This window comes from Acidimicrobiales bacterium (assembly GCA_035536915.1).
Taxonomy (GTDB): Bacteria; Actinomycetota; Acidimicrobiia; order Acidimicrobiales; family JAHWLA01; genus JAHWLA01.
Genome location: DATLNE010000032.1, coordinates 113,418 through 164,548 on the forward strand (window position 1 = coordinate 113,418; position 51,131 = coordinate 164,548).

General features: G+C 71.0%; 57 protein-coding genes (1 of these 57 only partly in view). 31 read left to right on the forward strand and 26 right to left on the reverse strand.

Going from position 1 to position 51,131, the window contains the following annotated elements; translation table 11 throughout:
- Together VM938_09055 and VM938_09060 are read left to right on the forward strand one after the other, a co-directional pair.
- Positions 1-1,647 carry the 3' end of a hypothetical protein gene (locus VM938_09055; protein HVF75186.1) on the forward strand. It extends 1,944 nt beyond the left edge of the window, so only the last 1,647 of its 3,591 coding nucleotides appear in the window; its start codon lies off the left edge, out of view; it ends in the stop codon at positions 1,645-1,647.
- Between the two features lie 11 nt (positions 1,648-1,658).
- Entirely contained in the window at positions 1,659-2,117 is a 459-nt protein-coding gene (locus VM938_09060; GenBank protein ID HVF75187.1) for a hypothetical protein, read from the forward strand.
- Positions 2,118-2,156: 39 nt separating this feature from the next.
- On the opposite strand, the gene VM938_09065 is transcribed toward VM938_09060, so the two are convergent.
- The 3 genes from VM938_09065 to VM938_09075 are packed head-to-tail and all read right to left on the reverse strand — an operon-like array spanning position 2,157 to position 6,750.
- Positions 2,157-5,150 (reverse strand): adenylate/guanylate cyclase domain-containing protein, encoded by a 2,994-nt coding sequence (locus VM938_09065; protein HVF75188.1) that lies wholly within the window; start codon positions 5,148-5,150, stop codon positions 2,157-2,159.
- Positions 5,150-5,944 carry a bifunctional hydroxymethylpyrimidine kinase/phosphomethylpyrimidine kinase gene (gene thiD / locus VM938_09070; GenBank protein HVF75189.1) on the reverse strand — a complete coding sequence of 265 codons (795 nt, stop codon included), beginning with the start codon at positions 5,942-5,944 and terminating at the stop codon, positions 5,150-5,152. Before thiD ends, VM938_09065 begins: the two co-directional genes overlap by 1 nt.
- A complete protein-coding gene (locus VM938_09075; GenBank protein HVF75190.1) occupies positions 5,941-6,750 on the reverse strand; it encodes a thiamine-phosphate kinase in 810 nt (269 codons plus the stop codon). Before VM938_09075 ends, thiD begins: the two co-directional genes overlap by 4 nt.
- A gap of 22 nt (positions 6,751-6,772) precedes the next feature.
- Here VM938_09075 and VM938_09080 point away from each other — a divergent pair, with 22 nt between their 5' ends.
- From VM938_09080 to VM938_09090, 3 genes are all read left to right on the forward strand, one after another.
- On the forward strand, positions 6,773-7,012 hold the full coding sequence (locus VM938_09080) for a hypothetical protein (GenBank protein HVF75191.1): 240 nt from the start codon (positions 6,773-6,775) through the stop codon (positions 7,010-7,012).
- Positions 7,013-7,094: 82 nt separating this feature from the next.
- Positions 7,095-8,888, forward strand: a complete 1,794-nt coding sequence (locus tag VM938_09085) for a phosphoenolpyruvate carboxykinase (GTP) (protein HVF75192.1) — start codon at positions 7,095-7,097, stop codon at positions 8,886-8,888.
- An 86-nt stretch (positions 8,889-8,974) separates the two neighbouring features.
- Positions 8,975-9,211: an Lrp/AsnC ligand binding domain-containing protein gene (locus VM938_09090; protein ID HVF75193.1), complete on the forward strand. Its 237-nt coding sequence runs from the start codon at positions 8,975-8,977 to the stop codon at positions 9,209-9,211.
- A 3-nt stretch (positions 9,212-9,214) separates the two neighbouring features.
- Here the strand turns inward: VM938_09090 and VM938_09095 are convergent, their stop codons facing one another.
- Entirely contained in the window at positions 9,215-9,577 is a 363-nt protein-coding gene (locus VM938_09095) for a hypothetical protein (protein ID HVF75194.1), read from the reverse strand.
- A 7-nt stretch (positions 9,578-9,584) separates the two neighbouring features.
- Positions 9,585-10,394, reverse strand: coding sequence for a DUF455 family protein (locus VM938_09100; protein HVF75195.1), 810 nt, complete (start codon positions 10,392-10,394; stop codon positions 9,585-9,587).
- Positions 10,395-10,414: 20 nt separating this feature from the next.
- Here VM938_09100 and VM938_09105 point away from each other — a divergent pair, with 20 nt between their 5' ends.
- Positions 10,415-10,837: a hypothetical protein gene (locus VM938_09105; GenBank protein HVF75196.1), complete on the forward strand. Its 423-nt coding sequence runs from the start codon at positions 10,415-10,417 to the stop codon at positions 10,835-10,837.
- A gap of 41 nt (positions 10,838-10,878) precedes the next feature.
- On the opposite strand, the gene VM938_09110 is transcribed toward VM938_09105, so the two are convergent.
- Entirely contained in the window at positions 10,879-11,205 is a 327-nt protein-coding gene (locus VM938_09110) for a hypothetical protein (GenBank protein HVF75197.1), read from the reverse strand.
- A 128-nt stretch (positions 11,206-11,333) separates the two neighbouring features.
- Complete coding sequence (locus tag VM938_09115) at positions 11,334-12,158, reverse strand: alpha/beta hydrolase (GenBank protein HVF75198.1); 825 nt, start codon at positions 12,156-12,158, stop codon at positions 11,334-11,336.
- Between the two features lie 43 nt (positions 12,159-12,201).
- On the opposite strand from VM938_09115, the gene VM938_09120 reads away from it, so the two are divergent.
- Positions 12,202-12,906 carry a helix-turn-helix domain-containing protein gene (locus VM938_09120; protein ID HVF75199.1) on the forward strand — a complete coding sequence of 235 codons (705 nt, stop codon included), beginning with the start codon at positions 12,202-12,204 and terminating at the stop codon, positions 12,904-12,906.
- Here the strand turns inward: VM938_09120 and VM938_09125 are convergent.
- Positions 12,903-13,472: a VOC family protein gene (locus tag VM938_09125; GenBank protein ID HVF75200.1), complete on the reverse strand. Its 570-nt coding sequence runs from the start codon at positions 13,470-13,472 to the stop codon at positions 12,903-12,905. The genes VM938_09120 and VM938_09125 overlap by 4 nt on opposite strands.
- 9 nt (positions 13,473-13,481) lie before the next feature.
- Positions 13,482-13,796: an antibiotic biosynthesis monooxygenase gene (locus tag VM938_09130; protein HVF75201.1), complete on the reverse strand. Its 315-nt coding sequence runs from the start codon at positions 13,794-13,796 to the stop codon at positions 13,482-13,484.
- 36 nt (positions 13,797-13,832) lie between these two features.
- Here VM938_09130 and VM938_09135 point away from each other — a divergent pair, with 36 nt between their 5' ends.
- Complete coding sequence (locus VM938_09135; GenBank protein ID HVF75202.1) at positions 13,833-14,732, forward strand: carbon-nitrogen hydrolase family protein; 900 nt, start codon at positions 13,833-13,835, stop codon at positions 14,730-14,732.
- Between the two features lie 11 nt (positions 14,733-14,743).
- On the opposite strand, the gene VM938_09140 is transcribed toward VM938_09135, so the two are convergent.
- From VM938_09140 to VM938_09155, 4 genes are read right to left on the reverse strand one after another with little or no spacing between them, the layout of a single operon-like run.
- On the reverse strand, positions 14,744-15,826 hold the full coding sequence (locus VM938_09140; GenBank protein ID HVF75203.1) for an iron-containing alcohol dehydrogenase: 1,083 nt from the start codon (positions 15,824-15,826) through the stop codon (positions 14,744-14,746).
- Positions 15,826-16,353 (reverse strand): histidine phosphatase family protein, encoded by a 528-nt coding sequence (locus VM938_09145; protein ID HVF75204.1) that lies wholly within the window; start codon positions 16,351-16,353, stop codon positions 15,826-15,828. Before VM938_09145 ends, VM938_09140 begins: the two co-directional genes overlap by 1 nt.
- On the reverse strand, positions 16,350-17,144 hold the full coding sequence (locus VM938_09150) for a PIG-L family deacetylase (protein HVF75205.1): 795 nt from the start codon (positions 17,142-17,144) through the stop codon (positions 16,350-16,352). Before VM938_09150 ends, VM938_09145 begins: the two co-directional genes overlap by 4 nt.
- A gap of 22 nt (positions 17,145-17,166) precedes the next feature.
- Positions 17,167-18,309 carry a CaiB/BaiF CoA-transferase family protein gene (locus tag VM938_09155; GenBank protein ID HVF75206.1) on the reverse strand — a complete coding sequence of 381 codons (1,143 nt, stop codon included), beginning with the start codon at positions 18,307-18,309 and terminating at the stop codon, positions 17,167-17,169.
- A 24-nt stretch (positions 18,310-18,333) separates the two neighbouring features.
- On the opposite strand from VM938_09155, the gene VM938_09160 reads away from it, so the two are divergent.
- Both VM938_09160 and VM938_09165 read left to right on the forward strand, forming a co-directional pair.
- Positions 18,334-19,230: a TIGR03560 family F420-dependent LLM class oxidoreductase gene (locus tag VM938_09160; protein ID HVF75207.1), complete on the forward strand. Its 897-nt coding sequence runs from the start codon at positions 18,334-18,336 to the stop codon at positions 19,228-19,230.
- Positions 19,227-20,609 (forward strand): family 1 glycosylhydrolase, encoded by a 1,383-nt coding sequence (locus VM938_09165; GenBank protein HVF75208.1) that lies wholly within the window; start codon positions 19,227-19,229, stop codon positions 20,607-20,609. Before VM938_09160 ends, VM938_09165 begins: the two co-directional genes overlap by 4 nt.
- Before the next feature lie 18 nt (positions 20,610-20,627).
- On the opposite strand, the gene VM938_09170 is transcribed toward VM938_09165, so the two are convergent.
- From VM938_09170 to VM938_09180, 3 genes are all read right to left on the reverse strand, one after another.
- Positions 20,628-20,975, reverse strand: a complete 348-nt coding sequence (locus VM938_09170) for a hypothetical protein (GenBank protein HVF75209.1) — start codon at positions 20,973-20,975, stop codon at positions 20,628-20,630.
- A gap of 75 nt (positions 20,976-21,050) precedes the next feature.
- Complete coding sequence (locus VM938_09175; GenBank protein HVF75210.1) at positions 21,051-21,731, reverse strand: helical backbone metal receptor; 681 nt, start codon at positions 21,729-21,731, stop codon at positions 21,051-21,053.
- Positions 21,731-22,345, reverse strand: coding sequence for a PH domain-containing protein (locus tag VM938_09180; GenBank protein HVF75211.1), 615 nt, complete (start codon positions 22,343-22,345; stop codon positions 21,731-21,733). Before VM938_09180 ends, VM938_09175 begins: the two co-directional genes overlap by 1 nt.
- Before the next feature lie 94 nt (positions 22,346-22,439).
- Between VM938_09180 and VM938_09185 the strand changes: the two genes are divergently transcribed.
- Positions 22,440-22,895, forward strand: coding sequence for a hypothetical protein (locus VM938_09185; protein HVF75212.1), 456 nt, complete (start codon positions 22,440-22,442; stop codon positions 22,893-22,895).
- Positions 22,896-23,055: 160 nt separating this feature from the next.
- Here VM938_09185 and def read toward each other — a convergent pair whose 3' ends face one another.
- From def to VM938_09215, 6 genes are read right to left on the reverse strand one after another with little or no spacing between them, the layout of a single operon-like run.
- Entirely contained in the window at positions 23,056-23,556 is a 501-nt protein-coding gene (gene def, locus VM938_09190; GenBank protein ID HVF75213.1) for a peptide deformylase, read from the reverse strand.
- A 10-nt stretch (positions 23,557-23,566) separates the two neighbouring features.
- Positions 23,567-24,103 (reverse strand): ACT domain-containing protein, encoded by a 537-nt coding sequence (locus VM938_09195; GenBank protein HVF75214.1) that lies wholly within the window; start codon positions 24,101-24,103, stop codon positions 23,567-23,569.
- 30 nt (positions 24,104-24,133) lie between these two features.
- Entirely contained in the window at positions 24,134-24,475 is a 342-nt protein-coding gene (locus VM938_09200; GenBank protein ID HVF75215.1) for a metallopeptidase family protein, read from the reverse strand.
- Entirely contained in the window at positions 24,475-25,530 is a 1,056-nt protein-coding gene (locus tag VM938_09205; protein ID HVF75216.1) for a hypothetical protein, read from the reverse strand. Before VM938_09205 ends, VM938_09200 begins: the two co-directional genes overlap by 1 nt.
- 9 nt (positions 25,531-25,539) lie before the next feature.
- Positions 25,540-26,991, reverse strand: a complete 1,452-nt coding sequence (gene murF, locus VM938_09210) for a UDP-N-acetylmuramoyl-tripeptide--D-alanyl-D-alanine ligase (protein HVF75217.1) — start codon at positions 26,989-26,991, stop codon at positions 25,540-25,542.
- 48 nt (positions 26,992-27,039) lie between these two features.
- A complete protein-coding gene (locus VM938_09215) occupies positions 27,040-27,771 on the reverse strand; it encodes an alpha/beta hydrolase (protein ID HVF75218.1) in 732 nt (243 codons plus the stop codon).
- 482 nt (positions 27,772-28,253) lie between these two features.
- On the opposite strand from VM938_09215, the gene VM938_09220 reads away from it, so the two are divergent.
- Genes VM938_09220 through VM938_09240 form a run of 5 tightly spaced genes read left to right on the forward strand, consistent with a single transcriptional unit; the run spans position 28,254 to position 33,238 of the window.
- Entirely contained in the window at positions 28,254-30,023 is a 1,770-nt protein-coding gene (locus tag VM938_09220) for a UvrD-helicase domain-containing protein (GenBank protein ID HVF75219.1), read from the forward strand.
- Between the two features lie 9 nt (positions 30,024-30,032).
- The gene (locus tag VM938_09225; protein HVF75220.1) at positions 30,033-30,521 is read left to right on the forward strand and encodes a DUF2505 family protein; all 489 of its coding nucleotides are present in this window, start codon (positions 30,033-30,035) and stop codon (positions 30,519-30,521) included.
- A 31-nt stretch (positions 30,522-30,552) separates the two neighbouring features.
- On the forward strand, positions 30,553-30,852 hold the full coding sequence (locus VM938_09230; GenBank protein HVF75221.1) for a hypothetical protein: 300 nt from the start codon (positions 30,553-30,555) through the stop codon (positions 30,850-30,852).
- A 38-nt stretch (positions 30,853-30,890) separates the two neighbouring features.
- On the forward strand, positions 30,891-32,810 hold the full coding sequence (locus VM938_09235) for a TIGR03767 family metallophosphoesterase (GenBank protein ID HVF75222.1): 1,920 nt from the start codon (positions 30,891-30,893) through the stop codon (positions 32,808-32,810).
- A gap of 5 nt (positions 32,811-32,815) precedes the next feature.
- Positions 32,816-33,238 (forward strand): hypothetical protein, encoded by a 423-nt coding sequence (locus tag VM938_09240; GenBank protein HVF75223.1) that lies wholly within the window; start codon positions 32,816-32,818, stop codon positions 33,236-33,238.
- A 10-nt stretch (positions 33,239-33,248) separates the two neighbouring features.
- Here the strand turns inward: VM938_09240 and VM938_09245 are convergent, their stop codons facing one another.
- The 3 genes from VM938_09245 to VM938_09255 form a co-directional block, all read right to left on the reverse strand.
- Positions 33,249-33,929 carry a PaaI family thioesterase gene (locus VM938_09245; protein HVF75224.1) on the reverse strand — a complete coding sequence of 227 codons (681 nt, stop codon included), beginning with the start codon at positions 33,927-33,929 and terminating at the stop codon, positions 33,249-33,251.
- Complete coding sequence (locus VM938_09250; GenBank protein ID HVF75225.1) at positions 33,926-34,708, reverse strand: exodeoxyribonuclease III; 783 nt, start codon at positions 34,706-34,708, stop codon at positions 33,926-33,928. Before VM938_09250 ends, VM938_09245 begins: the two co-directional genes overlap by 4 nt.
- A 69-nt stretch (positions 34,709-34,777) precedes the next feature.
- Positions 34,778-36,166: a S1 RNA-binding domain-containing protein gene (locus VM938_09255; protein HVF75226.1), complete on the reverse strand. Its 1,389-nt coding sequence runs from the start codon at positions 36,164-36,166 to the stop codon at positions 34,778-34,780.
- A gap of 49 nt (positions 36,167-36,215) precedes the next feature.
- On the opposite strand from VM938_09255, the gene VM938_09260 reads away from it, so the two are divergent.
- The 5 genes from VM938_09260 to VM938_09280 all read left to right on the forward strand — a co-directional run bounded on the left by VM938_09260 (position 36,216) and on the right by VM938_09280 (position 39,680).
- Positions 36,216-36,833 carry an HAD-IA family hydrolase gene (locus tag VM938_09260; protein ID HVF75227.1) on the forward strand — a complete coding sequence of 206 codons (618 nt, stop codon included), beginning with the start codon at positions 36,216-36,218 and terminating at the stop codon, positions 36,831-36,833.
- Between the two features lie 5 nt (positions 36,834-36,838).
- Complete coding sequence (locus VM938_09265; protein HVF75228.1) at positions 36,839-37,891, forward strand: FAD-dependent oxidoreductase; 1,053 nt, start codon at positions 36,839-36,841, stop codon at positions 37,889-37,891.
- A gap of 133 nt (positions 37,892-38,024) precedes the next feature.
- On the forward strand, positions 38,025-38,177 hold the full coding sequence (locus VM938_09270; GenBank protein ID HVF75229.1) for a hypothetical protein: 153 nt from the start codon (positions 38,025-38,027) through the stop codon (positions 38,175-38,177).
- Positions 38,178-38,179: 2 nt separating this feature from the next.
- A complete protein-coding gene (locus VM938_09275; GenBank protein ID HVF75230.1) occupies positions 38,180-39,076 on the forward strand; it encodes an N-acetylmuramoyl-L-alanine amidase in 897 nt (298 codons plus the stop codon).
- Between the two features lie 10 nt (positions 39,077-39,086).
- Complete coding sequence (locus tag VM938_09280) at positions 39,087-39,680, forward strand: GNAT family N-acetyltransferase (GenBank protein HVF75231.1); 594 nt, start codon at positions 39,087-39,089, stop codon at positions 39,678-39,680.
- Positions 39,681-39,698: 18 nt separating this feature from the next.
- On the opposite strand, the gene VM938_09285 is transcribed toward VM938_09280, so the two are convergent.
- Positions 39,699-43,301: a multifunctional oxoglutarate decarboxylase/oxoglutarate dehydrogenase thiamine pyrophosphate-binding subunit/dihydrolipoyllysine-residue succinyltransferase subunit gene (locus VM938_09285; protein HVF75232.1), complete on the reverse strand. Its 3,603-nt coding sequence runs from the start codon at positions 43,299-43,301 to the stop codon at positions 39,699-39,701.
- A gap of 62 nt (positions 43,302-43,363) precedes the next feature.
- Between VM938_09285 and VM938_09290 the strand changes: the two genes are divergently transcribed.
- The 10 genes from VM938_09290 (at position 43,364) to VM938_09335 (ending at position 51,117) form a co-directional block, all read left to right on the forward strand.
- A complete protein-coding gene (locus VM938_09290) occupies positions 43,364-43,717 on the forward strand; it encodes a hypothetical protein (GenBank protein ID HVF75233.1) in 354 nt (117 codons plus the stop codon).
- A gap of 90 nt (positions 43,718-43,807) precedes the next feature.
- Positions 43,808-45,454 carry an ATP-binding protein gene (locus VM938_09295; protein ID HVF75234.1) on the forward strand — a complete coding sequence of 549 codons (1,647 nt, stop codon included), beginning with the start codon at positions 43,808-43,810 and terminating at the stop codon, positions 45,452-45,454.
- 3 nt (positions 45,455-45,457) lie between these two features.
- A complete protein-coding gene (gene ettA, locus VM938_09300; protein HVF75235.1) occupies positions 45,458-47,137 on the forward strand; it encodes an energy-dependent translational throttle protein EttA in 1,680 nt (559 codons plus the stop codon).
- Positions 47,137-47,427 (forward strand): hypothetical protein, encoded by a 291-nt coding sequence (locus VM938_09305; GenBank protein HVF75236.1) that lies wholly within the window; start codon positions 47,137-47,139, stop codon positions 47,425-47,427. Before ettA ends, VM938_09305 begins: the two co-directional genes overlap by 1 nt.
- A 261-nt stretch (positions 47,428-47,688) precedes the next feature.
- Positions 47,689-47,823 carry a hypothetical protein gene (locus VM938_09310; protein HVF75237.1) on the forward strand — a complete coding sequence of 45 codons (135 nt, stop codon included), beginning with the start codon at positions 47,689-47,691 and terminating at the stop codon, positions 47,821-47,823.
- Positions 47,824-47,861: 38 nt separating this feature from the next.
- Entirely contained in the window at positions 47,862-48,212 is a 351-nt protein-coding gene (gene queD / locus VM938_09315; GenBank protein ID HVF75238.1) for a 6-carboxytetrahydropterin synthase QueD, read from the forward strand.
- Entirely contained in the window at positions 48,199-48,858 is a 660-nt protein-coding gene (gene queC, locus VM938_09320) for a 7-cyano-7-deazaguanine synthase QueC (protein ID HVF75239.1), read from the forward strand. The genes queD and queC overlap by 14 nt, the downstream gene beginning before the upstream one ends.
- A complete protein-coding gene (locus VM938_09325) occupies positions 48,855-49,532 on the forward strand; it encodes a 7-carboxy-7-deazaguanine synthase QueE (protein ID HVF75240.1) in 678 nt (225 codons plus the stop codon). Before queC ends, VM938_09325 begins: the two co-directional genes overlap by 4 nt.
- A 54-nt stretch (positions 49,533-49,586) precedes the next feature.
- The gene (locus VM938_09330; GenBank protein ID HVF75241.1) at positions 49,587-50,381 is read left to right on the forward strand and encodes a HAMP domain-containing sensor histidine kinase; all 795 of its coding nucleotides are present in this window, start codon (positions 49,587-49,589) and stop codon (positions 50,379-50,381) included.
- A gap of 10 nt (positions 50,382-50,391) precedes the next feature.
- The gene (locus VM938_09335; GenBank protein ID HVF75242.1) at positions 50,392-51,117 is read left to right on the forward strand and encodes an alpha/beta hydrolase; all 726 of its coding nucleotides are present in this window, start codon (positions 50,392-50,394) and stop codon (positions 51,115-51,117) included.
- Positions 51,118-51,131 lie beyond the last annotated feature (14 nt).

Genomic DNA, 51,131 nt, shown 5'->3' on the forward strand with positions numbered 1-51,131 from the left:
GTGCCCGGCCTCGACTGCCCGTCGCTGCCGTCGATCCGCCCCGACAACGGGGCGCTGGCGGTCACCGACCGGGGCAGCTTGTGGGTGGTCGACATGGCCGTGACCGACGGCTCGGTCACCTTCGGCGAGGCTCGCCGGTTGCTCACCTGCGACTTGGTGGGCGGGCCGTTCTGCGCCCGTGCGGGCGGGCCGCTGCAGCTGCAGGGCCGGGCCTCGCGCACGGCGTGGGAGCGCACGGCGGGCCAAGCGATCACCGACATGGCGCTGGCCTTCGAGCTCAACGCGGGCGAGGGCCTGGGCGACATCTACCTCACCCATCCCTATGCCTTGGCGGACGGCGAGCAGCTCGACGCCACCAACTCCACGCCGGTGCGCATCGGCACCGAGTACCAGGGCGAGCCGTCGTTCTCGCCCGACGACTCGGCGTTGGCCTTCCGGCAAGGCGGGTCGGAGGTCCGCACCGTGCCGGTGACCGACCTGCTGCCGAGCCTGGCTGCGGACCGGCTGGTGTGCGACTGCGGCACGCTGCCGTGGTGGGGCACGGCTCGCCACATCGCCGTCGTGCGCGACGGGCAGGTGCACGCCCTCGACCTGGCCAGCCCGGGCAGCAACGTCGGCGTGCCCTTGGTCGCGGGCAGCCGGCCCGCGTTCACGGCCACCGGCCCGTCACTGTCGACGTGGCGGCTGTACTTCGACCGTGACGGCGACGTGTACCGACTGGCCTTCGCCAAGAGCCAGTTGATCCGGGTGACCGGGCGCGACTGCGACAACCGCGAGGACGTGCGGGCCGGCATTTACCTCGACACCGGCAACGCGCTGGTGCCGTGGGCGGTGGCCGACACGCCCACCCTCGATGCCGTCGACCCGTGCGGCGTGCACTTCGAGACCCGCTTCGAGCCCAACTTCCTGACGCCGTCGGCGTCCGGGCTGGGGCCGGTGCTGAAGGTGGCTGCCAACCTCAACGACGGCGTCGACATCAGCGGCGTGGTGCGGGGCGGCGACGCCGAGAGCGCGGCCAACGCCCCGCTCCTGTCGATCTCCTCGCCGCCTGCCACCGCCGGCGCGGCGCGAGTGCCGCTGTCGGCGACGGCGTGGTCGCCCACGTGGGGCCATGTCGACGTGCAGTGGTCGCTGCGGTCGCCGGGCGCCGCCGGGTACGGCCCGGTGGTTGCCACCGGCAGCCACGCCGACGTGGGGCCGTTGGCCACAGCGGGCGTGTGGGGCATTCGCGCCGTGGCCGTCGACCCCGACGGCAACCAGTCGACGGCGGAGACCACCGTGACGATCTGCGGCGTGGCCGCCAACGTCGACTTCGACCCCAACACGTTGTTCGCCCCGTCGGAGGGCCAGCCCGTGCAGGCTCATGTGACGCTGCCGTGCGGGATCAGCCCCAGCGGGCTGTCGGTGTCGATCGTGGAAGTCGACGGGCTCGCCTACTCACAGCCCGCCACGGCGTGGAACATCGCAGGCGCCACCACGGCGACAGCCAAGTTCGACCGGGGCACCTTGACCCGGTTCATGGCCGCCAACGGCTTGGTCGGCCGCTATGTCCCCGTCACCCTGCGGGCCTGCTCGGCCGCGGGCTGCACCTCCGGCGTCGTCGTCGCCGGCACCGATCCCACCGCCCCCCTCGTTACCCCGTCATGAAAGGAACCCCCATGAACAAGACCATCGCCCGGCTGACGCTCGCCGTCGGCGTCGGCGTGGCCGCCCTCCTCGGCACCACCCCGCTCGCCGGCGCAACCATCGACGCCAAGGGCCCCGACTGCGCCGAGATCCTCGGCGGCTCCGGCAGCTACGTGCTCGGCCCCGCCGCCGGCACCCGCACGGTCACCACCGACCTCACGCTGGCCGCACCGGCCTGCGCCGAGATCACCTACACCCTCGAAGTCACCTACACGACGCTGACGGGTACGGCGGCGCGAGTGTCGACGACCACGTACTCGGCCGTCGGCAACGCGGTGCAGCTCGCCGTCACCATCCCCGACGCCGACGCCCCCGCCACGGTGCACGGCGTGGTCACCACGGCCAAGCGGGCCAAGGTGCTCGACCACAGCGAGACCGACATCGACATCGACGGCATCCCGGGCAGCGGCGGCGGGTCGTACCAGGGCTAAACCCCACGTCCCGAGTACATAGCCGGCGAATTTCGCCGGCTATGTACTCGGGAGTGCGGCGGCTTCGGCGGCGAGGCGGGCGGCTTGGTCGCGGCGGGCGTCGATGCCCATCGACCCGAACGTCTCGGTCGCCTCTTCGAACAAGCGGACGGCGGCGTCGGCGCGGCCCTGCTGGAGCCGGATGGAGCCCAGCGTCTGGGTGGCGTCGGCCACCGTGTAGGTGAGCGAGATGCCCCGGGCCAGCGACAGCGCCTTCTGGCACGTCTGCTCGGCCTCGTCGACGTCCCCGCTCAGCAACAGCTTCTCGGCCAGGTTGGCGTAGGCGGTGGCTCGGCCGCTCTCGTGGCCGATCGTCTCGAACTGCTCGACGGCTTCGCGGTCGCAGGCCACGGCGGCGGCCAGTTCACCCCGCTCCAGCTCGACCATGCCGAGGTTGATCAGACAGCCCCCGATCTCGTCGGGCCGTCCCACCCGGCGGGCCAGCTCCAACCCGCGCCGCAACGTCTCGACGGCGGCGTCGTGGGCACCCAGGTAGCCGTGTACGTCGCCCACCACCCGCAGGGCGGCCGTCAGCCCCCGCAACTCGCTGTGCTGCTCGAACACCGCTTGCGCCCGCTGCGCATGCTCAAGCGCCTCGTGGTTGCGCCCGGCCATGAGGTGCACCCGCGCCACCTCGACCAGCAGGTCGCCGACCACGGGGTCCGACGCATCGCCCGCGGCGGCCAGCCCGGCGTGCAACGCCTCCAGCCCCTCGTCCAACTGGCCGTTGAGGCAGAGCGTCCAGCCTTTCTCCAACCACAACGCCGCGCTCTCCGGAGCGTCGGGCGGCGCCACCGCGAAGGCGTCGTCGAGCACCGCCAGCGTCTCCCGATACGCACCCTGCTTGCGCAAGGTCGAGGCCATCCCCCGCCACGCCCGCAAGTCACTGCCCGCCTCGCGGTAACGCCGCCGGGCCTCTTCGAAATGGCCCACCAGCTCGTGCAGTTCACCCACGTCGAGCAGCAACTCAGCGGCCCGCTCGGGTGAGTGCTCGTGGGCCACCTCGGCGGCCCGCTCCAAGTGGACGATGGCCTCGTCGTTGGCGAACAGCCCGGCCGCCCGCCGCCCCGCCCGCACCAGGTAGTCGATGGCCTCGGCACCTGCGCCGCCGAGGTAGAGCTCCCGGGCCAACAGGTCGATGACGTCGTCGCCTGCGCCGTAGAGCCCCTCGGCCACGTGCGCCACCCGCAGGTGCAGTTCCCGGCGGTGCCTCGCGAGCATGCGGGTGTAGGCGACGTCCTGCACCAAGGCATGGTGGAAGGCCAGCGCCTCCTCCCCCGCCATTTCGGTGCGGTCGAGGAAGCCGCCCGCCAGCAACCGGTGCAACTCGGCGTCGAGGTCGTCGACGTCGCCGACGTCGCCGAGCACGGCGGTCAACAAAGAGCGCCGGGTCACCCGGCCGATCACCGATGCCGTCTGCAGCACGTTCGCCGCCGAGGCGGGGAGGCCGTCGATACGGGAGGCGAGGACCCGCTCCACGGTGTCGGGCAGGGCGGCGGCGTCCCAGTTCGAGCGCATGGTGAAGCGCCCGTCGGCAGGCACGACAGCGCCTTGTTCGACCAACGAGCGGGTGATCTCCTCCACGAACAACGGGTTGCCGTTGGTGCGGCCGAGCACGGCTCGCACCAGGTCGAGGGGCGGCACGCCGCCGAGCGTCGCCTCCACCAGCGCCCGCACGCCGCCTTCGTCGAGTGGGCCCAGGGCGACCGGCGCAGCCCCCAGCGACGTGCACGCCTCGATGCCTTCGGGCCGGGTGGTGAGCACCAGCTTCACCGGACCGCCCGCCAAGGCGGCCAGCAACTCGAGCGACGACGTGTCGGCCCAGTGCACGTCCTCCACCGCCAACGTCACCGGGGCCAGGGCCGACAGCCACGCCACCACGGCCTCGTGCAGGCCACGGCGAAAGGCGTCGGGCGCCAGTGCGGCGAGGTCGGCGTCGTCGACGGGCAGGCCCGCCAGCCGAGCCAGGAAGTTGCGGCCCGGCACCGCGGGCAGGCGGTCGAAGGCGCCCGCCGGGTCGTCTTCGGGACGGATGCCCGACAACCGGCGCAGCAGGTCGGCGAAGGGCCAGTACGGCAGGGCGGCGCCGTACGAGAGGCACCGGGTCTGGAGCCACACGCCGTCGGCAGCCGACTGCACGGCGCCGAGCAAGCGGGTCTTGCCGATGCCGGGCTCGCCCGACACGACGACGGCGCCGTGCTGCTGCAGCGCCGCGGCCACCGCGGCCAGTTCCCGCTCCCGGCCGATCAGCGGACGGCCGGCCGCCGACGACGGGGCCGCGCTGTGACGGGGCCCGAGCAAGCGGTAGCCCGCCACCGGCTGCGCCTTGCCCTTCAGCGTCAGCATGCCGACCGACTCGAACTCGAACTCGTCGGCCGTGAGCCGGTACGTCGACTCCCCCACGTAGGTCTCGCCCGACGGCGCCACCGACTCCAGCCGCTGGGCCAGGTTCACGGCGTCACCGAGGATCGAGTAGTCGGCCCGGGCCTCACCGCCGTAGCGGCCGGAGATGACCCGCCCGGTGTTCACGCCGATGTGCAGTTCGAGCCCGGCCGCCGCGTCGGGCAGGCCCGCCTTGTCGGCGATGGCCTCGTGCATCTCCAGGGCGACGAGCAGGGCGCGCGCGGCGTCGTCCTCGTGCGCCACGGGAGCGCCGAAGAAGACGAGCAGGGCGTCGCCTGCGTACTTGGCGATGAAGCCGTCGTAGCGCTCGGCCACCGCCGCCAAGCGGGAGATGACCGGCGAGATGACGCCATGGAGCTCCTCGGCGTCGAGCTGTTCCGACAGCGAGGTGAAGCCGGAGATGTCGGCGAAGAGCGCGGTGACGAGGCGGCGTTCCTCGGTGGCCCGAGCGTCGGCCAGCGCCCGCAGGGCGTCGGCCACCTCGGCGTCGGCGGGCGGGGCGGCGGCCGCGCTCGGGGTGCCGCAGTGGCCGCAGAAGCGCGTGCCTCCGGGGTTCTCGCCCCCGCACGCGGCGCAGCCCCAAGTCGACATCAGGTGCGGCGGCCCCACCCGGGGTCGACCGGTCCCACGCCGCTGCCGAGGTCGACCCCGGCGGCGATGGCACGCTCGATGAACCGCTTGGCGGCGATGCAGGCGTCCGCGGGTTCCATGCCCCGGGCCAGCTCGGCGGCGATGGCGGCCGACAGGACGCAGCCGGTGCCGTGGGTGTGGCGGCCTTCGATGCGGACGCCCTCGATCCACTGCACGTCGTCGCCGGCGACCAGGCAGTCGGGCGACTCCTCGCCGCCGAGGTGGCCGCCCTTGACCAACACCGTCTTGGGGCCGCGGGCGGCCAGGCTGCGACCCGCTTCCTCCATGGCGGCACGGTCGTCGATGGCGAAGCCGACCAGCGCGGCGGCCTCAGGCAGGTTGGGGGTGACGACGGTGGCCAGCGGCAGCAGCTCGTCGCGCAAGGCGCCCACGGCGTCGTCGGCCAACAGCGTGTCGCCGTGCTTGGAGACGAACACCGGGTCGACGACGAGGTTGGCGACGCCGAAGTCGCGCACGGCAGCGGCCACGGCGGCGACGAGCTCGGCCGAGGCCAGCATCCCCGTCTTGGCGGCGTCGACGCCGATGTCGGCGGTGACGCTCTCGATCTGGCGGCGCACCAAGTCAGCGGGGAGCGTCTCGAAGGCCTGCACGCCGACGGTGTTCTGGGCGGTGACGGCCACGACTGCCACGGTGCCCCACACGTCGTGGGCCTCGAAGGTCTTCAGGTCGGCTGTGATGCCGGCCCCGCCGCCCGAGTCGGAGCCGGCGATGGTGAGGGCGACGGGGCGCTTCATGACCATCGATGCTCCCACCCGCGGCGGGGCGGGCGCACCGTCACGTCGGCTACGCACACGCCGATGCGCTCGGGCACGGCCAGCCCCGCTTCGCTGAACGTGTCGACCACCCGCTCCACGTCGGGCGCGGTGAACACCAGCTCGTAGTCCTCGCCGCCGCCCAGCGCCTGGTCCTCGGTGGCGCCGTCGGCCACGGGGATGCGGAAGAGGTCGACGCCGACGGCCGAGGCGTCGCAGACATGGCCGAGGTCGGCGCCCAGCCCGTCGGACACGTCGATCATGGCGGTGGCGCCCGCCTCCCGCGCCGCGTTGCCTTCGGCCACGCGTGCTTCGGGCCGAGCCGTCCAACCACTCGCCGCCGCCCCGCCCAGCGGGCCGGTCACGAACACCGAATCGCCCACGCCCGCTCCCGAACGCAGCACGGGCGCCCCGTCGCACCGGCCGACCACCGAGACGGAGACGACCAGCGTCGGCGCGTTGGTGAGGTCACCGCCCACCACCTCGCAGTCGTAGGCGCGGGCCGCGGCGGTGATGCCCCGGTACAGGGCGTCGAGGCCGGTGCTCGGCGGTCCCGAGACGGTGACCAGGAGGTACAGGGGGCGTCCGCCCATGGCGGCCACGTCGCTGACGTTGGCCACCACCGCCTTCCACCCCAGCGCTTCGGGGTCGGAGCCGTGCACGCCGTCGACCACGGCGTCGGCGGCCAGCAGCAGCCCGTCGACCACGGCGCAGTCGTCGCCGATGGCGGGGAACAGTTCGGCCAACCGCCGGATCGCCGCGAACTCGCCGCCTCCGGTAGCGTCCACGGGCCGACTGTAGGAGGTGGCTGTGCAGGGCGTGATCAAGTCGTACGACCCCGGGACCAAGATGGGCGCGCTGATCCGTGACACCGACCGGGCCGAGATCGAGTTGGCGCCGGGCGCGCTCGACGGGTCCGTCTTCCGCATGCTGCGCCAGGGCCAGCGGGTGGTGTTCGACATCGACGGCGAGGGCCGGGCCACACGGTTGCGCCTCGGTTCCGAGGTCGACATGGCCACTCCCGAGGAGCCGCCGCCGCCCCGAGCGTGACGGGCGCATTACGCCGATTGGGCCGGGGAATGACGTCGACCCTACGATTCTCTGACCTGTAGCACGGAGAAAGGCGTCAACGGTGACGGCACCCACCACGAACGAGAAGCTGCTCCACTGGGTCGAAGAGGTCGCAGCCCTCACCACTCCTGATCGCATCGAGTGGTGCGACGGCTCCGCCGAGGAGTACGACCGGCTGGCGCAGCTCTTGGTCGACAACGGCACCTTCACCAAGCTGTCGGACGCCAAGCGCCCCAACAGCTACTGGGCTGCCTCCGACCCCGGCGACGTCGCCCGGGTCGAGAGCCGCACCTTCATCTGCTCGGAGCGGGAGGACGACGCCGGCCCCACAAACAACTGGCAGCCGCCCGCCGAGATGAAGGCGACGCTGACCGAGCTGTTCCGGGGCTCGATGAAGGGCCGCACCATGTACGTGGTGCCGTTCTCCATGGGGCCGCTGGGCTCGCCCATCGCCCACATCGGCGTGCAGCTCACCGACTCGCCGTACGCCGTGGTGAACATGCGGATCATGACCCGCATGGGCAAGGGCGCCTTGGAGGTGCTGGGCGCCGACGGCGACTTTGTGCCCTGCCTGCACTCGGTCGGCATGCCCCTGGCCGAGGGCCAGGACGACGTGGCCTGGCCGTGCAACGCGGAGAACAAGTACATCGTGCACTTCCCGGAGACCCGGGAGATCTGGTCGTTCGGCTCGGGCTACGGCGGCAACGCCCTGCTGGGCAAGAAGTGCTTCGCCCTGCGCATCGCCTCGGTCATGGCCCGCGACGACGGGTGGCTGGCCGAGCACATGCTGATCCTGAAGCTGACCTCGCCCGCGGGCGAGACCCGCTACATCACCGGGGCGTTCCCCTCGGCGTGCGGCAAGACCAACCTGGCCATGCTCATCCCCACCATCCCGGGGTGGAAGGTCGAGACGGTCGGCGACGACATCTGCTGGATGAAGTTCGGCCCCGACGGCCGGCTGTACGCCATCAACCCCGAGGCGGGCTTCTTCGGCGTGGCGCCGGGCACCAACATGCAGACGAACCCCAACGCCATGCTGACGTTGGACGGCAACTCCATCTTCACCAACACCGCGCTGACCGACGACGGCGACGTGTGGTGGGAGGGCATGACCGAGGAGCAGCCCGAGCACCTGAAGGACTGGCGGTGCGAGGACTGGACCCCGGCGAAGGGCACGCCGGCCGCCCATCCCAACGCCCGCTTCACGGCGCCCGCCGCCCAGGACCCGGCCATCGCTCCCGAGTGGGAGGACCCCGCGGGCGTGCCCATCTCGGCCGTCCTGTTCGGCGGCCGCCGCTCGTCGGTGGTGCCGCTGATCCACGAGGCGTTCAACTGGCAGCACGGCGTGTTCATGGGCTCGACCATGGCCTCGGAGACGACGGCGGCGGCCGAGGGCCCGGTGCGGCTGCGGCGTGACCCCTTCGCCATGCTGCCCTTCTCCGGCTACAACATGGCCGACTACTTCGCCCACTGGCTGCGCATCGGCGAGCAGACGAGCGCCGAGAACCTGCCCAAGATCTTCTACGTCAACTGGTTCCGCAAGGACGCCGACGGGCGCTGGCTGTGGCCGGGCTACGGCGAGAACAGCCGGGTGCTGGAGTGGGTGTTCGAGCGCTGCGCCGGGCGGGGCGAGGCCGTGGAGACGCCGATCGGCTACCTGCCTGCGCCGGGGGCCATCGACACCGACGGGCTCGACGTGCCCGCCGACGACATGGCCGAGCTGCTGCGGGTCGACACCGAGGAGTGGCGGGCCGAGGTGCCGTCGATCCAGGAGCACTTCGCCCAGTTCGGCGACCGCCTCCCCGACACCCTCCACGACGAGCTCTCCGCCTTGGAGAAGCGCCTCAGCGAATAACCCACGTCCCGAGTACATAGCAGGGCCGGGTGCCGTGCACGCCCCGCAGGCTACGATCCCGCCCACACTTTCCAGGGAGGCGTTCAGTGGCCGTCAGCGCATATGTGCTCATCCAGACCGAGGTCGGCAAGGCCGCCCAAGTGGCCGAGGAAGTGGCGGGCATCAGCGGCGTCGTCAGCGCCGAGGACGTGACCGGGCCCTACGACGTGATCGTGCGGGCCGAGGCCGACTCGGTCGACGAGTTGGGCCGCATGGTGGTGAGCAAGGTGCAGCTGATCGACGGGATCACCCGCACCCTCACCTGCCCCGTGGTGCACCTGTAGCGGTCAGCCGCGGCCCACCAGCAGGGCCCGGATGCCGAGGCCCATCACGAACAGCCCGCCGAAGCCGTAGAGCCGGTACAGGTGGTGCCGTAGCTGCTGGCGGTACGAGTAGAGCAACCCCACGGCCACGATGGCCACGAAGCCGTAGAACATGTGGAACTGGGGCGCTTCGATCTTCTGCCCCGCCACCATGCCGACGCCGAGGGCGACTTGGACGAACACCGACACCTCGGCGGCGAAGGTGAACCACCACAGCGCCCGGGTGCGCAACGACGGCAGGGAGTGGGCGGCGAGCGACCACACGCCGGCCAGCCCGTTGCCGAGGATCATCACCCAGGCCCACGCCACGTGGACATCGCGCAGCACGGGGAGGTCAGGCAGACGGCGGCGTGGCCGCCGCGAACTTCGCTTCGGCCTCGCGCTGGGCCTCGGCGGCGATGTCGACCAGGTCGGTGATCTCCTCGTCGGAGAACCCAGCCATGGAACGGAACCGGCGGGCCAGGTGGACAGGGTTGTCCTCCGACTCGCCCCGGAACCCCCCGAAGCTGAACAGCTTGTCGACCGTGCGCTGGAACTCCAGCGCAGCCGCCCGCCGCTCCGGGTCGTCAGCCGTGAGCCGCCGCAACCAGTCGGAGCCCATCTTCACGTGGGTGACCTCGTCGGCCAGCATCCAGTCCTCGCAGAAGTGCAGAACCGGGTCTTCGGTGGCCGCACCGAAGTCGCGCATGGTGTTGAAGACGTCGATAGCGAGCCCTTCGAGCGCCCGGTTCACGCCGGTCAGGCGCAGGACGGCGTCGCTGTTGCACGCCGCCTCGAACAGCAGCGTCTGCTCGGAGAACTCGCCGATCTCGGTGCCCATGTGCTCGCTCAGCTTCACCGAGATCTCGACGTGGCGAGCCTCGTCCCACGACTGGCGGGCCATGTCGAGCTTGAGCTGGAACGGGATGTCGTCCTCGAAGTCGTAGCAGGTGCGTCCTGCTCCCTCCAGGGCCTGGATCTCGCCCACGAAGATCCCGTGCATCAAGGCGCGGGCGGCGTCGGGCGAGTCGGGGTCGGACGGCTTGAAGGCGTTCTCCCGCTTGCCCAGATTGGCCCGGCGCGGGTCGAACACCACGTCCTCGATGCGGATGCGCTGGAAGCGCTCGTCCCGAGCCAGGTCGTCGACCGTCAGCATCCGTTTCATGCGGTAGACATGCTACTCCCATGGCGAATTGCGAGATCTGCGAACGGGAGTCGGCCGACGTCGAGCCGCCCGGCGGGTGGGTGCTACGCACCGACCTGTGGTCGGCCTGCGTGGCCCCCGGCTTCGACGTGCCGGGGTGGCTCTTCCTCGAACTGCGCCGCCACGCCGAGGGGCCGATGGGCATGGACGACGCCGAAGCGGCCGAGCTCGGCGGGCTGGTGCGCGACCTGACCGCGGCCATCCAAGCGACCATGGGCGCCGAGCGGGTCTACGTGCTCGCCTTCGGCGAGGTTTTCCCGCACTTCCATGTGGCGCTGTTCCCTCGCATGCCGTTCGCCCCCGACGACGAGATGGGCACCGCGCTCTGGAACAAGCGGGTCGAGTTGTGCGACCCGCCTCGGGCGCACGAGGCCGCCGGCGCCATCCGCAACGCGCTCCCTTAGCGGAGCGACGGATCGGTCGACAGCTTGAGAACTATCCCTTTTCAAGAGGGGAGGTCGGCTGTGTCGAGGGCGACGCCGTCGATGAGCCGATAGCCCCCGACCTCCTGGGCGGCATAGGCCCAGCGCCCGAACGCCGAGGCCGTGTAGTCGTGCCGCACGATGTGCCCGGCCAGATCGACGTGCAGGACCTGTTGCGGCGCGTGGCCTGCGATGCGCTCGTCGAGGCGCACCGCCAGTTCGTCGCCGCCTCGCGAACTGCGCCGCAAGCGAACGGATGACGCGTCACGGAGCAAGAGCGGCGGCGTGACGTAGGTCCACAGGGCGCCGGCGGCGAACACGCCGACGTCCTCGGGCGTCCAGCGAAGCACCCGCGTCCCGGCGTGGAGGGCGTCGAGCCGGCGCTTGAGCTCGTAGCCGTCGGCGATCTCGTGGCGACCGCGCCCGCTCGAGGCGTTCGACGCAGTGCGCTTGGAGCACCCGCTCGACGACGGCCCGTTCAGCGCGCACGAGCGGCCGACAGCTTCTCGATCTCCGAAGCGACCTCGTCGGGACGCTCGTGCGGCAAGAAGTGGCCCGCGCCCGCGAACACGCGCAGTTCGCCCCGCGCCGCCTCGGCCGTGCGCCTGCCTTGGGCCAGGGGGAAGAACGGGTCCTTGTCGCCCCATCCGACAACCACCGGGACGTCGAGGCCGCGGAGCGCGGACTCGACCGGCGCGTACAGCTCACGCAACCCACGGAGCGCGCCGCTGAAGATGGCAGCGATGGCCCTGTGCTGGCCGTCGTCGCCGATGTAAGTGGCCGCATCCGGCGACGGGCCGGCGCCGACGCCTTGGCGCAGCATCATCGCCAAGGAGGGGCGCGAGAAGATCGCTCGAGCGGCGAGGCCGCCGACCAGCGGCGCGGTGGTGAGCGACAGCGGAAACGGGATCGGCGTGTCGGGGAAGGTGTTCGCGGCCAAGACCAGCAATCCGGCAACGAGATCGGGGCGACGCTCGGCGAGCAGGATGGAGATCGGCCCGCCGAAGTCATGGCCGACGACGACCGCGTCTCGCACTCCTAGGTCGTCGAGAAGGTTCGCCAGGGCGGTCGACTGCGGCGAGGGTCCCAGCGTGTCGAGCGAGGCCGATTTGGGCCTTGCGCTTCCACCGAAGCCCAGGAGGTCGGGGACCACGACCTGTAGCCCGCCGGGCAGCGCCGACGCCACGACGTGCCAGGCGCGTCCGGCACCCGGGATGCCGTGCACGAGCACGACAGTGGCGCCGTCGTGTTCGCCGCGCCGTTCGTACGACATGCCGTCGCGGGATATCGCCGTTTCGAACACCGCGCCTCCTATCTACTTTGTTTTATGAAGTAGAGTCGACAGCGTGCAGGAGCGCAAGTCGTACCGACAGTTCTGCGGCCTCGCCCGTGCCCTCGACCGCATCGGCGATCGATGGACGCTGCTCGTGGTTCGAGAGCTCTTACTCGGCCCCCGGCCGTTCCGGGCGTTGGAGGACGGGTTGCCCGGCATAAGCACGGCCGTGCTCGCTCGGCGACTGGCCGCGCTCGTGAGCGACGGCCTGGTGGAGCGCAGCGCTGCTCCTAAGCGGTCCAAAGCCGTCGAGTACCGCCTCACCGAGGCCGGGCGCGAGCTCGAGCCCGTCGTGCTCGCCTTGGTCAAGTGGGGAGGCCGGTGGATGCTCGACGGGCCGGGCAGCGACCGAGTTGACCCGGCCTGGGCACCCCTCGCGCTGCGCGCTCTGATCGAGGGCACGCCGGCGAGGGGCGACGGAGTCGTTCACATCGACGTCTCGGGATGCGACATCACCATCGTGTCGCGCCATGGGCGCCGCAGCGTGGTGCCTGGGCGGCCTGAAGCTGCCGACGCCAAGGTCATGACCGAACTGCCACTCGCGCTCGCCGTTGCCGCCGGTGAGATGCGCCTCGTCGACACCGATGCCCGCATCAGCGGGCGGGCATCGGTCGCTGCCGCGCTCCTGCAGCCCACCGCCTCGCGGGTTCGGAAGCCGCGGACCGGCGCCAGCGCGGCGACCTCGTCACCGCCCTCGGCGCAGCGCGTGGATCACTAGACGGGGTCGGCGTTCTCCTCGTCGCCCACCAGCGTCGTGCGCGGGAGCCAGGCCAGCTCGCCGTCGTCCATCAGCTCGCGCACGGCGGGCACCGGGTCGGGATCGGCGAAAAACCGCTTGTCCTCGTAGTCGACCGGACGGCCGGTGGCGTCGGCCGCCCACCACGAGGCCTCCAGCGAGATGCCGTTGGGGTCGGTGAAGTACACCGACCGCACGATGGTGTGGTCGACCACCTCGGTGATCTCGCAGCCCGCGGCCAGCAACCGCTCGCGCAGGCGCAGCAGCGCTTCTTCGTCGGGCATGTTGAACGAGATGTGGTCGAGTTGCACCGCCCCGGGGACGGGCACGCCCGCTGCCTTGCGATAGGTCGGCGCGCCCTTCCACTCGAAGAACGCCACCGTGTTCTGCGGACCCATCTCGAAGAAGTAGTGCCGCATGGGCCCCGCCATGACGGTCGCCACCAGTCGCATGCCGAGCACCCCGTGGTAGAAGCGCACGGTCTCGTCCATGTCGGGCGTGACGAGCGCCAGGTGGTTCATGCCCCGCCAGTGCATCTCGGTGGTCATGGCCAAAGGCTACGCCCGTTCGGCACGTTGTTCGACCGCGTACGACCACAGTTCGGCGCCGCTGGCCACTGGCCCGCCACTGCCCTCGGGCCGGGCGTGGCCTTGCTGGAACGACTGCGACGAGGCCCACGCCTGGAAGGCGTCCTCGTCGCGCCAGCGGGTGTAGACGAGCCATGTCTCGCGGCCGTCGGCAGGGCGCAGCAGCTGGAACTCCTCGAACCCCTCGGTCTTCTCCACCTGGCCGGCCCGGGCGGCGAAGCGGGCGGCCATCTCGTCGGCTCGCTCGGCGGGCACGGTGATGGCGTTGATCTTCACGACTGACATGGCCCGACCCTACGCACCACGGCCTACCGTGGGCACATGACCGAGCTCGGGACCGTACGGGTGGCGGCGGTGCAGGCGACGCCGGTGATCCTCGACGCCGAGGCCACCGTCGACAAGGCGATCGCCTCCATCGACGAGGCCGCCGCTGATGGGGCGAAGCTGGTTGTGTTCCCCGAGTGCTTCGTGTCGGTGTACCCCACGGGCGGGTGGGCGGCCGCCGCGGCCACCTGGACCGAGGGCTGCGAGGAACTGTGGGAGCGCATGTGGGCCTCCAGCGTCGACGTGCGGGGGCCGCTGGTCGAGCGGCTGGCCAAGGCCTGTGCGTCCAACCAGGTCCACGTCGCCATCGGGGTCAACGAGCGGGAGGACGACCGCCCGGGCACCCTCTACAACACGCTGTTGATCGTCGGCCCCGACGGCCTCGTGCACCGTCACCGCAAGCTGATGCCGACCATGCACGAGCGGGTGTTCCACGGCTTCGGGGCGGGCGACGACCTCGACGTGGTCGAGCTCCCCGGGGCGGGCCGGGTGGGCGGGCTCATCTGCTGGGAGAACCGCATGCCGCTGGCCCGGTGGGCCGTCTACCAAGGCGGGCCGCAGATCTGGGTGGCCCCCACGGCCGACGACAGCGACGGCTGGCTGGCGTCGATGCGCCACATCGCTCTGGAGGCGGGCGCCTTCGTCGTCAGCGTGCCGCAGTACATCCCCGCCTCTGCCTTCCCCGCCGACTTCCCGCTGCGCCTCCCCGAGGGGGTCGACGTCCTGGGTCGTGGTGGCGCCTGCGTCGTCAACCCCGGCGGCGACATCGTGGCGGGCCCGCTCTACGACACCGAGGGCATCGTGGCGGCCGACTGCGACCTGCGCCAAGCGCTGCACGCCAAGCGGTACTTCGACGTGGCCGGCCACTACAGCAGGGCCGACGTGCTCGACCGCTGACCCCCGCCCAGTCAGTAGGCGGCGAGCAGCAGCTGGCGGGCGTCGTCTTCCGACACCGGGCGGGGGTTGTTCTTCACGTTGGGGTTGCCCTGCGACAGGCGGGCCACGGCGTCGACGTCGTCGTCGGTGACCCCGCATGCCGACAACGTGGCGGGCAGGTCGAGCCGCTCGCGCAGGCGGTCGATGGCATCCGCGGGGTCGTCGGGATCACCCAGCGCGGCGCCGATCCGGTAGGCGGCACCGCCCACCGCTTCTGCGTTGAAGCGCATGGCATGGGCCAAGAGCACGGCGTTGGCCAGCCCGTGGGGGATGCCGGTGCGGCCGCCCACCAACTGCGCCAACCCGTGGTGCACACCCATGGCCGCGTTCTGCAGGCACCGGCCGCCCAGTGCAGCCCCCTCCAGCATGCGCGTGCGAGCGGCCAGGTCGCCGGGGGCGTCGACCACGTCGGCCAACGACGAAGCGATGCGCTCGATGCACGCCAGTGCCACGGCCTCGGCTTCCGGCGTGCGCAACGGCGAATAGGCGCACTCCACCCCGTGGGCCAAGGCGTTCATGCCCGTCTCCGCGCTCACCCGCACGGGCGTGTCGAGGGTCAGCACCGGGTCGTACACCGCGGCCACCGGCGCCAGCGACGGTGCACCCGCCCCGCTCTTGCGCCGCGTGGCCTCGTCGGTCATGCCGAAGAACGGCGTGAGCTCGGCGCCCGAGTAGGTGGTCGGCACCGACACGTGCGGCAGCGCGGCGCCCGCCTGCTGCTCCAAGAAGAAGCACACGGCCTTGCCCAAGTCGGCGGCCGACCCGCCCCCGAACGACACCACGCCGTCGGCCCCGTCGTCGCCCGCTTGGGCCACCGCCGCCTGCACGGCGGAGGTGGGCACGTGCGAGCGCACGCCCGCGAACGTCGATGCCAGCGCCCGGCCCAAGCGGCCCACCACCCGCTCCCCCGCGTCCGACGCCAGCCGTCCTTCGGTGGTCACCAGCAGCACCCGGCGCATGCCCGCCTCACGCACCACATCGCCCAATGTGTCGACGGCGTCGGGGCCGAACACAATCCGCTGTGGGTAGCCCACGTGCGCCCACGCCACACCCATCAGCGCACCACCGTGTCGGCTTCGGTGCCGAGGGACACGAGCGACAGGCGGCCGTCGTCGACCGACACCACCGTCTGCGAGCAGTGGTCGGGGCGGAACCCGGCCACGCCCGCGGCCACTGTGATGAACACGTAGTGGGTGAACACCACGGCCTCGGTGGGCAACGCGCACAACGCCGCTACCACCGATTGCCGCCATGCCTGCAGGTCGGTAGGCCAGTCCTCGAACGGCGTCGACAGCACCGACGCCAGCCACGCCATGCGCCCGGCCAGGTCGTCGGTGGGCGACGGCACCTCGCCTACCGCCGCGTCGACCACCGGTTCCACGCCCCAGTGCGCGGCCAGTGGCGCGGCCGTCTCCCGGGCCCGCCGCAACGGGCTCGTCACGATCAACATGGGTGCCAGCTTGCCCAGCCCGTAGGACAAGGCGGCGGCTTGCTGCCGACCCCGTTCGCTCAGCCCCGGGTCGGTGTCCTCGTTCCACCTGGCCGCGGCCTCGCCGTGGCGCACCAGCACCAGTCGGCTCAAGCCAGGCCCTCGAACACGCTGGTCTCCGCCGTCCCCGCCGGCGCGCCTCGCAGGATGTAGCACTCCAAGCCCCAGATGGCAGCGAAGGCCGGCGGCGGCATGTTCAGGAAGAACGACGTCTCCGAGATCTGGCTGGCGTGCGCCGCCATGGCCTGGCGCTTCTGGTCGAGGAAGCCCGCCACGTCGACCCGCGTGGTGATCTCGGAGGCGGGCTTGCCCATGGTGAACTCCTCAGGGTCGCCGAGGTCGTCCGGCAGCGGCATGCCGAGTTCGTCCGCCATGGCCCACAGGCTCTTGATGTAGTCGTTGTCGAGGGTCGACTCGTAGACCTTGGGCGTGCGGGCCATCTCCGCGGCACGCACGCCCACCCGGTACACCTGGATGTGGTCGGGGTGCCCGTAGCCGCCTGTGTCGTCGTAGACGGTGAGGACGTCGGCCTGCTCCTCCTCGAGGATGTCGGCCAGCCGCCGAGCCGCCTGGTCGACCTCGGCCTGCCAGAAGCAGCCCGGGACGTCGTTCTCGGGGACGCCCATCATCCCTGAGTCGACGTAGCCGAGGAACTCGTAGCGAGCCACGCCGAGCGCCTTGGCCGCGTCGCCCAGTTCTTGCTCGCGCCGCTGCCACAGTTCCTCACCGGGGTCGAGGAAACCCTCGGCCACCTCCCCGTGTTCGCCCCGGGTGGCGGTCACCAGGACGACACGATGTCCGTCGGCCGCCGCCTTGGCCATGGTCCCCCCCGTTGCGATGGCCTCGTCGTCGGGATGGGCGTGGAAGCACACGAGCGTTGCCATGGAGGCATCCTCGCGCGGGAGGTCAGGCTATGGCCCGAGCCTCCCGCAGCTTGGCGACCTCGTCGGCTGCGAAGCCCCAGTCGGCCAACACCTCGTCGGTGTGCTGGCCGGGCTGCGCAGGCGGCCGCTGCACGGCGCCAGGCGTGCGCGAGAAACGAGGCGCAGGGGCGGGCTGGGTGACGCCGGCGACGTCGACGAACGTCTGGCGGGCCACGTTGTGGGGGTGCTTGACGGCCTCTGTCATCGACAGCACCGGCGCGAAGCACACGTCGGTGTGCTCCATCAGCGCGCACCATTCGTCACGGGTCTTGGTGCGGAACACCTCGGCCATGCGCTCCTTGAGCTGCGGCCACCCCGACTTGTCCATCTGCGCGTCGAAGGCGGGGTCGTCGAGGCCGGCCAGGCGGCGTAGCTCGGCGTAGAACTGCGGCTCGATCGAGCCGATGGAGACGTACTCGCCGTCGGCGCACTCGTAGACGTCGTAGAAGGGGGCACCGGTGTCGAGCAGGTTTGTGCCCCGGCCCTCTGTCCACAAGCCAACGCCCATCATGGCGTGGAACATGGTGGTGAGGCTGGCGGCGCCGTCGACCATGGCGGCGTCGACCACTTGGCCCTGGCCTGAGCGGCCCGCCTCCACCAGCGCGGCGGCGATCCCGAAGGCGAGGTACAGCGCACCGCCGCCGAAGTCGCCCACGAAGTTGAGCGGCGGCACCGGGGCTTGGCCCGCCCGGCCCACGGGGTGGAGGGCGCCCGCCAAGGCGATGTAGTTGATGTCGTGGCCTGCAGCCTGCGCGTAGGGGCCGTCCTGGCCCCACCCGGTCATGCGGCCGTAGACGAGGCGGGGGTTGCGGGCCAGGCAGGCGTCGGGGCCGAGGCCGAGGCGCTCGGTCACGCCGGGGCGGAAGCCCTCGATGATCGCGTCGGCCTGCTCGACCAGGCGCAGCACGGTCTCGACGCCGTCGGGGTTCTTGAGGTCGACGCCGATGGAGCGACGGCCGCGGTTGAGGATGTCCCAGTGGGGACGGTCGACCTCGCCGGAGACGAGGGCCGACCGCTCCACGCGGACGACGTCGGCGCCGAGGTCGGCCAGGAGCATGGCGGCGAAGGGGCCGGGTCCGATCCCTGCGAGTTCGACGATACGGATGCCAGTAAGAGGACCAGTCATGGCCGGCGATACTACGGTCCCTTCATGACGGTCTTCGGCGTGCACACGGGGCTCCAGCGCACCACGGTCGACGAGCTGGTGGCCTTGTGGCAGCGCATCGAGTCGCTCGGGTTCGGGTGGATCTCGATCTGGGACCACTTCTACGCCGCCGACATGACGGGCGACGCCGACTGCTTGGAAGCGGTGGCCGCCCACGCCGCGCTGGCGTGCTCCACGGAGCGGGTCACGTGTGGCTCCCTGGTGTACTGCGTGGGTTACCGGCACCCGGCCGTACTGGCCAAGGCGGTGACCACGATCGACCACCTCTCGCACGGGCGCGCCGCCGTCGGGCTCGGCGCCGGGTGGAGCCAGTTGGAGTACGACGCCTACGGCATTCCCTTCCCGGCAGTCGGGGTACGGCTCGACATGCTGGAGGAAGCCGCCGCGTGCGTTCGGGGGTTGTTGCACGACGAGGTCACCACCTTCGACGGCACCCACTTCCGCTTGGCGGCGGCCCGCAACGAGCCCCGGCCGGTGCAGGCCGCACTGCCGGTGTGGATCGGCGGCGGCGGCGAACGGCGCACGTTGCGCATCGCCGCGCAGTACGCCGACGGCTGGAACGTTCCGTTCCTGTCGGCCGAGGACTTCGGCCGCAAGCGGGCGGTGTTGCACTCGCACTGCGAGGCGGTGGGGCGCGACCCGGCGGAGGTCCGCAGCGCGATCAACGTGGGCCTGGCGCGAGACGACGACGACCTGGCCGCCCAGTTCGGCAACATCGCCGCGGCGGTTGCACCCGGCGTGCTGCGGGGCTCCGAGGCCGAGTTGGTCGAGCGGGTCGGCGCCTACGTCGAGGCCGGTGCCGACCAGGTCAACATCGCCCTGCGGGCGCCGTGGGACGTCGGCGCCCTGGAGCGGCTGGCCGGCGCGCTGGGGCTGGCATGAGCGAGTGGGCGCTGCCCGCGGGCTTTCGCTTCGGCGTGGCCACCGCGGGCTTCCAAGTGGAGGGCGGCTACAACGACCGCGGCCAGCCCGCCAACAACTGGGCCGAGTGGGAGCAGTCGGGGCGGGTCGAACGGTCGGGCGCCGCCGTCGAGTTCTGGACCAAGTACGAACGGCACCTCGACCGGGCGGTGGCCGCCGGGTGCGACGCCTTCCGCATGTCGGTGGAGTGGGCGCGGTGCGAGCCCGTGGAAGGCCAGGTCGACGAGGTGGCGGTCGACCACTACAACGCCATCCTCGACGCCTGCCACGACCGGGGGCTGCAGCCGCTGGTGACGCTGCACCACTTCACGCACCCGGCGTGGCTCGGGGTCGACTTCTGGCTGCGGCCCGATTCGCCCGAGCGCTTCGCCGAGTGGGTGGCCTTGGCCGTCGACCGGTTCGCCGGGCGGTGCCGCCACTGGGTCACGATCAACGAGCCCAACGTCTACGCCGTGCAGTCGTACGTCCTCGGCTACTTCCCGCCGGGGCGCAAGCTCAACATCGGCAAGGCCGTGCGGGTGCTCGACCACATGCTGGCGGGCCACGTGCTGGCCTACGAGGTGATCAAGGAACGCCAGCCGCAGGCCGTGGTGACCACCAACACCTACCCGATGTCGGTGTACGAGCCCGACCGGTTGCTGCTCGACGTGCTGCTGGCCCGCAGCAACGGGGTGGGGCGCTACGACATCGGGCCGTGGTTGCGGGAACGGCGGGAGCAGTACCACGCCCGTTCGTTGCGGGCGCCCAGCCGCTTCGAGTGGCTGTTGCGCAAGCGCATCAACTCGGCCGTGCCCATGGAGAAGGCGTTGCCCCGTGCCATCGCCGCTGCATACGACAGCCCGTGCGAGCGCACGCTCGACGTGGTGGCCGTCGACTACTACGACCCCATCGTGCACAGCCACCTCCGGGTGCCGCCGCCCAAGCTGTGGGACGACACCGTGTGGCCCGAGGGGCTGACCCGTTACGCCGAGCTCAACGCCGAGCCGGGCCTCGACCTGTGGGTGGTGGAGAACGGGCTGTGCAACCGGGTGGCGGGCACGTTGTCGTACCCGCGGCGCGACCGGTGGACGCGGCCGCGGTACCTGGCCGCCAACCTCGGCGCGTTGGTGGCGGCGCTCGACGCGGGCATACCGGTCGGTGCGTACTTCCACTGGACGCTGGCCGACAACTACGAGTGGGGCACCTACGAGCCCCGCTTCGGCCTCTACGGCATCGGCCGAGGCGACGGCGGCGTGGAGTGGAGCCACCTCGACTCGATGGGCGACGACTCGGCAGGCGCGTACCGCCGCATCATCGAAGGGTTGCGGGCCGGGGACCGCTCGGTCGTCTCGAACCGGTAGGAACTCCGACCGTTGCCGTTACCGGCGACCGGTGGCCTGTGTGTCGTCGGCGTCGCTGTCATCGAGGTCAGGGTCGATCTCGTCGGCCTTGCGGTGGAGGTCGGCGGCCTCGCTGCGGACCTTCTCAGCCTCCACCCGCTCCTGCTCGGCTTCGAGCTGCTCACGCCGCGCCCGCGCCGCCCGCTCGTCGGCCTCTGCGGCCCGGCGGTCGGCCTCCAGGCCGGTAGCGTGCGCCGCTTCACGGTGCTCGGCCGCCTGCTCGCGCTTGGAATCGATCCTGCGCGACTTCTGCTTCATGGCGACAACGACAACGGCAGCCACGACGAGCAGTACGACTGCGATGAGGACAACTGTGCCGGTTTCCATGGACAACCCGTTCCCGGTTCAGCGCCGCCACAACCAAACCACCGTCTGGAGTACATAGCCCACCTTTTCGGTGGGCTATGTACTCCGGAGTGCGGCTTGCAGGCGCTCGACCGCAGCGGGGGTGCGGACGCCCCACCAGAAGAGGTCTTTGCCGTCGACCACCTCCACCGGGGCGACCTTCTCCAGCTCCGGCACGTGGTCGATGCGGAACGGGTAGGGCTCGGTGGGTGCGAGCACCACGTCGGGATGGCGCTCGACGGCGTCCTCCAACGTGATCGTGGGATAGCGCTCGGGCGCATCGGCGAAGACGTTGGCGATGCCGACCGCAGCGAGCACCGACGAGCCGTAGGTGTCGGCGTTCAGCGTCATCCACGGCCGCCGCCAGATGGGCACGAACGCCGTCTTCACCGCCGCCGGCGGCGGTGACGCAACCGGCGGCCACGGCTCGAAGTGGACGCCCACCCGTTCGGCCAGTCGCACCAGTGCGGGCGCCACGTCGTCGAGCGACCGCACTGTCACCACGTGCACGTCGATGCCGGCATCGGCCAGGGCCTCGGCGTCCTCCCGGCGGTTCTCTTCGTCGTTCACGACCACCAGGTCGGGGCGGAGGTCCGCAATGGCGGCGTTGTCGGGGTTCTTGGTGCCACCGACGTGGGGCAGCGACGGCTGCTCGCAGAACCGGGTGCACGCCACCAGTTCGACCCCCCACGCCAGGAGCGTCTCGGTGACCGACGGAACCAGGCTGACGACCCGCATCACATGCGTTCGAGCAGTTGGGCCTTCTTGGCCTCGAACTCGGCCTGCGAGACGACCCCGCGTTGGCGGAGTTCGTCGAGCTTTTCGATCTGCTCCGGTATCGACCGTTCCCGCACCCCTGTCGCCCGCTCGGCGTCACGGGCGCCCGCCCGCTCCATCTCCCGGTAGATGGTGTTCTGCACCACGAACGGCCGGCGCACGTCGGTGAAGTGCTGCTGGCCCCGTTCGCCCCCCGACTCGATGAGCAGGTCGCCCTTACCGATCAGCCGCTCCAGAAACGTCTGGCTCACCGCGATGTCGTTCACCCGTTCGAGCGGGATCTCCCGGCCCGACTTGCCGAGCACGCCCGCCCGGTGAATGAGCCGGTCGGTGGTCACCACGAAGTTGGTCGACGCCCAGCCCAGGTAACGGGCCACCATCCACACGACGGTGAACATGAGGACGGCGACGGCCGCATACGTGGGCAGGTCGTGGTCGACGGCGTTGGCGACGAGGACGACCAAGGCGGCAGCCACGACGACGGCCAGCGCAGGCTTCACCAGCGCCCACCAGTGGGGCCGGAGGTCGAGGACAATGTCCTCACCCTCGTTGAGCAGCTTCCGCGGGAAGGGCATCGCTGTCGATGGTAGGCGCCGCACTCCCGAAACGAGTGACACTTGGGCGCCAGTCGGTCGTATTCAAGGTGACCACCCCGTCGAGGAGACGACCATGCGCCGTGCTGCCGTTTTTCCCGTGACCTTGCTGGCGGCGAGCCTGCTGATAAGTGCGCCGCCCGCTGCGATGGCGGCCGAGACCGGGTCGTGCAACGGTCACGGTGTCCTGCACACCGCCTCGCCCATCCGCGTCGATGCCCTCGTCAGCACTGTCTACTTCTTCAACGTCCAAGGCGTCTGCATGTTCGGGTATCCCTTCAACACGGTGTTCCGCAACAGCTTCAGCGGCCAAGGCGTGTTGACAGGCCGGTGCGCGTCGTGGAGCGGCCACGGCGAAGTGCACGGCGACCACGAACACGACCACGAGCTGGTCGGCACGACCTGGTTCGTCGGCGACCCGTTGTCGGAGGCGTTCGGCCAGTTCCAGATCGTCCCCGACAGCAGTGCCGGCCAAAGCTGTCTGACCGGCGTCACACGGTGGCTCATCGTCGGCGGCGTGGAGCTGTCCTAGTGCTCCGTCCAGAAACCTTTGCGATGTCCTGGCGACCAGCGACCCCGCTCGCGGCGTTGCTCCTCCTCGAAATACCTTCCAGGTATTCCTTCGTCGTCGCGCCTTCCGAGCGGCGCCGCCGCTTCGCCATGCCACGCGGCCGAGGTTCCTGGACGAAGCACTAGCGATAGACCTTTCGGTGGAACACGGCGTCGGCCGACGCCACCCGGTCGAGGAACAGCAGGCCGTCGAGGTGGTCGATCTCGTGCTGGAACGCACGGGCCTCGAAGGCGTCGACCTGTAGCACCCGGTCCTCGCCCTCGACGGTGATGCCGCGCACGACCAGCTTGGTGGCCCGGGCCACGTCGCCGGTGAGGTCGGGCACGCTCATGCACCCCTCGCGCCCGACCACGGGGCCGTGGGCCAGCACCACTTCGGGGTTGAACAGCACGAGCTCGCCATGGCACGAGCGGGCCTTCTTATGCCCGGTCACGTCGACGGCGAAGGCCCGTAACCCGACGCCGATCTGCGGGGCGGCCAGGCCCACGCACGCGGGCGACACTCGCATGGTGTCGAGCAGGTCCTGGGCCAGCGCGCGAGCGGCGTCGTCGATGCCCTCGACCGGCTTGGCCGGTTGCTTCAGGACCGCCTCGGGCAGCCGCAGGACGGGGCGGACGGGCATGGCGTACCGGCTACAGGATGTCGGCTTCGGACGGGTGCATGGCGCACTCGACCCCGAGGCTGCGGCCCAGCTCGTCGAGGCGGCGGCCGACGTCGGCGGCTTCGACGGTGGGCGGCAACGTGGCGTCGAGCAGCATGGCGTAGACCGGGCGCTCGGCCTCGCCGATCACGCGGGTGGTCACGTCGGTCACGTTCACCCCGTTGTCGGCCAGCAGGCGGGTGACCTGGTGCACGATGCCGGGTTTGTCGGCGCCGTAGACCGACACCGTCCACTCGTCGCCCTCGGGCGAGGCGGGCACGTCGTCGTCGATGGCCCGCACGGCCAGCACCAGGTCGAGGTCACGGGCCGGGGCGCTGAGCGCCTGTTCCAACTGCGAGGCGTCGAGCGCGTCGGGCCCGGCCACCACCAGCATCATGGCGAAGTGCCCGCGCAGGATCGACATCGACGAGTCCTCGATGTTGCAGCCGGTGTCGACCAGCACGCCGGTCACGGCGGCCACGATCCCCGGCCGGTCGGCCCCCACGGCGCTCACTGCGAAGTGCCCCATGGCGGCATTCTGGCACCCGAACAGATCCGGCTAGGCCCAGCCGAGCTCGTCGAGGCGGTCGTCGTCGATGCCGAAGTGGTGGGCCACCTCGTGCACGACGGTGACCCGTACCTGCTGCACCACCTCGGCCTCCGTCGAGCACGCCGAGCAGATCGAGCGCCGGAAGATGGTGATGCGGTCGGGTGTGGCGAACGTGTAGTCGCCCCGCTCGGTCAGCGGCACGCCCTGGTACAGCCCCAGCAGCCCGCCGGGGGGCGACACGTCGTCGACCATGACGGCGACGTTGTCCATCAACCGGCCCAGCTCGGGCGGGATGCTGTCGAGCGCTTCCCCCACCAGCTCGGCGAACCGAGCAGGCTCGACCTCGACCATCAGCCGAGCTTGCCCGCGATGCTCCCGGCCGAACGCAGCGCGGTGCCGTCGGCCCCCGCCGCCGTGTAGTGGTGCGTGGGCCGCTGGTCGGCCTCGGCCAGCAGGTCGGCCAGCAGGCTTGGGAACGGCACATCCCACAGGTACTTGGCCAGCGAGCCGGGGATGGTGTTGACCTCGTTGACGAACAGGTCGTCGCCGTCGACCAGGAAGTCGATGCGGGCCACGCCCCGCACCCCCGCCAACTCGGCCACCTGCGAGGCGATGGTGCGCACCTGCTTCTCCAACGCCTCCGGCAGCACGGCGGGCAGCTCTCGGGGAGCCGACGCCATGCCGCCTTCGCCGCCCGCCGCCAGGTACTTGTCGGCGAAGCCCAGGATGCTGCCGCCCGTGGAGCGCACCGGCTTTTCGATCATCGACAGCTCGACCGACGGCCACGACCGCACGCCCACGTTGAGGTCGTAGGCCTCGGGCCGGTACGGCTCCACCACGTAGCCGTTGCGCAGGTGGGGCGACGACTGGGCCAGCGCGGCAAGCGTGTCGGCATCGTCGACCACCTCGATGCCGATCGACGATCCGCCGAAGCGGGGCTTGACGATCCACGGCCCGCCGAACGCAGGCAGCCCCCCGGTGCGCGGCAGCGACGGCAGGCCCGCGGCCGTCATCACGTTGCCGAAGGCCAACTTGTCCATGCCCAACGCGGCGCCCGCCACCGTCGGCCCCGTGTAACGCAAGCCCGCCAGGTCGAGTGCGGCCTGCAAGGTGCCGTCCTCGCCCGGGCCGCCGTGGCAGCAGTTCACCAGCGGGCCCAGGTCGAGCGGCCGCTTCTTGCCGACGAAGCCCTCCCCCGCCACCAGCCGCAATTGCGGGGCCTTGCGGGGCGGCCCGTCGAGGAAGTCACGTCCCTCCGAGGCGGGGTCGACCTCGAAGAAGTCGCCGGTCTTGGCCCAGTAGATCGCCGTCACCGCACCCAGGGCCCGGGCCGCCTGCAAGCCGGTGAGGATGCTCACGTCGTGCTCGGGCGACGGACCGCCGAAGATCACGGCAGGGTTGGGCACAGCGGGCTCCTAGGGGAAATGGTCGGGCAGGTCGTTCTCGTAGAGGACAGCGTCGCCCGGCTGCAGGTTCTCGCGCACCCAGGCCACGGCGTCCTCGCGCGTCTCCACGACGAGCACCTCAGCCTGCCCGCCTCGGGCCCCTTCCAGCAACGCCGCCCGGTTGGTGTGGCCCACCACCACGAAGTGCGTGGCCTGCGCCACGGCGGCGGCGGCGAAGCGCTGGTTCTCTTCGGCCTGGCGCGGCCCCAGTTCGACCATGCCCGGCGTCACCACCACCTGCTTGTGCCCGGGTTGCGCATGACGGGCCAGGGCGGCGAGCGCCGCTGTGGTGCCTGCGGGGTTGGCGTTGTAGGTGTCGTCGACGATGGTGAACCCGCCCGAACCCGTCGACGCCGTGAGGCGGTGCTCGGCCACCGGCAGCCCCGCCACCCGGGACTCGACCACGTCGGCAGGCACGCCGAGCTCGAGGGCCACGGCCACCGCGCACGCCACGTTCGACGGGTGCGCGCCCTCGGGCGGGTTGGCCGGCGCATCGGCGGCCCGGCAGCGCACCACTCGCTTGCCCGTCGCCTCCACCTTGTCGGCCAGCGCCGCGAGCAACGGGTGGTCGACGTTGAGCACGGCCACCGAGGCGCCCTCGAGGATCTCCGACTTGGCCTCGACGATGCCCTCTTCGGTCTTCATGCGCTCCAGGTGCACGGGGCCGATGGCGGTGATGACGGCGATGGAGGGCGGCACGAAGCGGCACAGCTCGGCGATCTCGCCCTTGCCGTAGGTGCCCATCTCGGCCACGAACACCTCGGTGCCCAGCGCCAGGTGCTCGTTGATCGCCCGGGCCAGCCCGGCCCGGTTGTTGAACGACCGCGGCGTGGGCACCACGGCCTTGGTGCCCGCGACGAGGTGGGCGATGTAGCCCTTGGTGGTGGTCTTGCCGTACGAGCCGGTGACGGCCACCACCGTGGGGCGCACCTGCTTGAGCCGGATCGAAGCCTGGTGGACGTACGGCTGGGCCAGCCGGTCCTCGATCGGCTTGGTGACGGCCAGGGCGGCGTCGACGAGGACGGGGACGAGCAGGGCGCCGAGCACGGCGAACGGCACCGGCAAACCGACCACCCAGCCGACCAGCACGAGCAGCAGTTGCAGCCCGGCCCACACGCCGGCCAGCGTGCGCATGCGGCGGGTCCAGGCCAAGGGCGCCGTGCGCCCCAGCACCGACAGGCCGAACGGTCCCGTCGCCACGGCCAGGCTGCCGACCACGCCGGCCAGCGGCGAGCCCGTCGAGAGCACGACGCCGAGCACGCCCGCCACCGCCAGCAGCCGGTTGGCGCCCAACTGCCACCAGCGGAGGGCGAAGCGCGACACCGACCCGGGCAGGTAGTGCTCGCGCTGGGCCACCCGCAGCCACCGCAGCCCGCCCGCGCCCGCGGCGGCCAGCCCGACCAACACCGCGAACAGCCTCACCGCCGCACCACCTCACGTCCCGAGTACATAGCGTGCCTTTTCCGCACGCTATGTACTCCGGACTGCGCGGGTGATGGCGGCGCGAAGGTCGGCGGGCGCCGCGGTGGGCACCAGGTGGCCCACACCGGGCAGCACGGTCACGGTGGCGTCGGCCAGCAGCGAGGCTGCGGCTGTCGCCACCGACAGCGGCACGTCGGTGTCGCCCTCGCCCCACACCAACTCCACGGGACAGCGCAGCGCCCGCAGTTGCTCCTCGTAGGTCTCGTTGACGGCCACCACGTGCACGGCCCGCATGATGCCCTGGGCGGCCCGGTAGTCGGCGGAGCCGTAGCGCCCGCGCAGCGTCTCCATGCGGGCATCCCCCACCAACCCGCGCCGGTGCAGCGCCCGGCCCAGCCGGAACTGCCACGCAGGCTTGCGCCGCACCGCCCCGGGCGGGCGCAGCAGCGGCACCCCGGTGAGCACCAGCGCCCGCACCAACTCCGGCCGGGAGGCGGCCAGGTGCACGGCGACCCGTCCGCCGAACGAGTGCCCCACCACGACCACCGGTTCGTCGACCACCTCGGCCACGGCGGAGGCATAGGCCGCCGCCCCCCACGGTTCCGGCGGTGGCGGCGTGGCCCCGAAGCCGGGCAGGTCGAGAGCCACGGCGTCGCAGCCCGCCAGCACGCCGTCGAAGTCGCGCGACGTGCGCCCCCACCCGTGGAGGGCGAGGACCCGGGGCGGCGGGGTGCCGTGGAGCGAGCCGAACAAGCGGCCGCCGGCGAAGGCCTTCAGCATCGCCGGGCGACGGTAATCGAAGGACAACCTGTGGACGCGCCGGGGGATTTCTGCCATTACCCGGGGGAAGACCTGGGGATTTATGAATACCCCCTTGACGCCTATTCACAGCAGGCGCACACTGCGAATCACTCCGGCAGGAACGCACGGAGCGACCGAGCAGGATGAAGGCCTCAGGCCGACGCCCGACTCGGGAGCGAAGAGCGAGAGAGCCGGGGGAGGTCCGAAGTCGAGGGTGGCGCAGCTTCTCCGGAAGATGCACACCAGGTCCGTCCCGAGCCGCAAGGCGAGGGGCGTACGGAGGCGGAGGACCGACGGACGGGCCCCAAGAAGTTCGGGCGACGCTTGCGTCGAATCGGCTACTTGGGGCTCCGTCGCGTAGGGACCGGGCCGGATGCCGACGGGACCCCCCGCCCGCCGGCGTCCCCTGGTCCTCGCGGGCATCCACCTCGTTGCCGGGCGCCGTTCCTACGCTCGACAGGATGGACCTGCTCGACGACCTCGATCCCGCCCAGCGGGCCGCGGTCACGTCGCAGGCCGCCCCCCTCGCCATCTTGGCCGCCGCAGGTTCGGGCAAGACCCGGGTCCTCACCCGCCGCATCGCCTACCGGGTGCGCACGCAGGAGGCCGAGGCCGACCACGTGCTCGCCGTCACCTTCACCCGCAAGGCGGCGGGCGAGCTACGCAGCCGATTGGCTGCCCTCGGCGTCGAAGGCGTCACCGTGGGCACCTTTCACGCCTTGGCCTGGGCACAGCTGCGCCGCCGGGCCCTCGACGACGGCCGCTGGGCGCCTGCCATCCTGCGCGACAAGACGCGCCTCGTCCCTCGCGACGTGGCCACCCGCATCGAGCGGGCCAAGGCCCAGGGCATCGGCCCCACCGGCGACCCCGACTACGAGCGCTACGAGGCCGACAAGCAGCGCCTCGGCTTGCTCGACTTCGACGACCTGCTGCTGCGCTGCGCCGAGGCCATCGAGGCCGACCCCGCCTTCGCCAAGGCGCTGCGCTGGCGCTTCCGCCACTTCTTCGTCGACGAGTACCAGGACGTCAACCCGCTGCAGTTCCGCCTGCTGCGGGCCTGGCTGGGCGACCGCCTCGACCTCACCGTGGTGGGCGACCCCAACCAATCCGTCTACGGCTGGAACGGCGCCGACCCCACCCTCCTGGCCCGGTTCCCCGAGCACTTCCCGACCGCCGAGGCCGTGCGCCTCGACACCAACTACCGGTCGACCGGCGCCATCGTCACCGTGGCTGCGTCGGTCCTCCCGGAAACGACTGGTGGGGCGGGCCCGCCGCGTCCGCCGCGGCACGCGGACCGCCCCGGCGCCTCGTTACCCACGGTTCGCCGCCACGACACTGCGCCGCTCGAAGCCCACGATGTCGCTCGCCAGGTGCGCTTGGCCCACGCCCCGGGCACCCCGTGGTCCGACATCGCCGTGCTGGTGCGCACCAATGCGCAACTGCGCCCGCTCGAAGCGGCGCTGCGAGCTCGGGGCATCCCCCATGCCTCGCCGGGCAACGCCTGGCTGCGCACGCCCGAGGCCAAGGCCGAGTTGCGGGCGCTGGTCGACACGCCGCCTGCCGTGCCCTTCCGCTCGGCCGTCAAAGACCTCACCGTCGAGCCGCTGGTGGAACTGGCCGCCGAGTACCAGCGCTTCGACCGGTCGCCGTCGGGACCGGGGTTCGTGTCGTGGCTGCACGCCGTCGTGCGCCCGCACGACCGCGACGGGCACGCCAACGCCGTCACCCTGGCCACCTTCCACGGGGCCAAGGGGCTGGAGTGGCCCACCGTGTTCGTGGCCGGCGTCGAAGACGGGCTGGTGCCGGTGGCGGGAGGCGACGACGAGGAAGAACGCCGCCTGCTCTACGTGGCCTTGTCGCGGGCCGTCACCACCTTGCACTGCTCGTGGGCGGCCGAACGCAACGGGCGGCTGCGCAGCCCCTCGCCATGGCTGGCCGACATCGAAGCCGCCGTGGCCGCCGTGGCCGCTGCCGCCGCACCGTTCCGGGCTCGCCGCTGCTCGCCCCGCCCCGAGGGCGACCGCGTGCTCGACGCCTTGCAGCGCTGGCGGGCCAACCAGGCCCGCGCCGCGCGTGTCCCGGCCGCCGCCGTGGTGCCCGATGCCGTGCTCGCGGCAGTGGCCGAGGCCCGGCCCACCACCTCTGCAGAACTGCAGGCCATGCTCGGCCCTCTGAAGGCGGCGGCCTTCGGCCCGTCGCTGCTCGACGTGGTCGCCCGCGCCGGGTCGTAGTCTCAGACGGTGCGGTTCCGCATCGAACAGCGTTTCGAAGCACCCCTGTCGGCCGTCGAGGACGCCCTGGTCGACCCCGCTTTCCTCGACCGCCTGGCCGAGCTGCCCAACTTGGGGCGGCCCGAGCTGCTGCGCCGGGAAGAGGTGGGCCAGATCGTGCATCTCGACGTGCGCTACGCCTTTGCGGGCCAGCTCTCCTCGGCCGTGACCGCAGTGGTCGACCCCGCTCGGCTGACCTGGGTCGACAGCGCCACCGTCGACCGCGCCACCCACCGCAGCGAGCACCGCATCCTTCCCGAGCACTACACGGGCCGGCTCACGTGCAGCTACCGCACCCACCTGGAAACCGACGGCGCCGGCACCATTCGCACCGCCGAGGGGGAATTGCGGGTGCATTTCCCTTTGGTCGGCGGACGGGTGGAGAAGGCCATCGTGGCGGGCATGGCGGAGCACGCCCAGCTCGAAGCCCGTGCCCTCGACCAGTGGATCGAGGGTTGACGGGAGCCCTTTCCGGCGCGACAACCGCGGTATGCCACCGACCTTTCTCTGGCCTGCCGAGGACGGGTGGCCCTACCCCGACAGCCCGCCCGAGACCATCGACCTCGACGCCGACGTCGACGACGACCTGCTCTCGCTGACGTCGCCTTCCACCCACGTCTTCGACGACCTGGAGCCGCTGGAGCGCCGGGTCATCACCTCGGTCTACGGGTTGGGCGGCGCACCGGTCCTGTCGTTGGAGCAGTTGCACCACCAACTGGGCGTTCCTGACGTCGATCTGCGCAACGCCTTGGGCACGGGCCTGGGCAAGCTGCGCACCCACCTGGCCTGACGGGTTCGTCAGTTCCGCCGGGTGGGATAACCAAGCCCATGGTGGAGATCTCCCGGCGCGGGTTCCTTGGTGGGGTCGGCGCCGTGGCAGCCGGCGGGTTGGTGGCGCCCGGCCTGTTCCGCTCCGAGCGGGCGGCGGCCCAGGCGCTGGCCGGGCTGGCGTCGCCTCGGGGCACGACGCTGGAAGCCACGATCATCCCGACGGGCAACGGCCCCTACCGACGGCTCACCTCCGGCCCCGGCCGGCCCTTTGTGGTGCGGACGCTCGGCGTGGAGCCCAAGCCGGGACGAGAGGGCCGCCGGGAAGGCGTGGCCTCGATCGTGCACCTCACCGACGTGCACGTCATCGACGCCCAGAGCCCGGCCCGGGTGGAGTTCCTCGACCGCTACGGCAACCCCTTCACCTCGGCGCAGCGGCCCCAAGAGGTGCTGACCGCCCAGGTGGCCGAGTCGATGGTGCGGCGCATCAACGACATCGGGCAAGGGCCGGTCACCGGGCGGCCGTTCGACTGCGCGGTGTCGACCGGCGACAACATCGACAACCAGCAGGCGAACGAGCTGGAGTGGTTCCTCACCCTGCTCGACGGCGGCCCGCTGGCACCCAACAGCGGCGGCCCCGCCTACGAGGGGGTGCAGGACCAGGACCCGCTCACGTTCGACCCCCACTACTGGCACCCCGAGGACGAGGACCCCGAGGGCGACCAGTACAAGAAGACATACGGGTTCCCCGCCTACCCCGGCCTCCTGGTGGCCGCGGTGGCGCCGTTCACGGCCACCGGGCTGACCGCGCCCTGGTTCACCGTCAACGGCAACCACGACGGGCTGGTGCAGGGCAACGCGCCGGAGAACAGCGCCTTCGAGGCCGTCGCCACCGGTTCGGTGAAGGTGGTGAACCTGCCCGCGGGCATCTCGCCGACCGACTTCCAGCGTGGCTTGGTCGAGCAGGACCCTTCCGTGCTCGCCGCCCTCGCCGTCGCCCCCGCCCGCCCCGTCACCCCCGACCCTAAGCGGCGGTTCGTGAGCTCGGTGGAGTTCGCCGCCGCCCACCTCCACGGCACGCACGACGGCCACGGCCTCACCGAGGAGAACGTGGCCACCAACACGCTCTACTACTCGTTCGAGGTTGCGCCCGCGGTCACGGGCATCGTGCTCGACACGTGCAACCGGGGCGGCTACGCCGAGGGCTCGATCGACCCGGCGCAGTTCGCGTGGCTGGAGCAGCAGTTGCGGGCGGTGTCGTCGCGCTACTTCGACAGCGCGGGCGTGGAGGTGCGCACCTCGGCGGCCGATCGGTTGGTCGTGGTCTTCAGCCACCACAACCTGGCCGCCATGACCAACGTCTTCCCCGACCCCTCGACGGGCGGGCAGCGAGTCACCGGCGATGCCATCAAGGCGCTGCTGCACCGGTTCCCCAACGTGGTGCTGTGGGTCAACGGCCACAGCCACGAGAACCGGGTGGTACCCCACCCCGACCCGGCGAGCCGCGCCGGCGGGTTCTGGGAGGTGCTCACCGCCGCCCACGTCGACTACCCGCAGCAGGCCCGCATCGTGGAGATCGTCGACAACCGCGACGGCACGTTGTCGCTGTTCGGCGTCACCGTGGAGCACGCGGCGCCGCCGACCACCACAGTGGGCGCCACCGACGTGCTGTCGCTGGCGGCCATCAGCCGCGAGCTGTCGGCCAACGACTACCAGGTCGGATTGGCCACAGCGCTGGGCACGCCGGAGGACCGCAACGTGGAACTCGTGATCGCCGCGCCGTTCAAGCTGGCGGGCTCGGTTGGACCGGGTGACGGCCGGGGGCGCGGCAAGAGCGACGAGGTCGGTCGCGCCACCGGCGGCGAGCTGGCTGCCACCGGTGGCGGGCTCGAGGTGGGCTTCGGCCTGGGTGCTGCGGCGCTGGGTGCGGCGTTGGCGTTGCGGCGGCGACGCGAGACGGCGGACGACTGCGTATCCTGAGCGCCGTGGCGTTCTGGATGTCGTTCGAGGTCTTCGACGGCTCCTTCGCCGCCTCGCTCTGGGCGGAGGCGTGGGGGGACAGCTTGGTCGAAGCAGCACTGGTCCACGGAGCCCTCGACTGGGGGTGGCACCACCAGAAATGCGGGGTGGTGTTCGAAGCCAAGTTCCCCAACGACGCGGCGTGGGCACGGTTCCGGTTCTCCGACACAGTGCGGGCCGCGCTGGAAGCCTCCCCCGACCCCACCTCGGTGATCGTCTACCGAGGGCGCAGCGGGAGCACCGGGCGCACCGAGCCGCGGCGGCCCCGCCCGTTCCGGGGCAGCGGCGCCGCCGCCCTGCCCTTGCCGCTGGGCGAGTTCGTGGTGGAAGAGGACTTCCGGGTGTTCTCGGGCGACGTCGAGCGGCGCCGCGTCAACGCCCGTCGGTAGTCGCTAGTCGCTAGTCGCCGGGCTGCTTGCGCTTGTCGTAGAGCGCGGCGATGCGCTCGAAGTCGACGGTGATGAACACGGCGTCGGCCTCGGCCGTCACCTCCTCACCGTCGAGCACGCGGCCCGACGTGAAGATCTTGCGCCCGTCGATGCGGTCGACCCGTCCTTCGAAGCGCAGGTCGGTGTAGAGCGGCGTGGGGCGGACGTAGCGGACGGTGAGCGTGCCGGTCATGCCCGGGACGCCGTTCATGGCGTTGGCCATGCCGAGCACCTCGTCGAGGGCGGCGGCGACATGCCCGCCGTGTACGCAGCCGGGCGCCCCTTCGTAGGCGGCGTTGAAGCAGGCCCGCCCCGTCACTGTGTCGCCGTCGATGGTGAGGACCAGCGGCGGGGCCAGCGGGTTGCCCTGGCCGACTTCAGGGCTGTGGTCGAACAGGGCTGTGGGCGTGCCTGCGATGGCGGATTCGCCGAAGCCGTCGAGGTCACGCCTGCCCTCGTACTCGGCCAAGCGGGCGCTGAGCTGCTCGACGGCGACGGCGGCCTCGTTCAACGCGTCGGCGGGTATGGCGCGCGACATCAGCCGCTCGATGAGCCGGCGGACGGCATCGCCCATGTGGCGGCGGGCGGCGCGGTCGGGCGTGAGCTCGGCGTCGAGGGCGCGGCGGACGAGCTCGCCCCAGCCGTTGCTCATGCGCCGTCGAGGTCGAAGTCGACGAGCATGGGGGCGTGGTCGGACGGCAACTTGCCCTTGCGGGCGAAGCGGTCGATGAGGGCGTAGCGGGCCCGTTCCACCAGCGGCTTGGAGGCCAGGATCAAGTCGATGCGCATGCCCCGGTGCATGTGGAAGTCGCCCGCCCGGTAGTCCCAGTAGGTGTAGAGCTTTTCCTCCTGGTGTAGGGCGCGGAAGGCATCCTGCAGCCCCCAGTCCTCCAGGTTCTTGAGGGCGTCGCGCTCGGGCTTGGAGGTGTGGGTGGTCTTGCGGAAGCGCTTGGGGTCCCACACGTCGCGGTCTTCGGGGGCGACGTTGTAGTCGCCGCACACGGCTACCGCTGTGTCGGGGTCGCAGGTGTTCTCCAGGTGTGTGCGCAGCCGCTCGAACCAACCGAGCTTGTACTGGTAGTGCGGGTCGTCGAGGGCCCGGCCGTTGGGCACGTAGACGCTGCTCACCCGCACGCCGCCGCACGTGGCGCTGATGAGGCGGGTGTCGTGGTCGGCCTCGATGCCTTGGCAGAAGCCCTCGACCACGTCGTCGATGCCGACCTTGCTGAGGATGGCCACGCCGTTCCACTGGCCGCTGCCGTGGTGGGCGCTCTCGTAGCCGAGCGCGTCGAAGGCCATGGTGGGGAAGGTGGCGTCGGAGAGCTTGGTCTCCTGCATGCACAGGACGTCGGGTTGGGCGTAGGCGAGCCACTCCTCCACCCGGGGCATCCGGGCCTTGAGGGAGTTCACGTTCCAGGTGGCGATGCGCATCGCCCCCAACCCTAGGCCCGCCTCACTCGGTTGCCAGTTGTGCGCGTGGGGACGCGCACTTGTGGCAACTCACGTGGCTTTCTTGGCCGCTTTCTTGGCAGGCGCCTTCTTGGCCGCGGCCTTCGTCGTGGTGGCCTTCTTGGCGGGTGCTGCCTTCTTGGGGGCCGCCTTCTTGGCCGGTGCCTTCTTGGCAGGCGCTGCCTTGGTGGTGGCCGCGGCCTTCTTGGGAGCAGCCTTCTTCGTCGCTGCCGCCTTCTTGGCGGGCGCCGCCTTCTTGGTCGCTGCCGCCTTCTTGGCGGGCGCGGCCTTCTTGGCGGGTGCCTTCTTGGCGGGCGCCTCAGCCACCGGCTCGGCGGTCTTCTTGGTGCGCTTGGCCGGCGCCTTCTTGGCCGGTGCCTCCGCGGGCGCCGCCTCGGGCTCGGGGGCGGGAGCGGCCGCCTTCTTGGTCGTCCGCTTGGCCGCAGCCTTCACCGGGGCGGCCTCGGGGGGCGCCGCCTTCTTGGCCCGCCGTCGCGTGGCCGCGGGCTTGCTGGCAGCGATCTCTTCCTCGACGGTCTCGTCGGTCGGTGTGCCCGCCACCCGTACGAACCCGGGCAGGGCGAGCTCGATGCCCCGCCGGGGCGGGTCGAGGGCCTGCACCACGAACCGGCGGGTCTCGCCCTTGCGCAGCACGTCGCGTGCGGCTCGGGGGGCGGGGTCGCCCATGGCGCTCAAGGGGATGTAGCACCGGGCCTCGCCCACCATCACGAAGGCGCCGTGCGACGAGAAGCTCTCGACCTCGCCGTCGACCTCGCTGCCCGGCTTGTGGTCGGCCACGAACTGGATGAACGACAGGGGCTCGTTGACGGGCTCGGCAGGAGGCGCCGCGGCCGTGCCGCTACGGCGGCGCCGGCGGCGACGGGCCGAGGGCGACTCGGGCTCGACCGCTTCGTCGGTGGCCACCTCGATGGCCTTGGCCACCTTCTTCGACCGCGCCCCTTCGACCTTGGCCGGGCGCTTGGCCCGCTTGGCTTCGGCCACTGCGGTGCGCGACCGCGGCCCGCGCACGGGCGTGCGGGGGGTGAAGATCCAGCCCACGCCGGGCACCGGCTTGCCGCCGATGAGCCGTCCGTTGTTGAACAGCCACTCGTGCTCGCCGTGGAACTCCTGAAAGGAGTCGTTGGACAGGACGGTGGCGCCCACCTTGTCGGCGATGCGCAGCAGGAAGGCGTCGCCCCGGCCGATGGCGCCGGCAGGCGGAGACACGATCTCGTTGTGGGCGACCGCCTCGTCGAAGGCGGCTCGCTCCGATTCGTCGATGCGGTGGCCGAAGGTGGCGTCGACGACGACGATGATCTCGTCGTCGGGGAATTCCTTCTGGTACTCGGCCACAGCCTCGACCAACTGGTTGAGGCTCGGCATCGAGCGACCTTCGGTGGCGATGTTGGAGCCGTCGACGACGACACTTCGTTCAGACACGGTCCCAGCAGATTAAGCGACCGCTGGGACCCTCCCTAGGATGCCCGCCGTGATCAAGGCCGTCCTGTGGGACTTCGGAGGCGTCATCCTGTCGAGCCCGTTCGAGGCGATGCGCCGCTTCGAGGAGGAGCACGGGCTGCCGCGCGACTTCTTCCGCACCCTCAACGCGGCCAACCCGCACGACAACGCCTGGGCCAAGCTGGAGCGCAACGAGGTCAGCATCGACGGCTTCTGCGAGCTGTTCGAAGCCGAGGCGACCGAGGCGGGCCACACCGTCGACGCCCGTGCCGTGCTGGCCTTGCTGCTGGGCGACATCCGCCCCCAGGTGGTCGAGGCGGTAAAGCGGTGCAAGGAGCGGCTGAAGGTCGGGCTGCTCACCAACAACTTCGCCTGGGGCGACGGGCCGCCGGAGATCAAGGCGATCGTGGCGTTGTTCGACGCCGTGGTGGAGTCGAGCAAGGTCGGCATCCGCAAGCCCGAGGTGCGCTTCTACGAGTTGGCGTGCGAACTGCTCGACATCGAACCGCACGAAGCGGTGTTCCTCGACGACCTCGGCGTGAACCTCAAGCCCGCCCGGGCCATGGGCATGACGACGATCAAGGTGGAGGATCCCGACGCCGCCCTCGACGAGCTGGAGCGCGTCGTCGGCTTTCCTGTGCGAATCTGACGGGCATGAGGCGCTGCGACGTCGTCGTGGTGGGCGCCGGCGTGATGGGGGCGGCAGTGGCGTGGGAGCTCTCCCGACGGGGGACGCACGTCGTCACGGTCGAGCAGTTCGAATACCTCCACACGCGGGGAAGCTCGCACGGCGCTACCCGGACGTTCCGCTTGGCCGACCGTGACCCGGCGCTTGTGCGCCTGGCCGCCGAAGCGCTGCCGTTGTGGCGGGCGCTGGAAGAGGACGCCGAGAAAGAGGTGCTCGTCACCACCGGCGGGGTCGACCACGGCGACGTAGAGGAGCTGCGGGCCATCGCCGCCACCCTCGACGGGGCGGGCGTGCGCTACGACGTGCTGCAAGCCGAAGTGGCCGCCGAGCGATGGCCCGGGATGCGTTTCGTCGGGCCGGTCGTGTACCAGCGCGACGGCGGGCGGCTGCTGTCGGAACAGGCGCTGCGGGCGTTCACCGAGGCGGCCGCCTCGCACGGGGCCGAGGTCTACTACTCGCAGCCGGTGCACGAGATCGAGGTGCTCGACGAGGCCGACGGCGGCGACGTCGTGGTGGTGACCGACTTCGACGAGTACATCGCACCGGTGGTCGTGGTGGCCGCCGGGGCGTGGGCCGACAAGCTGGTCGACGGGCTCGCTTCTGCACCGCCGTTGACGGTGACCCAGGAGCAGACGTTCCACTTCCTGCCCCGCCGCGACGACATGGCGTGGCCCAGCTTCGTGCACTACGGCGAGCCCGCCCGCTACGGCCTGGAGACGCCCGACGAGGGCGTGAAGGTGGCCGAGCACGGCACCGGCGCGGTAGTCGACCCCGACGAACGCGACAACGAGATCGACCCCCTCGGCGAGCAGCGGGTGGTCGACTACGTGGAGGAGTGGCTGCCCGGGTTGGAGACCTGGGCCACCACGGCCACCACGTGCCTCTACGCCACCGCCCCCGACAACGCCTTCGTGGTCGAGCGCCACGGCCCCATCGTGGTGGCCGCAGGCTTCAGCGGCCACGGCTTCAAGCACGCGCCGGCCATCGCCCGCCGCATCGCCGCCCTCGTGCAGGACTAGGCCGGTCGAGCGAAGTTGCGTAGGAATCGCGCCGGAAAACGGCGCGATCTCTACACAAGTTCGCACGCGGGTGACGGAACTTCACCCGTTTGGGTGTCGCAACGACTGAATGGCGCTTCATACGGTCGCCGGCATGGAGCCGGACGACGAACAGGAATCGTGTGGGATCGACTTCGAGGCCGACGCCACGCCGGACGAGAACCTGCTGTACGTGGTCCTCTCGCCGGAAGGCGACCCCGCCCGGATCGAGGAGTACCACCGCCTCGCCACAGCGGGAGGTGCGTAACGGTGCCCCGCCAACTGTGGCTGGCCGACCGCCTGCGCCAAGCGGGCCTGACAGTGGTGGAGGTCGACGGCTGGCAGTCACGCGGCGCCGAGTCGTTCAACCCTCGCGGCGTGGTGTGCCATCACACCGCGGGCAGCGCCAACGGCGACATGCCGAGCCTCGGCCTCCTGGTGCGGGGCCGGTCCGACTGCCCCGGCCCGTTGTGCAACGTGGGCTTGGCTCGCAGCGGCGCCGTCTACGTGGTGGCCTCAGGCCGGGCCAACCACGCGGGCAAGGGCGCGTGGCGCGACCTGACGGGCAACTCGTCGGTCCTCGGCATCGAGGCCGAGAACACCGGGCGGGGCGAAGCCTGGCCGCAGGTACAACTCGACGCCTACGTGCGCCTGGCCGCCGCGCTGCAGGGCGCAGTGGGCGGCAACGTCGACAACATCTGCGCCCACCGAGAGTGGACGTCGCGCAAGATCGACCCGGCCGGCATCGACATGAACGACTTCCGGGCGCGGGCGGCCCAGATCCTCGGCGGCGCCAACCCGCCGCCCCCGCCACCGCCTTCCCCGCCGACAACCGACCAGAAGGGCCGCATCGCCGAGCTGCAGCAACTGGTCGGCGCGGGCGCCGACGGCGCGTGGGGGTCGAACACCGATGCGGCGTGCAGTCGCAACATGATCGGCTGGCCCGACTTCGTGCGGGGCCACGCCCCGACCCTGGCCGACAAGCTCACGGGCAACACCAACCGCGAGCTCGTGCGCTGGCTGCAGCGCCAAGGCAACCGCAAGCTCAGCCTCAACCTCACCGAGGATGGCCTCCTCGGCCCGGCCACCAACCACTTCATCGTCGTGGGCCTGGGCCAGGGCGACGGCGTCTGCGGGCCCAAGGGCTTCAAAGCCGCAGTGGCGTAGCGTTCGCGCCATGGAAATCCGACGAGCGACCGACGGCGACCGCCCGCAACTGGCCGAGACGTTGGCCCGCGCCTTCGCCGACGATCCCGTCGTCACGTGGCTCGCGACACCCAAGGCCTACGCCCGTGGCGGCACGCGAACCTTTGCCGCCGCCCTGAAGACCACATACCTGCCCAAGGCCGAGGTCTACAGCGCGGGCGAGGGCAAGGGCGTCGTCATCTGGGTGCCGCCCGACAAGTGGAAGGCCCCCGCCACCGACAGCCTGCGCCTGCTCCCGGCCTACCGGGCCATGTGCGGACGGCGGCTCCCCCGGGTCCTCAAGCTGGTGACGGCCATGGAGAAGCGCCACGCCACCATCGACGAGCCCCACTGGTACATCCCCTTCATCGCCACCGACCCCGCCGCCCAAGGCAAGGGCCTTGGCAGCGCCCTGCTGGAGCACGTGCTCGAAAAGGCCGACGCCGAGGGACGCCCCGCCTACCTCGAGGCCACGTCGCCGCGCAACAAGCTGCTGTACCACCGCCACGGGTTCGTGCCGATGGGCGACGAACTGCGAGTGGCCGACTCGCCGCCCCTCACCCCCATGTGGCGCACGCCCCGCTGAGCCCGCTTCTGGTCCGGGTTAGAGGCCCTCGAACGTGCGGGCCAAGAGGTCTTCCTGCTCCATGGCGTGCAGGGCGGCGGAGCCGGAGGCGGGCGAACCCGTCTCCACCCGGCTGGCGTGGCGGACCGTGAAGTCGTCGCCTGCAACCTGCAGGAGCCGTGGCTGCACGAACGTCCACGCACCCATGTTCTCGGGCTCCTCCTGCAGCCACGCCACCTCACCCGCGTTGGGATAGCGAGCCAGCGCGGCGGCCACCTGTTCCTCGGGCCACGGGTAGAGCTGCTCGACCCGCACGACCGCAGCAGGCAGGCCCGCCTCGTCGCGTCGAGCCATGGCCTCGTAGGCCACCTTGCCCGAGCACAGCACCACGCGGCGCACCGAGGCGGCGTCGTCCACCGACGCGTCGTCGATCACCTCGCGGAAGCGACCGTCGGCCAATTCGTCGACCCGGGTGCGGGCCTGGCGCGCCCGCAGCAGGGACTTGGGCGTCATGACCACCAACGGCTTGCGCTTGTCGCGCACCACTTGGCGCCGCAGCAGGTGGAAGTACTGGCCCGCCGTCGACGGGTAGACGACCTGGATGTTGTCCTCGGCCGACAGGGTGAGGAAGCGCTCCAGCCGGGCCGAGGAGTGCTCCGGGCCCTGGCCTTCGTAGCCGTGCGGCAACAGCAGGGTGACCCCTGAGGTCTGCCCCCACTTGTCTTCGGCCGCCACGATGAACTGGTCGATGATCACCTGGCCGCCGTTGACGAAGTCGCCGAACTGGGCCTCCCACGCCACCAGGGCGTCCTTGTGCACCACCGAATAGCCGTACTCGAAGCCCAACGCAGCGAACTCCGACAGCAGCGAGTCGTAGATGAAGAACCGGCCCTGCTCGCCGGCGGGCGCCAGTGTGGCCAACGGGACGTGCTCGTGGCCCTCCTCGTAGTCGACGAGCACGGCATGGCGCTGCGAGAACGTGCCCCGTCGGGTGTCCTGCCCGGCCACGCGCACGTCGCGCCCTTCCAGCAGCAACGACCCCAGGGCGAGCGCCTCGCCCAAGGCCCAGTCGACCTCGCCGTCGGCGTAGACCTTGGCCCGCGCCTCCAACTGCTTGCCCAGCTTGGGGTGGACGGTGAAGCCCTCGGGCGGGTTGTGCAGGGCGGTGGCGATGCGGTCGAGCACATCGCGGTCGACGCCGGTGGGCGGCGACGACTGCACCTCGACCGACGGCGCGGTGACCAACGCCGTGGGCCGCGGCGGGGCTGCTTGCCGGGTCTCCTCCAACGCCACCTGCAGGCGGGCCGAGAAGTCCTCCAGTGCCTTCTCCGCCTCCTCGACGGTGATGTCGCCCCGGTTGACCAACGCTTCCGTGTAGAGCTTGCGCACCGAGCGCCGCTTCTCGATGCGCTCGTACATCTGGGGCTGCGTGTAGCTCGGCTCGTCGCCTTCGTTGTGGCCGAACCGGCGGTAGCAGACCATGTCGATGACGACGTCCTTCTTGAACGCCTGGCGGAACAAGAACGCCAGGCGCGCCACCCGCACGCACGCCTCGGGGTCGTCGCCGTTCACGTGGAAGATCGGCGCCTGCACCATCTTGGCCACGTCGGTGGCGTACACCGACGAGCGCGCCGACTCCGGTGCGGTGGTGAAGCCGACCTGGTTGTTGATGACCAAGTGGATGGTGCCGCCGGTGCGATAGCCCCGCAACGCCGAGAGGTTGAGCGTCTCGGCCACCACCCCTTGGCCTGCGAAGGCGGCGTCGCCATGGATCAGCAGCGGCAACACCGGGTACTCGGTGCCCTGGTCGAGCAGGTCCTGCTTGGCCCGGGCCATGCCTTCGACCACGGGGTCGACGGCTTCGAGGTGCGACGGGTTGGACGCCAACGTGACCGGGATCTCCCGGCCCGACAGCCCCACGTACTTGCCCGCCGCGCCCTTGTGGTACTTCACGTCGCCCGAGCCCTGCACGGTGTTGGGGTCGATGTCGCCCTCGAACTCCCGGAACAGCTCGCGGTACGACTTGCCCACGATGTTGGCCAGCACGTTGAGCCGGCCGCGGTGGGCCATGCCGAACACGACCTCGGCCAGGCCACCCCGCGCCGCCTCGTCGATGATGGTGTCGAGCATGGGGATGGCCGACTCGCCGCCCTCCAAGCCGAAGCGCTTCTGGCCCACGTACTTGGTGTGGAGGAAGCGTTCGAAAGCCTCAGCCGCGTTGAGGCGGTCGAGGATGTGGCGCTGCTCGTCCTTCGAGAGCTGCGAGTTGACGCCCTCCACGTGCTGCTGGATCCAGCGCTTCTGGTCGGGCTCCTGGATGTGCATGTACTCGACGCCGATGGTGCGGCAGTAGGCATCTCGCAGGATGCCCAGGGCGTCGCCGAAGGTCATGACATCGCGCCCGGCCAGGCCGTCGACGTAGAACTCGCGGTCGAGGTCCCAGATGGTCAGGCCGTAGGTGGCCGGGTCGAGCTCGGCGTGCATGCGCGGCTCTTTGGCCGCCAGCGGGTCGAGGTCGGCGATGAGGTGGCCGCGCACCCGGTACATGTTGATGAGCGTCTGGACGTGCACCTGCTTCTCCAGGTGCGAGCGCTCGCGGTCGACGGGGTTGATGTCGCGCCGCCACCGCACCGGCTCGTAGGGCACGCCGGTGCTCTTGAACACCTCGTCGTAGAAGCCGTCCTCGCCCAGCAGCAACCGGTGCACGCGCTGGAGGAACTCGCCCGACTCCGCCCCCTGGATGATGCGGTGGTCGTAGGTCGAGGTGATCGTCATGACCTTGCTGACGCCGAGCTCGGCCAGCATGCGGGGGTCGGCCGCCTGGTACTCCTCGGGGTAGTCGAGGCGCCCGACGCCGACGATCAGGCCCTGGCCGGGCATGAGCCGGGGAACCGACTGCACGGTGCCGATGGTGCCCGGGTTGGTGAGGCTGACGGTGGTGCCCGCGAAGTCGTCCGCGGTGATCTTGTTGTTGCGGACCTTGCGGATGAGCTCCTCGTAGGCCAGCCAGAAGCCCTTGAAGTCGAGCGTGTCGGCTTCCTTGATGCACGGCACCAGGAGGGTGTGGCTGCCGTCGGACTTGGTGACGTCGACGGCCAGGCCGAGGCCGACGTGCTCGTGTCGCATCACCGACGGTGGCTCGCCTTCGACGAACGACGAGTTCATCACCGGCACCTCGCGCAGCGCCTGCACCACGGCGTAGCCGATGAGGTGGGTGAAGGACACCTTGCCGCCGCGGGTGCGCGACAGGTGGTTGTTGAGGATCTTGCGGTTGACCTCGAGCAGGCGGGCGGGCACCACCCGGAAGCTGGTGGCCGTGGGGACGCCGAGGCTGGCCTCCATGTTCTGCACGATGCGGGCGGCAGCGCCCCGCAACGGCTGCGCCCCAGGCGGAGCGGCAGGGGCCGGGGTCGGTGCGGGGGTGGGTGCGGCGGCGGCCGGGGCGGCCGCAGGCGCGGGAGCTGCCGCTGCCTTGGGGGCGGCGCCGTTGGTCGGCTGCACGTCCTCCGGGCGGTAGTCGGCAAAGAACTCCTGCCAGCTTTCGCTGACGGAAGCGGGGTCCTGCCGGTACTGCTGGTACATCTCCTCGACGAGCCACTGGTTCGGCCCGAAGGAAGCAGCGCTGCTTTGGTCCTCGGCCATCGACCTCGATCCTACCGGCCGCCTTGTGCGGCCCATTTCCAACAAACCGATAGGTTCCCTTTATGCCCACGCTCGCGGTCGAGGACGACGACCTCGTGGTCCGCTTTTCCGGCCTGGAGGCCGCCTATGCCCTGCGGCGCACCGTTCGCATCCCCCGCACGGCCGTCGTCTCCGCCGCGGTCGGGCCGCCGCCCAAGCGCCGAGGCCTGCGGGCACCCGGCGCACACCTGCCAGGCCGGCTCAGCTTCGGCACGTGGCGGGGCCGCTTCGGCAAGGACCTGTGGGGCGTGCACCGGGGTGAGCGAGTGGTGGTGATCGAGCTCGACGGCGGCGCCGCGTTCGAGCGCCTGGTGCTCGAAGTGGACGACCCCGGCGGGGTAGTCGCCGCACTGCGTCAGGCAGCCTTCGGCCGCTAGCGAGTTATGCCAAACTTGTAATCCATGGCTCGCCAATCACAAAGTTTGCCATACCCGCCGTTTCACCCGGAGAACCCGGACACCCCTCCGATGGTATTCACCGCGGCGGATTTCAAGGCGGCCTTTCCAGGGGAGACGCACTACGTCGAGCGCAAGTCCGGGCTCGGCGGAAAGGCGCTGCAAGACGCCGTCGTGGCGTTTTCGAATGCGGACGGCGGCGTGATCCTCATCGGCGTCGACGACAGCGGGCGGCTCGTGGGCAAGGAGCTTTCGCAGGCCGCGGCAGAAAGCATCCACGCCGCCCTCGCCGAGGTGCACAGCCCAGGGCGCTACGAGGTCATCCAACTCGTCGTGGATCGGATCCCCATCATCGTCATCGCGGTGGCGAAGCGCACGGAGGGGTTCGCGCAGGCATCGAACGGACGGGTGCTCGTCCGCCGCGGACCTCGGAACACAGCATTGATCGGGTCCGACCTGCGCGAGTTCATCTCGTCGCGGTCGCTCGGCAGGTTCGAGCGCGAGGCAAGCGGCGTCCCGCTCGCTGATGTCGAAGATGACGCGCTGGCCACGGTGAGGCGCGCCTTCGGGTGGTCGGACTCCGACGACTTGCCGGAGCGGTTGGAGGAACGCGGGCTTGTCAAGCAGCATCGGCGAAAGACCACACTCACCGTCGCAGGCTCGCTCTTGCTCCTCGACACGCCCCGGATCGTCGTCCCCAAAGCGTTCATCGAGATACTGCGGTTTCGGGAGGGGGCCACCGAGTACGACCGACGCACAGAGATCGACGGGCCTGCGTTCGTCCAAATCCGCGAGGCGACGCGCCTCGTGATGGACGAGCTCGGCACCGAGATGGTCGTCCTCGGACTGCACCGGCACGAACTGGCGCGCGTGCCGGAGGTCGTCCTTCGGGAAGCGATCGCCAACGCTGTCGCACATCGCAGCTATGAGCTCAGCGGCTCTGCAACGCGAATCGAAATCAGGCCCCACTCGGTCGAGATCACCTCCCCTGGTGGGCTCCCTGAGCCGGTAACCGTGAAGAACATCCGAGAGACGCAGGCAGCCCGTAATCCCGACATCATCACGACGCTGCGCCGAATGGGCCTCGCAGAGGACGTAGGGCGGGGTGTCGATGTCATGCAGGACACCATGATGGAGGAACTGCTTGACCCTCCCCGGTTCGAAGACCTCCGCCACGCAGTTCGCGTGACGTTGCCGACCCACGGCGCGGTCAGCCCGCGGGAGCGCGCCTGGGTGAGAGAGCTCGAGACCAGAGGTGACCTCGGTCCACGCGATCGAATCCTTCTGGTCCACGCAGCTCGCGGCGAAGTACTGACGAACTCCTCAGCGCGCGCTCTCCTCGGCGTGGACAGCGTGCACGCCCGACAGGCTCTGCAGCGCCTGAGGGACGGCGGGTTCCTCATCCAGACGGGAAGCCGCGGGGGGGCGACCTACCACCTCAGCGATGCCATCCACCCACCGCTCGGCCTACGCATGCGTCGCGACGAGATCGAGGCCTTCGTGTTGAGCCTGGCGGACGGCGGGCCCCTGACGAACGCCACCGTTCGCGCCCAGACCGGGTTGGATCGTGTGGATGCGCTCCGAATTCTGGAGAGGCTGACGGCCAGAGGTCACCTGATTCGGAGAGGCGAGCGCCGGGGCGTCCACTACGTCAAGCCTTCGACGGGTCAGGGCTTGGACTTCGGGCGGGGAACGCCGGACGGTCAACTACCGTCCTAGCCCATGGCCCCGCAGTTCATCTTCACCATGCGCGATCTCCGACGGTTCTATCCGCCGGACCGAGAGGTGCTGAAGGGCATCAACATCTCGATGTACCCCGGCGCCAAGATCGGCGTGCTGGGGGCCAACGGGTCAGGCAAGTCGTCGCTGTTGAAGATCATGGCGGGTGAGGACGACGGTTACACCGGCGAGGCCCGCCTCACCCCCGGCTTCACCGTGGGCTACCTGGCCCAGGAGCCCCACCTCGACCCGACCAAGGACGTGCTCGGCAACGTCGAGGACGGCGTGGGCGAGACCAAGGCGCTGGTCGACCGCTACAACGCGGTGTGCGAGGCCATGGGCGACCCCGAGGCCGACTTCGACAAGCTGCTGGCCGAGCAGTCGGCACTGCAGGACAAGATCGACGCCGCGGGCGCCTGGGACCTGGAGCGCACGCTGGAGGTCGCCATGGACGCCCTGCGGCTGCCGCCGGGCGACGCCGACGTCTCCACCCTGTCGGGCGGCGAACGGCGCCGGGTAGCGCTGTGCCGGCTGCTGCTCCAGCGCCCCGACCTGCTCCTGCTCGACGAACCCACCAACCACCTCGACGCCGAGTCGGTGGCGTGGCTGGAGCGCTTCCTCCAGGACTACCCCGGCACCGTGGTGGCCGTGACCCACGACCGCTACTTCCTCGACAACGTGGCGGGCTGGATCCTCGAGCTCGACCGTGGTGCGGGCATCCCGTGGGAAGGCAACTACTCGTCGTGGCTGGAGCAGAAGCAGCACCGCCTGGCCAACGAGGAGAAGGCCGACAAAGCCCGCCAGCGCACGTTGGAACGCGAACTGGAGTGGATCCGCATGTCGCCCCGCGCCCGGCAGGCCAAGGGCAAGGCCCGCCTGTCGTCGTACGAGCAGCTGCTGGCCGACGCCGCCTCCGGCCCTGAGCGCATCGAGAAGCTGGAGATCACCATCCCGCCCGGCCCTCGCCTAGGCGACGTGGTGGTCGAAGCCGACAAACTGGTGAAGGGCTACGGCGACCGCCTGCTCGTCGACGACCTCACCTTCTCGCTGCCCAAGGGCGGCATCGTCGGCGTCATCGGCCCCAACGGCGCGGGCAAGACCACGCTCTTCCGCATGATCACCGGGCAGGACAAGCCCGACGAGGGTGAGCTGCGGGTGGGCAGCACCGTGGAGCTGGCCTACGTCGACCAGTCGCGCGACACCTTGGACGGCTCCAAGACCGTCTACGAGGAGATCACCGGCGGCGTCGACGAGCTGGTGGTCGGCGGTCGCTCCATCCACGGACGGGCCTATGTCTCGTCGTTCATGTTCAAGGGCTCCGACCAGCAGAAGAAGGTCGGCGAGCTCTCGGGCGGCGAACGCAACCGGCTCCACCTGGCCAAGGTGCTGCGCTCGGGGGGCAACGTCCTGCTGCTCGACGAACCCACCAACGACCTCGACGTCGACACCTTGCGGGCACTGGAGGACGCGCTGCTGTCGTTCGCCGGTTGCGCGGTGGTCATCAGCCACGACCGCTGGTTCCTCGACCGAATCGCCACCCACATGCTGGCCTTCGAGGGCAACTCGCAGGTCTTCTGGTACGAGGGCGGCTACTCCGACTACGAGGCCGACCGCAAGAAGCGCCTGGGCGGCGAGGCCGACCAGCCGCACCGCATCAAGTACAAGCCCCTCGTCCGCAGCTGATGAGCGCCACAGCCGTCCGCCGTCTGGTGGTGGCCGTGTGCGTGCTCGGCATCGCCGGGATGATCGTCAGCTCGATCGCCGACAACACCGGCGCCGCCCTCACGTGCGGTTTGGTCACCGCGGTGGCCGTCCTCTGCGCCATCGTGGCCACGGCGGTGGGCGGGCGGCCCGACGAGGAGCAGGCGGCCCGCGTGGAAGCGGCAGTGCAGGAACTGGTGGCGGCAGGGGCCGAGGAGGCGGCGGTGCGGAGGCTCGTCGGGGAGGCCGTGCGGCTGGGAAAGGGCCGCTGAGCGCGAAAAAGGCGGCGGGGGCAGGTGCACGGCGGACGCACCCGCACCCCGACGCCAGGTCAAACGGTGGCATGAACCGCGGCCCGCGTCAATGCCAAACATCGCTAGCCTGAACCGACAACCTCGGTCGGATCGCCTCAATCCGCTTCGGACGGTGCCGATGAATGGAGTATGGCGAACAGTGCAGTGTTGAAGAGCAGGGCTGTCGAACGAACGGTTGAACCGGGGAATTCCGCGGTTTGTGCCCATTGCGGCGCTCCGGTGAAGTTCGTGGCCCGCGCCCAGCTGCGCCAGGTCATCGCCAACGTCTACGTCGACGGCAACTGGGCCCGGGTCGAGCACTTCCACAGCGACTGCTACGGCGAGGCGGGGGAGCCCTACGGCCCCACCGGCTGAGCGCCGGCGGCACGGCCGCCGGGTAGCGTGACCTCGTCATGCGCACGCGAGTCACCCGGTCGTTCGACTTCGAGGCAGCCCACGAGCTGCCGTGGCACGAAGGCAAGTGCAAGCGGTTGCACGGCCACAACTACCGCTTCGAGGTGACCGTGGAAGGGCCGCTTGACGCCCGCGGCGTGGTCCTCGATTTCGACGACCTCAAGCGGGTCGTCACCGCCGAGGTCCTCGACCGCTACGACCACCGCTACCTCAACGACTTCTTCGACAACCCCACCGCCGAACTGGTGGCGTCCGACGTGTGGAAGCGCATCGAGGCGGCAGGCCTGCGGGTGGTGCGCCTGCGGCTGTGGGAGACGCCCGACTCCTCGGTCGAACTTGTCGCGGACTAACCGGGCGCGCTCTGTCGTCGTCCTCTCCGGGGGGCTCGACTCCACCGTGTGCATGGGCGTGGCCGAGCCACCGCTCGTCGCCCTCACCGTCGACTACGGCCAACGCCATCGGGTGGAGTTGGAGCGGGCCGCGGCAGTGGCCGCCCACTACGACGCCGAACACTTGGTGCTGCCGCTCGACTTGTCGCGCTGGGGCGGCTCGGCCTTGACCGATGCGGCCGTCGACGTGCCGGAGGCCGGTGGCACGGGCATACCGGTGACCTACGTGCCCGCCCGCAACCTGATCTTCCTCTCGGTGGCCATGGGCGTAGCCGAGGCGCGCGACGCCGACGCGGTGTACCTGGGCGTCAACGCCCTCGACTACAGCGGCTACCCCGACTGCCGGCCCGAGTTCGTGGCGTCGTTCCAACGGACGGCGGCGCTGGCCTTGAAACGAGGCGTGGAGGGACGGCCGGTCGAGGTACGCACCCCGTTGATCGACCTGTCGAAGGCCGACATCGTGCGGCTGGGGCTGTCGGTGGGCGCGCCGTTGGCCCTCACGTGGTCGTGCTACCAAGGCGGCGCGGCGCCCTGTGGCGCGTGCGACTCGTGCGCCCTGCGGGCCAAGGGGTTCGCCGAGGCGGGCGTGGCGGACCCAGCCCTGTGAGCCTCGTCGTGGCCGAGGTGTTCGGCCCCACCTGGCAGGGCGAAGGGCCGTCGCTGGGGCGGACGGCGGCCTTCGTGCGTCTGGGCCGGTGCAACCTGGCCTGCACGTGGTGCGACACGCCCTACACGTGGGACTGGTCGCGCTTCGACGCCTCGGTCGAGCTGGCCGAGCTGTCGGTCGACGAGGTGCTGGCCCAGGTCGACGCCATGGGGCCCGTCGAGTTGTTGGTGCTCACGGGCGGCGAGCCGTTACTGCAGCAGTCGCGACTGGTGCCGCTGCTCGCCGGGGCGCGTGCACGCGGGTTGCGGACCGAGGTCGAGACGGCGGGCACGTTGGCACCCTCGGCCGCGGTGGTCGACATGGTCGACGGGTTCAACGTGTCGCCCAAGCTGGCCAACTCGGGCAATCCGGTCGAACGGCGCTGGAAGCCCGACGTGCTGGCAGCTTTTCAGTCGACCGGAAAGGCGGCGTTCAAGTTCGTGGTGCGAGAAGCGGCAGAACTCGACGAAGTGGCGGCCTTCGGCGTCGCCCCCGTGTGGGTCATGCCGGAGGGCAGCGACGCGGACACGTTGACCCGGCGCATGCACGACCTGGCCGAGCCCGTGCTGGCCCGCGGCTGGAACCTGTCGCCCCGCCTCCACGTCCACCTCTGGGGAGACCGCCGCGGCGTCTGACGGCGGGCTCAACTCCGCACCGTTCGAGGCCGACAGTCCGGTATGAGCTTTCCGTTGACGGACGAAGCCCAGGTACGGGCCATGGTGGCGCTGCTGGAAGCCCAGGCCGCCCAAGTCGCCTCGTTGCGTCAGGCCGTGGAGACGCTGGAGGGACGGCTGTCGCTGCGCAACGCCCTCGACCTGGTGGTGTCCGACGAGGTCCAGCAGGCGCTAGCCGACCTGCGCATGGCGCTGCAGGCCCTGCGACGGCTGCCCACCGGTGACCGTCGTTCGCAATGGCTGGCCGACGAAGCGTCGTCGCGAGCCGAGCTATTGGCCACCCGCATCGGCGAGCTACTGGCTCCCGCCCCCCTGTCGCCCGTATCGCTGGAGCGCGAGACGACCAAGGAAATCGCTTTTGCCGAGGTGCTCGACCGCGCCCTCGACGCCGTGCCCACCTTGCCGTCCGGCGTGTTCCGCTGCGAGGCGCCCGATGGGTTGATGATCTCGACGGCACCGACCAGGTTGGCCGCCGTGCTCGCCGCCTTGGTCGACAACGCGGCCCGTCACGGTGACGGCGCGGAGATCGTGTGCGACGCCAACCTCGCCTTCGGCGACCTGGTGGTGAGCATCCTCGACAACGGCCCCGGCCTGCGGGGCGCTGACCCAGAGTCGCTGTTCCCGCCGTTCGAAGGCGACGGGCCGGGGATCGGCCTGTACGTGGCCCGCATGCTCGCCCGCTCGTTGGGTGGCGACGTCACCCTGGCCGACCGCCCCGAGGGCGGCGCGGCAGCGACGGTGACGTTGCCCCAGCACCGCAGCGAAGACGCCGCCCCGCGTAGTACGCGCGACATCAGCGCGGGCTGGTAGCAACGGGGGCGTGGCCGCCCCTCTCGTCGTCTTCGTGCACGGCGCCCTCGACCGCGCCACCTCGTTCGAACGGGTGCGGCGTTGCCTCCCCGACGTGGAGTCGGTCTCCTACGACCGGCGTGGCTACGGCCGGGCGCGTGACCTCGGCGTGACCGACTTCGACGGCCACGTCACCGACTTGCTCGACCGGGTGGGCGACGGCCCGGCAATCGTGGTGGGCCACAGCCTGGGCGGCGACATCGCACTGGCCGCCGCCGTGCGGCGGCCCGACGCCGTGCGGGCGGTGGTGGCCTACGAAGCGCCCATGCCGTGGCAGCCGTGGTGGCCGACCGACACCGCAGGCGGGGCCGCCACACAGGCCACCGACCCCGAGGACGCCGCCGAGGCGTTCATGCGGCGCATGGTGGGCGACGCCCGGTGGGAGCGGCTGCCCGCCCGCACCAAGGCCGACCGGCGGGGCGAGGGGGTGGCCCTGTTGGCCGACCTGCGCGCTATCCGCCACGAGGCCCCGTTCGACCTGGCCGACGTGTCGGTGCCCGTGGTGCTGGGCGTGGGCGGGCAGTCGCGGGAGCACCAGAAGGAAGCCGCCCCCAAGCTGGCTGCCGCGCTCCCCCGGGCCGAGCTCGTGGTCATCGAAGACGCGAGCCACGGCGCCCACCTGAGCCATCCCAAAGAGTTCGCCGCCCTCGTCCGCCGCGCCCTCGCCGAAGTTGGGGTGGGATCGCGCCCGGTTTGAGCGCGGTTGCGACC

Excerpts from the sequence above, each read along its gene's own strand:
- VM938_09060 (HVF75187.1), top strand. The coding sequence starts at position 1,659 with ATGAACAAGACCATCGCCCGGCTGACGCTCGCCGTCGGCGTCGGCGTG.
- VM938_09065 (HVF75188.1), bottom strand. The coding sequence starts at position 5,150 with ATGTCGACTTGGGGCTGCGCCGCGTGCGGGGGCGAGAACCCCGGAGGC.
- thiD (HVF75189.1), bottom strand. The coding sequence starts at position 5,944 with ATGAAGCGCCCCGTCGCCCTCACCATCGCCGGCTCCGACTCGGGCGGC.
- VM938_09100 (HVF75195.1), bottom strand. The coding sequence starts at position 10,394 with ATGAAACGGATGCTGACGGTCGACGACCTGGCTCGGGACGAGCGCTTC.
- VM938_09105 (HVF75196.1), top strand. The coding sequence starts at position 10,415 with ATGGCGAATTGCGAGATCTGCGAACGGGAGTCGGCCGACGTCGAGCCG.
- VM938_09125 (HVF75200.1), bottom strand. The coding sequence starts at position 13,472 with ATGACCACCGAGATGCACTGGCGGGGCATGAACCACCTGGCGCTCGTC.
- VM938_09130 (HVF75201.1), bottom strand. The coding sequence starts at position 13,796 with ATGTCAGTCGTGAAGATCAACGCCATCACCGTGCCCGCCGAGCGAGCC.
- VM938_09135 (HVF75202.1), top strand. The coding sequence starts at position 13,833 with ATGACCGAGCTCGGGACCGTACGGGTGGCGGCGGTGCAGGCGACGCCG.
- VM938_09140 (HVF75203.1), bottom strand. The coding sequence starts at position 15,826 with ATGGGTGTGGCGTGGGCGCACGTGGGCTACCCACAGCGGATTGTGTTC.
- VM938_09150 (HVF75205.1), bottom strand. The coding sequence starts at position 17,144 with ATGGCAACGCTCGTGTGCTTCCACGCCCATCCCGACGACGAGGCCATC.
- VM938_09155 (HVF75206.1), bottom strand. The coding sequence starts at position 18,309 with ATGACTGGTCCTCTTACTGGCATCCGTATCGTCGAACTCGCAGGGATC.
- VM938_09160 (HVF75207.1), top strand. The coding sequence starts at position 18,334 with ATGACGGTCTTCGGCGTGCACACGGGGCTCCAGCGCACCACGGTCGAC.
- VM938_09165 (HVF75208.1), top strand. The coding sequence starts at position 19,227 with ATGAGCGAGTGGGCGCTGCCCGCGGGCTTTCGCTTCGGCGTGGCCACC.
- VM938_09170 (HVF75209.1), bottom strand. The coding sequence starts at position 20,975 with ATGGAAACCGGCACAGTTGTCCTCATCGCAGTCGTACTGCTCGTCGTG.
- VM938_09175 (HVF75210.1), bottom strand. The coding sequence starts at position 21,731 with ATGCGGGTCGTCAGCCTGGTTCCGTCGGTCACCGAGACGCTCCTGGCG.
- VM938_09180 (HVF75211.1), bottom strand. The coding sequence starts at position 22,345 with ATGCCCTTCCCGCGGAAGCTGCTCAACGAGGGTGAGGACATTGTCCTC.
- VM938_09185 (HVF75212.1), top strand. The coding sequence starts at position 22,440 with ATGCGCCGTGCTGCCGTTTTTCCCGTGACCTTGCTGGCGGCGAGCCTG.
- def (HVF75213.1), bottom strand. The coding sequence starts at position 23,556 with ATGCCCGTCCGCCCCGTCCTGCGGCTGCCCGAGGCGGTCCTGAAGCAA.
- VM938_09195 (HVF75214.1), bottom strand. The coding sequence starts at position 24,103 with ATGGGGCACTTCGCAGTGAGCGCCGTGGGGGCCGACCGGCCGGGGATC.
- VM938_09200 (HVF75215.1), bottom strand. The coding sequence starts at position 24,475 with ATGGTCGAGGTCGAGCCTGCTCGGTTCGCCGAGCTGGTGGGGGAAGCG.
- VM938_09215 (HVF75218.1), bottom strand. The coding sequence starts at position 27,771 with ATGCTGAAGGCCTTCGCCGGCGGCCGCTTGTTCGGCTCGCTCCACGGC.
- VM938_09220 (HVF75219.1), top strand. The coding sequence starts at position 28,254 with ATGGACCTGCTCGACGACCTCGATCCCGCCCAGCGGGCCGCGGTCACG.
- VM938_09230 (HVF75221.1), top strand. The coding sequence starts at position 30,553 with ATGCCACCGACCTTTCTCTGGCCTGCCGAGGACGGGTGGCCCTACCCC.
- VM938_09235 (HVF75222.1), top strand. The coding sequence starts at position 30,891 with ATGGTGGAGATCTCCCGGCGCGGGTTCCTTGGTGGGGTCGGCGCCGTG.
- VM938_09245 (HVF75224.1), bottom strand. The coding sequence starts at position 33,929 with ATGAGCAACGGCTGGGGCGAGCTCGTCCGCCGCGCCCTCGACGCCGAG.
- VM938_09250 (HVF75225.1), bottom strand. The coding sequence starts at position 34,708 with ATGCGCATCGCCACCTGGAACGTGAACTCCCTCAAGGCCCGGATGCCC.
- VM938_09265 (HVF75228.1), top strand. The coding sequence starts at position 36,839 with ATGAGGCGCTGCGACGTCGTCGTGGTGGGCGCCGGCGTGATGGGGGCG.
- VM938_09270 (HVF75229.1), top strand. The coding sequence starts at position 38,025 with ATGGAGCCGGACGACGAACAGGAATCGTGTGGGATCGACTTCGAGGCC.
- VM938_09280 (HVF75231.1), top strand. The coding sequence starts at position 39,087 with ATGGAAATCCGACGAGCGACCGACGGCGACCGCCCGCAACTGGCCGAG.
- VM938_09285 (HVF75232.1), bottom strand. The coding sequence starts at position 43,301 with ATGGCCGAGGACCAAAGCAGCGCTGCTTCCTTCGGGCCGAACCAGTGG.
- VM938_09290 (HVF75233.1), top strand. The coding sequence starts at position 43,364 with ATGCCCACGCTCGCGGTCGAGGACGACGACCTCGTGGTCCGCTTTTCC.
- VM938_09295 (HVF75234.1), top strand. The coding sequence starts at position 43,808 with ATGGTATTCACCGCGGCGGATTTCAAGGCGGCCTTTCCAGGGGAGACG.
- ettA (HVF75235.1), top strand. The coding sequence starts at position 45,458 with ATGGCCCCGCAGTTCATCTTCACCATGCGCGATCTCCGACGGTTCTAT.
- VM938_09305 (HVF75236.1), top strand. The coding sequence starts at position 47,137 with ATGAGCGCCACAGCCGTCCGCCGTCTGGTGGTGGCCGTGTGCGTGCTC.
- queD (HVF75238.1), top strand. The coding sequence starts at position 47,862 with ATGCGCACGCGAGTCACCCGGTCGTTCGACTTCGAGGCAGCCCACGAG.